Raw genomic sequence first — 57,113 nt, 5'->3', positions numbered from 1 at the left:
GAGGGCCGAGAAGGGCTCGTCCAGCAGCAGCAGCGGCCTGCCCCGCACCAGGGCGCGGGCCAGCCCCACCCGCTGCTGCTGGCCGCCGGAGAGCTGCTCCGGCAGGCGCGTCAGCATCTCCCCCAGGCCCACCTTGTCAGCGGCCTCCTGCACCTGCCTTTTCTGGGCCGGATTCAAGCGCAGGCCGGGATGCAGGCCGATGGCGATGTTGTCGAACACCGACAGGTGCAGGAAGAGGTTGTGATCCTGGAACAGGGTGGTGACCGGGCGCTCGGCGGGGCCCAGTGACAGCAGATCCTGGCCGTCGAAGGTGAGGGTGCCCGACTCCACCGGCACGAAGCCCGCGATCATGCCGAGCAGGGTGGACTTGCCGGCGCCGCTCGGACCGATGAGGGCGGTGATCTCCCCCTTGGGCAAGGTCGCACTGAAGGTCACCTGCCAGTCGGGATAACTGGTGACCAGTTCCTCAATTACCAGCATGTTTGGCTCCTGAATGTCGTTTTATAGAACAACAAGTAAGAAAAATTGATGAAAGATAGCGTGAGTGACTGCTCCAAGGGACACCCCAGGGGCATGCCTGGACGGATCCGGGGGCAGGGAGGCGGCAATGCCGCCGGGGATCAGTGATCCACATGCCTGCCTCCCAGTCCCCGCTCCACCAGCCAGAACAGGGAGAAGCAGAGGGTGAGCAGCAGCAGGGCGGTGGCGGCCGCCTCGGTCAGCCGGTAGCTGCCGAGCTGTTGATAGAGCAGCCAGGGCAGGGTAGTGAGGGTCTGGCTGCCGAACATGGCGATGGCCCCGAGATCCCCGAGGGACAATATCATCGAGAGAGCCATGGCCAGGGCCAGCGGACGGCGTAGCAGGGGCCACTCCACCAGGCGCAGGCGATGCAGGCCGCGCACCCCCAGGCTGTCCGCCAGCCGATCGTACTGGCGCACCACCAGTTGCATGGGGGCCGAGAGGGTGCGCAGCACATAGGGCAGCGCCATCAGGGCGTTGACCAGCACCACCAGCCAGGGGCCCAGGGCAAAGACGTCGGTGAAGGGCATGAACAGGATGAAGAGGCCGGTGGAGAGCACCACCGCCGGGATCATCAGGATCATGGAACCGCTGGCCTCCCACAGGGCGGCGGCCCGCCGTTTGCGATCCCGCACCCTCAGATGCCGGCTGGTGAGCAGCAGCCCGGCGCCGAGCAAAGTGGCCAGGGAGCCCGCCGCCAGGGCTATGCCCAGGGACTGTCCCCCTGCCTGCCACAGCCGGGGTGAGCCGAGCGCCGCCAGCAGACCGGGGTTGAACCCGGCGACCACGATGGCCAGCAGGGGCGGCAGGAAGATGGCGAGCCCCATGGTCAGGACCAGGCCATCCACCAGAGCGCTGCCCTTCTGGTGTCTGTCGGGACGCAGGCAGGGGCGACGGCTGGTGAGGCGACTGGCCGGGGTGGTCTGCAGCTTGTGTTGCAGCAGGAGCAGGGCCAGGGTCAGCAGTAGTTGCACCAGGGCGAGCCCGCCAGCGGTGGCGAGATCGAAGTCAAAGCGCAGCGCCTGGTAGACAGCCACCTCCAGTGTGGTGGACTTGGGGCCGCCCCCGAGCGCCAGCACTGTGGTGAAGCTGGTGAAGCAGAGCATGAAGATGAGGCTGGCGAGCCCCGGCAAGATGCTGCGGATGAGCGGCCACTCCAGCAGCCGGAAGATGTGGGAGGAGCGCATGCCGAGCTGGCTGGCGAGGCGCCAGGAGGACTCGGGGATGCTCTCTATGCTCTGCAGAATGAGGCGGGCGGCCAGCGGCATGTTGAAGAAGACATGGGCCAGCAGGATGCCGAACAGGCCATAGAGGTAGTTGCCGGGGTCCAGGCCCAGGCCGTGCAGCAGTTGCGGCAGCCAGCCCTGGCGACCGTGCACCGCCACCATGCCGAAGATGGCGATGATGACCGGCAGTACCAGGGAGAGGCCGAACAGCTTGAGCAGCAGGCGGCGTCCGGTGAAACGGCGTCGCGCCAGGGCCCTGGCCACCGGGATGGCAAGCCCCAGGCTCAGCAGGGTGGAGAGCAGTGCCTGCCAGAGGCTGAAACCCAGCACGTGGCGCAGGTAGGGATCGCCTAGCAGGGCGCGGGGGGAGAGGGCCCCCGCCTGCCACAACAGGGCGACCAGCGGCCCAATGGAGAGCAGCAGGATGACCAGGGTGGCTGCACTGCCGGGCAGCCACCAGAGGGTGCGACGACCTGAACTCACTGGGTAACAGCTTGCAGCCATTCGCGGATCCACCCCTTGCGGTTGGCGGCCACCTCGTCAGAGCTGAAGGTGAGCGGCTTAGCTACGGTGATCATCTGTTCGAACCCCTTGGGCAGCACCACGTCTGTCACCGGATACATCCAGTTGCCGCCGGGGATCTCGTTCTGGAAGGCGGGGCTCACCATGAATTGCAGGAATTGGTCAGCCAGTTTGCCCTGTGTGGCGCCCTTGAGCTTGGCCGCCACTTCCACCTGGCGGTAGTGACCCTCCTCGAACGCGGCCGCCCGGTACTGGGGTTTGCTCTCGGTGATCAGGTGATAGGCGGGGGAGGTGGTGTAGGAGAGCACCATGTCCGCCTCGCCGTCGAGGAACATGCCGTAGGCCTCTGACCACCCCTTGGTGACGGTGACCGTCTTTTTGGCCAGTTGCGCCCAGGCGGTCGGTGCCTCATCCCCGTAGACCGACTTCATCCAGAGCATCAGCCCCTGACCAGGGGTGGAGGTGCGGGGATCCTGATAGATCACCTTGATATCGGGACGTGCCACCAGCTCCTTCAGGCTCTTGGGGGGCTGCTTGAGCTTGTTGCTGTCATAGACGAAGGCGAAGTAGCCGTAGTCATAGGGGACAAAGGTGTCGTCTTGCCAGCCACCCGGTACCTTGAGACCATCGAGCCTGGTGGAATGGGGGGCGAACAGGCCGCTCTGCTTGGCCTCGCTGATGAGGGCATCGTCCAGCCCCAGCACCATGTCGGCCTTGCTGTGCTGGCCTTCCAGCCGCAGCCGGTTGAGGATGGCGACGCCATCCTCGAGGGGCACCAGATTGAGGGTGCAGCCGCACTCCTTCTCGAAGGCCTGCTTGATTTTGGGGCCCGGCCCCCATTCGGCGGCGAAGGAGCCGTAGGTGTAGACGGTGAGGGTGTCGGCGGCAAACGCCTGGGCAGAGAGCAGGCTGGTGGCGATCAGCAGCAGGGTCTTCATCAATGGCACTCCTGTGGATGTCGGGGTGCTCATCAATGGCACCTCGCGTGTGGTGAGCGCCGGCGGATGAGGGCACAAAAAACGCGCGCCATGCCTCAAATTCCTCCGCCAGCATTATCTGGATCAGGTTCACGGGTATAATCTCAGCGGTAAACCGCACCCCGTTTGAGCAACGCATCGCATTGTATTGGCGTTCCTGGGGGGAGGCCAGCACTATGTTTCACGGGCCGCATCGTGCGAGCCACCACCAAGGAGGAAGTCCCCAGTGATCACCAGCACCAAGGAAAGACGTGCCTTCCAGCGCATGGTCATCAATGCCCCCGTCACCCTGTTCCAGCATCAGCAGGTGCTGGAGGGGGTCTGCCGGGATCTCAGCGCCAACGGCATGGGCGTCGAGGTGAACAAGCACGCGTTCGATCTGGCCCAGCCCATCCGGGTGAGCCTGGCGACCAGCAGCAATCTTCTGCCTCCCTTCGAGGCCCAGGCTCGCATCGTGCGGGTGCTGGAGGAAGAAGACGGTCTCCTGCTGGCGCTGGAGTTTCTCTCCCTCACCTGAGACCCGGGCGCCCGTCCTCCTCGAGACAGGCCAGCCATGGGCTGGCCTGTCTCATTTCCCCTCATCCTGCACCGGCTGCACGCTCAACTGGCCGCTGTCGACCAGCGTCTTGCTGGTGGGCGCGAGCTGGCCCATGGGCAGCTGGGCCGGGCCGGTCGGCTCCATCAGGAGGTAGGTCTCCCCCGCCCGGCTCAAGGTGGCTTCCCCCGGTTTGGCTGGCAGGGCCACCCCCAGCAGGGCATGTCCCGGCACGAACACCATGGCCTGCTTGAGATCGGGATACCCCTGGGCCAGCAGGGCGGCCATCAGGGTCACCTTGCTGTCGCAATCCCCCCGGTTCTGCTCCAGCACCTGGCGCGGGCTCAGAAACCCCTTGCCAGAGCGGCCCGACTGGCTGTCGAGCAGTTGATAGGGGATGGCCTGGATGAAGTCGAGCATGTGGGCCACCGTCTTTTGGCGCGCCTCGGTCTCGGTGGCCCCTTCCTGCTTGAGCTGCTCCATCAACGGGGCCAGTTCGTCCCGGCTCTCCAGGGCGATGCGCACATGATCCTGCTTGATGGCGGGAGCGCCGTCGGGGGCAGTGAAGGGCTGGAAGTAGTGCTGCGTGAGCCAGGCGGCCTCCAGTTTGGCCTGCTCGGGCTTGACCCATTGGGAGGCTTCCCGCGCCTTGTCGGCGTTGCGGCTCTTGATGCTGAGGCTCATGGCGGGGCGAACGAGGGAGAACTGCACCTCGGGGAACGCCAGGGGGGCCTGTTGCAGCAGGCTTTGCAGTACGTCTTCCTGCATCCTGGCCGGACGGTAAGCGATGAGAGGGGGCAGCTTGCCCGCCTCCAGCCGGTAGCTGAGCTGCTGCGCCTTGCCCTCCTTGTCCTGCCAGCCAACGTTGAGCTGGCCGCCACTGTTGGTGAAAGAGGTCTGCCCGCCCAGGGCCGGGAGGCTGAGCAGCAGGCAGAGCAATGAAAGGGCGCCCCTTGCGGACATAGGTGTCTCCTGTCGGACATGCAGAGGTGGCGGGCTTTGTACAGCGACCCGACAATAAAACAGGGAGCCTCGGCTCCCTGTTGATTCTACTCGCTTTCTTGTCGCAGGCTCGTCAAATCCAGCTTGGCTGCTTCGCCTCGAAGGCGCTGATGGCGGCCTCGTGCTGCAGGGTCAGACCGATGGCATCCAGCCCGTTGAGCAGACAGTAGCGACGGAACTCGTCGATTTCGAAGCGGAACGTGAGGCTGCCTGCACGCACCTGGTTGGCCTCCAGATCCACTTCGATCTCGATACCCGGCTGGGCGGCGACCAGCTGGAACAGGGCGTCGACCTCCTCCTCTTTCAGACGAACCGGCACCATGCCGTTGTTGATGGCGTTGCCGTAGAAGATGTCGGCAAAGCTCGGGGCGATCATGGTCTTGAAGCCGTAGTCCGCCAGCGCCCAGGGGGCGTGCTCACGACTCGAGCCGCAGCCGAAGTTCTCGCGGGCCAGCAGGATGCTGGCACCAGCGAATTGCGGTTTGTTCAGTACGAACTCCGGGTTGGGCTGTTCCCCTGCATCGTCCAGGAAGCGCCAGTCGTGGAACAGGTGCTTGCCAAAGCCGATGCGGTTCACCTTCTGCAGGAACTGCTTGGGAATGATGGCGTCGGTGTCGACGTTGGCGCTGTCGAGGGGAACGACGATCCCTTTATGCTGTTTGAAACCTGTCATGTACGTTCCCTCTTACAGTGCACGAATGTCGGCGAAGCGGCCGGTGACGGCGGCGGCGGCGGCCATGGCCGGGCTCACCAGGTGGGTGCGACCGGCACGACCCTGACGCCCCTCGAAGTTGCGGTTGCTGGTGGAGGCGCAGCGCTCCCCCGGTTGCAGCCGGTCGTTGTTCATGGCCAGACACATGGAGCAGCCGGGCAAACGCCACTCAAAGCCTGCCTCGATGAAGATCTTGTCCAGCCCCTCGGCCTCGGCCTGGGCCTTCACCTGCTCGGAGCCCGGCACCACCAGGGCCTGTACCCCGGCGGCGACCTTGCGGCCACGGGCGATGGCGGCGGCAGCGCGCAGATCCTCGATGCGGCTGTTGGTGCACGAACCGATGAACACCTTGTCGATGGCCACGTCGGAGAGCTTCTGGCCCGGTTGCAGGTCCATGTAGGCGAGGGCCTTGCGGGCGGACTGCTGCTCCACCGGATCGGCGAAGGATTCCGGGGCAGGGATGGGCTCATTGACGGCAATCACCTGGCCCGGGTTGGTGCCCCAGGTCACTTGCGGGGCGATGTCGGCGGCGTCGAGCACCACTTCGGCATCGAAGTGGGCACCCTCGTCGCTCTTGAGGGTCAGCCAGTAGGCGATGGCCTGCTCCAGCGCCTCCCCCTTGGGAGCGAACTCCTTGCCACGGATGTAGTCGATGGTGGTCTGGTCGGGGGCAATCATGCCCGCTTTGGCGCCGAGCTCGATGGCCATGTTGCACACCGTCATGCGCCCTTCCATGGTGAGCCCCTCGATGGCTTCACCGGCGAACTCCACCACGTAGCCGGTCCCGCCTGCGTGACCCACCTTGCCGATGATGGCGAGCACCACGTCTTTGGCGCTGATGCCTGCGGCCAGCTTGCCGTTGACAGAGATACGCATGGTCCTGGCGCGGCCCTGTTTCAGGGTCTGGGTGGCCATTACGTGTTCCACTTCGGAGGTGCCGATACCGAATGCGAGCGACCCGAAGGCGCCGTGGGTGGCGGTGTGGGAGTCACCGCAGACGATGGTGGTGCCGGGCAATGTGATGCCGAGCTCGGGGCCCATCACGTGGACGATGCCCTGGTATTTGTGGTTCAAGTCATAGAGACGAACCCCGAACGCCTTGCAGTTGGCGGCGAGTGTCTCCATCTGGATGCGGGCCATCTCGCCGGAGGCGGCGATGTCCTTGGTGGTGGTGGAGACGTTGTGATCCATGGTGGCCCAGGTCAGATCCGGGCGACGCAGCTGGCGGTTCATGGCGCGCAGGCCGTCGAATGCCTGGGGGCTGGTCACTTCATGCACCAGATGACGGTCGATGTAGATGAGAGGGGTTTCCCCTTCCACTTCCCGCACCACGTGGGCGTCGAACACTTTCTGATAGAGGGTCTTGGACATTGCTCGGTTTCCTTGTTATCGATGCCGTGGGATCAGATGCGCGCGGCGATCTGGCTGCCCATGTCGGCCGTGCTCTGCACCGGGTGCGTGGCGCTGGCCTGATGCAGGTCGGCGGTGAAATAGCCTTCTGCCAGGGTCTGGGCCACGGCTTGCTCGATGGCCTGGGCGGCGGCTTCCTGGCCGAGACTGTAGCGCAGCATCAGGGCGGCGGAGAGGATCTGGGCGATGGGATTCGCAATCCCCTTGCCGGCGATATCCGGGGCCGAGCCACCGGCCGGCTCGAACAGGCCGAAGCCGGATTCGTTAAGGCTGGCGGAGGGGAGCAGGCCCATGGAGCCAGTGATCATGGCGCACTCGTCGGAGAGGATGTCACCGAACAGGTTGGAGCAGAGCAGCACGTCGAACTGGGACGGATCCTTGATGAGCTGCATGGTGGCGTTGTCGATGTACATGTGGTTCAGGGCCACGTCCGGGTAGGACTTGGCGACCTCGGTCACCACCTCGCGCCACAGGATGGAGGAGGCGAGCACGTTGGCCTTGTCGATGGAGGTGACCCTGGACTTGCGCACCCGGGCCGACTCAAACGCTATCTTGGCGATGCGCTCGATCTCGAAGCGGTGGTACACCTCGGTGTCGAAGGCCTTCTCGGTGGCGCCTTCCCCTTCACGCCCCTTGGGCTGGCCGAAATAGATGCCGCCGGTCAGCTCGCGCACGCAGGCGATGTCGAAGCCGCGATCGGAGATGTCGGCACGCAGCGGGGAGAACTGCTCCAGACCGGTGTAGATGCGGGCCGGGCGCAGGTTGCAGAACAGTTTGAAGTGGGCACGCAGGGGCAGCAGGGCACCGCGCTCCGGCTGATCGTTGGGCGGCAGGTGCTCCCACTTGGGGCCACCCACCGATCCGAACAGCACCGCATCGGCCGCTTCGCAGCCTTTGATCGTGCTCTGGGGCAGCGGTGTGCCGTGGTTGTCGATGGCGATGCCGCCGACGTCGTGACGGTCATAGTCGAGGGAGAAGCCGAATTTGGTCTGCACCTTTTCCAGTACCTTGATGGCCTCAGCCATCACTTCCGGGCCAATGCCGTCACCCGGCAATACTGCGATCCGATAACTGCTCATACTCTCTCCGTCTTGATAGTGTGATTCCGTTTCATCCGGGAGGCCGGTCCGGGCCACTGCCCTGGCCCCGGTCCTCCCCATGTCATGCTGTCATCTTGTCCGGCGGCGGGCTCAGACGGTTTCCGATTTGATGGTGTGGTTGCGCTCCATCTGCTCGGCGACCTGGTCCGCGCGCCAGATGCTGTTGATCACGTGGACCAGGGCCTGGGCCGAGGATTCGATGATGTCGGTGGCCAGCCCCATGCCGTGGAACTTGCGCCCCTTGTACTCGGCGACGATGTCCACCTGGCCGAGGGCGTTCTTGCCCTCGCCCTTGCCTTTGAGTTCGTATTTATCGATGCGGATCTCGTAGCCGGTGATGCGGTTGATGCACTGGTAGACCGCATCCACCGGGCCGTTGCCGGTGGCGGCCTCGCACACCAGATCCTGGCCTACCTTGAGCTTGACCGAGGCGGTGGCGAGCACCGAGCTGCCGCTCTGCACGCCGAGGTACTCCAGCTTGAAGTGCTCGGGCTCCTCGTGGATCTGGCTGAAGAAGGCGAGGGCCTCCAGGTCGTAGTCGAACACCTGGCCCTTCTTGTCGGCCAGGGTGAGGAACTTGGCGTAGAGATCGTCGAGGTCGTAGCTGCTCTCGGCGTAGCCCATGGACTCCATCCGGTGCTTGATGACGTGGCGGCCGGAGCGGGAGGTCATGTTGAGGTTGTTCTGGGTGAGACCGATGCTCTCGGGGGTGATGATTTCATAGGTGTTCTTCGCCTTGAGCACGCCATCCTGATGGATGCCTGAGCTGTGGGAGAAGGCGTTGGCGCCGACGATGGCCTTGTTGGGCTGCACCGGCATGTTGCAGATTTGACTGACGAGGGTACTGGTGCGGTGGATCTCGCTGTGGCGAATGTTGGTGTGTACCCCGAGCAGGTCGGCACGGGTCTTCAGGATCATCGCGACCTCTTCCAGAGAGCAGTTGCCAGCACGCTCGCCGATGCCGTTGATGGTGCACTCGATCTGGCGGGCCCCCATCTGCACGGCACTGATGGAGTTGGCCACCGAGAGGCCCAGATCGTCGTGGCAGTGCACCGAGATGATGGCCTTGTCGATGTTGGGTACCCGGTTGAACAGGGTGTGGATGATGCCGGAGAATTCGGTCGGCACCGTGTAGCCCACGGTGTCAGGAATGTTGATGGTGCGGGCGCCGGCCTTGATGGCGGCTTCCACCATGCGGCACAGGTTGTCTATCGGGGTGCGGCCCGCATCCTCGCAGGAGAACTCCACGTCATCGGTGTAGCGCAAGGCGTGCTTGATGGCGCCGACCCCCATCTCCAGCACGTCTTCGAAGCTCTTTTTCAGCTTGCTCTCCACGTGGATGGAGGAGGTGGAGATGAAGGTGTGGATGCGAAACGCCTCTGCCACTTTCAAGGCTTCGCCGGCGGCATCGATGTCTTTTTGCAGGGCGCGAGCCAGTGCGCAGACCCGGCTGTTCTTGATGTGGCGGGCGATGGTCTGAACCGATTGAAAATCGCCGGGGGAGGAGACGGGGAAACCCACTTCCATGATATCGACACCGAGCCGCTCCAGCGCCTGGGCGATCTGCAGCTTCTCCTTGACCGTCAAGCTGGCCGACAGCGCCTGCTCACCATCACGCAAGGTGGTGTCGAATATGATGACCCGATCTGACATGTGACTTCCCTCTTCCTAAGTTCGCTGCGTGCATCCTGCATGGCATAAAAAAACCCGTGCGGGGTGCACGGGTTTCTGTAAATTCCGGCTATGCCTTAGCCCGGCTACAAGGATCCCGCGCGAGGAGTCGCGATTAGGGAGAGCAGTAGTAGCGGAGCGGCAATACGCATGATGTCTCAATCCTTCCAGTCGATAACGCTACTACCAATAACGAGATTTTTATGCTGTGTCAACCGGAATGGACAGGTTCAATCCACTGGTTTATTTAATCGGATTGTAAAGGAGTGCAAATTCTCTTGTCCCATATTCGGTTCATGCCTGATTATCTGGTCATTCCTGCTGTACTCGATCACCCGCACAATCAGATCGACTTATCAGCCCTTGCTGAATTATCTGAGGTATTCCATGGAAAAACGCAGACCTGGCCGTCCAGTCGGACGTTCCGACATTCGTGACAAGCTGCTTGCCGCCGCACGCGAACGTTTTCTCAACACCCCCTACAGCAAGGTGACGACCCGCGAGATTGCCGAGCTGGCAGGCTCCAATCTGGCGATGATCCACTACTACTTCGGCAGCAAGGAAGGCCTCTACAAGGCGGTGCTGGGGGATGTGGCCGAGCCCCTCGAGCAAGCCTGGCACGACGAGAGCAGCAACCGCAGCCTGACCGATCTGCTCAACACCTACTATCAGGTGATGGCGCCCAACAGCGAGCTGACCTCCGCCATCTCCAGCGCATTGTCCACTGAAAAGAGCCCGGGGCGTGATTTTGTGCTGAGCCGCCTGCTGGATCGCCAACTTCCCCAGTTCGATGCCCTGCTCGAGTCCATGCGCTCCAACGGCCAGCTGGCGGACAACCTGGACCCCGAGATGCTGAAGATCTCCTTCCTCAGCATGATGTGGCAGCCTTTCGTGATGAAGGATCTCTACGAACAGGTGTTTGGTCTGACGGTGGACGAGCACTTCATGAGCCGCCTCGCGGCCCACAACTGCCGCCTGATGGAAAACGGCCTGCGCGGTGCCCTGAACTGACTTTTTCGGGATGACGGATGAAAAAGGGCCCCTGGGCCCTTTTTTTCATCAATCTGTTATCTGGGCGTCAACGAAGTGTCATGCCGCCCTCCTAGTCTGCACTCAGGATGCAAGGGAGGGCCGTGATGAACAAGATCCAGCAATGGGACCTGCGGGTGTGCCGTGTCTGCCTGCTCCACCCCTACAATCAGCCGCAGGCCAGGATAAGCCGGCTTGTCTCCCGTACCGGTGACGGCCCCCTCTATGCCGTGGCGGCCTGCCTGCTCTGGTGGCAGGGGATCGCCGGGCAGGAGGCGGTCAGGGTGGCGCTCTGGGCGTTTGCCCTCGAGTTGCCGCTCTACCTGCTGCTCAAGAATGCCCTCAAACGCCAGCGCCCGGCAGGGCTACCTGTCTTCATCACCCCGTCGGATCGTTACAGCCTGCCCTCGGGTCACACCGCGGCCGCCTTTCTGATGGCGACCGTACTGGCCGCCAGTTTCCCGCTCTGGGCACCGCTGCTGTTTGTCTGGGCCGCGCTGGTGGGGGCGTCCCGCCTGCTGCTCGGGGTGCATTATCTGAGTGATCTGGTGGCCGGGGCGCTGCTTGGCGGTGGTTGCGCCCTCTGGGCGCTGGGTTGGAGCCAGGGATGAGGATACTGTTCGGCGTTCAGGGGACCGGCAACGGTCATATCAGTCGTAGCCGGACCCTGGCGCGCGCATTGAAGAGCAGGGGCGTGGCGGTGGACTATCTGTTCAGCGGGCGCGCCGCTGACGGCTACTTCGAGATGGGGGAGTTCGGGGATTATCGCACCTTCCCCGGTATCACTTTCGCCAGCCATCAGGGGCGCATCTCGGGCTGGCGCACCCTCAAGGGACTCTCTCCCCTGCGTTTCTGGCAAGATCTGCGTGCCCTCGATTGTCGCGAGTACGATCTGGTCATCAGCGACTTCGAGCCGCTCACTGCCCATGCTGCTCGCCGCTGGGGCAAACCCAGCCTCACCATCAGCCATCAGGCGAGCTTCGACTGGCCGATCCCGCGCTGGGGAGAGAGCGGCTTCAACCGCCAGCTGATGCGCCATTTTGCGCCGGTACGCCAGTCCCTGGGGCTGCACTGGTTCCATTTCGGCCAGCCCCTGCTGCCTCCCATCGTCGATCCCCTCGAGCCGGTGCCGGACAACCAGCAGATCCTGGTTTATCTGCCATTCGAGCAGACAGAGACGATCGCGGCCCTGTTGTCGCGTTTCAGCCCGCAGTCGTTCATCTGCTTCCATCCCGAGGTGCGCAAGCGCAGCGAGTGGCGCAACATCCGCTTTGAACCTCAGGCCAGAGAGGGGTTCAAGCTGGCGCTGGCCGGTTGTCGCGGGGTCATCAGCAATGCGGGATTTGAGCTTGCCTCCGAGGCGCTCTCCCTTGGCAAGAAGCTGCTGGTCAAACCTCTGGGTGGCCAGTTTGAGCAGTTGACCAACGGCAGGACCCTGGAGCTGATGGGGCTGGCCCAGTTGATGGACAGCCTGGATGCCAATGCGGTGCGAAGCTGGCTGGAGGCCCCTTCTCCTGGCAGGGTACGCTATCCCGATGTGGCAGGAGAGCTGGCCGACTGGTTGCTGGCCGGGGCCGGGGAGGAGGTGGGGGCGCTCTCCCGCCGCCTCTGGGGCAGGACCCTCTTTCCGGAGGAGGTGTGTGACAGCCTGGGGGAGCTTGCCAGCCGTACCGGCCAGGAGCGTCCCTGGTTATCCCAACTCAGCGCCTTTGACTAAACTGAGTCGATCCCACCACGGAGAGGACGGACACCATGCGCTTTACCAATGAAAACGGCGACACCATGACTCTGGCAGACAATCTCACCCTGCATGAGCTGCTCGACATGGGTGTCAGCATTTCGGTCTGCGAAGAGACGGATCCGGATCAGCAGATCTGGCTGGCAGAGCCCGAAGACGAGCAGTGAAACCAGCCTGTTTTTGACGGCCCACCCCCTCGGGGTGGGCCGTTTATTTTGTTCCTGACCGACGCGGGCAGCATGATCCGCTGGTTGTTCCCCCCAGGGCCCCTCTTTGTTGCCCGTCTGGTGGCCAAGTCACTGAATGTTAATAGCTGTTTGAAATTTATGACTGTTATGGCCAGACAAAGCCGTGGACAAGCGTTCACGGGCGGGTTAAGTTGGTTTTTCACCCGCTTTTCGGGTGAATGATGGAAAACCCCTATTTTTCTACTATCGACGGCTCCGAACTCGCCTGATCTGCCTGCAGACAACAACAAGACTCGGATCGGCGCTGCCGGGAAGCAGCGGACTGTCGATAGCTTTCGCTTAACGGAGCAAAGCCTGGAGGGCTTTATCATGGAGATGTTATCAGGCGCCCAGATGGTGGTTAGAGCGCTGGAAGATCAGGGAGTGGAACACGTTTTCGGCTACCCTGGTGGCTCAGTGCTCGACATCTATGACGCTCTCTTCGAAAACGGCAAGATGGAGCATGTCCTCGTGCGGCACGAGCAGGCCGCAGTGCACATGGCGGACGGTTACGCCCGCTCCACCGGCAAGGTGGGCACTGTGCTGGTGACCTCGGGTCCCGGCGCCACCAACTGCATCACGGGGATCGCCACCGCCTACATGGATTCCATTCCCCTGGTGATCCTGTCCGGCCAGGTGCCGACCAGCATGATCGGGGAGGATGCGTTCCAGGAGACCGACATGATCGGCATCTCCCGCCCGGTGGTGAAGCACAGCTTCCTGTGCAAGAAAGCCAGCGACATTCCCGAGGCCATCAAGAAGGCCTATTACATTGCCGCCAGTGGCCGCCCGGGGCCCGTGGTGGTGGATCTGCCCAAAGACGTGCAGAATCCGAAAGAGAAGTTCCCCTATCAGTATCCCGAGTCCGTTTCCCTGCGCTCCTACAATCCGACCAAGGCGGGACACAAGGGCCAGATCAAGCGGGCTGCCAAGCTGCTGACCGAGGCGAGCCGCCCGGTCATGTACGTGGGTGGCGGCGCCATCAACGCCAATGCGGATCACCTGGTGACCAAGCTGGCGGAGCTGCTGAACCTGCCGGTGACCACCACGCTCATGGGGCTGGGCGCCTTCTCCGGCACCCATCCGCAGTTCATCGGCATGCTCGGCATGCACGGCACCTTCGAAGCGAACAAGAGCATGCACAACGCGGATCTCATCTTCGCCGTGGGTGCCCGCTTCGATGATCGCGTGACCAACAACGTCAGCAAGTTCTGCCCCAACGCCACCATAGTCCACATCGACATCGATCCCACCTCCATCTCCAAGACGGTGCAGGCTCATGTGCCCATCGTCGGCTCGGTGGAAACCGTGCTGGAGCAGATGCTGGAAGTGATCCGCGAGTGCGGCTTTGACAACGACAAGCAGGCGTTGGCGGACTGGTGGGAGCAGATCAACCAGTGGCGCTCCCGCAACTGCCTGGCCTACGAGACTCATCCCACCCTGATCAAGCCGCAGCAGGTCATCGAGACTCTCTACAAGGTGACCAAGGGGGAGGCCTTCGTCGCCTCCGACGTGGGCCAGCACCAGATGTTTGCCGCCCTCTACTACCCGTTTGCCAAACCGCGCCAGTGGATCAACTCAGGTGGTCTCGGCACCATGGGGTTCGGCATTCCGGCCGCCATGGGCGCCCAGTTTGCCAACCCGGAAGCCGTGGTCTGCTGCGTCACCGGCGACGGCTCGGTGCAGATGAACATCCAGGAGCTCTCCACCTGCATGCAGTACGGGGTGCCCATCAAGATCATCTCCATCAACAACCGTGCGCTGGGCATGGTCAAGCAGTGGCAGAAGATGTTCTACGGCGGCCGTCACAGCCACTCCTACATGGAATCCCTGCCTGACTTCGTCAAGCTGGCAGAAGCCTATGGCCACGTCGGCATTGCGGTGAGCGATCCGGCGGAGCTGGAGAGCGCCATGGAGAAGGCCTTTGCCATGAAGGACAGACTGGTGTTCATGGACATCTCGGTCGATCCGGACGAGCACGTCTATCCGATGCAGATCAAATTTGGCGCCATGGACGAGATGTGGCTGAGCAAGACGGAGAGAACCTGATGAGACATATAATTTCCGTTCTGCTGGAGAACGAATCCGGTGCCCTGAGCCGTGTGGTAGGTCTCTTCTCCCAGCGCGGCTACAACATCGAGACCCTGACGGTGGCCCCCACCGAGGATCCCACCCTGTCCCGCATGACCATCGTCACCATGGGGGATGAGCGGGTGCTGGAGCAGATCCAGAAGCAGCTGCACAAGCTGGTGGACGTGCTCAAGGTGTGTGACCTGAGCGAGGGTGAGCACATCGAGCGGGAGATCGCGCTGGTCAAGGCGCGCGCCGCCGGTGGTGCCCGTGACGAACTGAAGCGGCTGGCGGACATCTTCCGTGGCCAGATCGTCGACGTCACCCCCGAGCTCTACACGGTGCAGCTCGTCGGGACCAGCGAAAAGCTGGACGCCTTCATCAAGACGGCTGCCCAGACCAACGAGATCATCGAAGTGGTGCGCTCCGGTGTCTGTGGCATCTCCCGGGCGGACAAATCCCTGCGTCCCTGATGTGGCCGGATGTGAAAATAGCTGTTCAAGGGCTCTTCGGAGCCCTTTTTCGTGTCTGGCAGCGTTGCGGGCAAGTGGGGGCGCCGGTAGGGATGCTGGCCACAGCATCAGGAGGTTATCGAGGGGGTGAAAGAGAAGGGGGAAGGGAGGGGCTTCACCCGTCATTTTCTTTCAAATGATCGGTAAACTATCCACAAAAGCTGTGGAAAACTCTGTAGATTAGCGGTGTGTCAGGCGTTAGTCTCATGATCTTAAAGGAATATTTCAATTTGATCCTGGCTGGATCGCATTTGTGCAATCCCCTGGCGAGGGTGTGAGCGTTTGCTTATCCCTCGTGCCTTGCCAAGGGCGGAACGCGGATCTGTCCGTGGATCCGGGCGGGATCCCGATCTGATCTTGCGGATCAACATTTCTGGGCGCGAGCCATAAAAAAACCCGCCTCTCGGCGGGTTTTTCATTGCATCGGACTGCGGGTCGATTACTCGGCCTGGGCTGCCTGGATGCCGGTCAGGGCGATGGTGTAGACGATGTCGTCCACCAGGGCGCCACGGGAGAGGTCGTTGACCGGCTTGCGCATGCCTTGCAGCATGGGGCCGATGGAGACCAGCTCGGCGGAGCGCTGTACCGCCTTGTAGGTGGTGTTGCCGGTGTTGAGATCCGGGAAGACGAACACGGTGGCCTTGCCGGCAACCGGGGAGTTCGGTGCCTTGGACTTGGCGACGTTCTCCATGATGGCCGCATCGTACTGCAGCGGGCCGTCGATGATGAGGTCGGGACGCTTGGCCTTGGCCAGCTCGGTGGCTTCACGCACTTTCTCCACATCCGCGCCGGCGCCGGAGGTGCCGGTGGAGTAGGAGATCATGGCCACGCGCGGCTCGATGCCGAAGGCGGCAGCGGAGTCGGCGGACTGGATGGCGATCTCGGCCAGTTGCTCGGCGGTGGGATCCGGGTTGATGGCGCAGTCACCGTAGACCAGCACCTGATCCGGCAGCAGCATGAAGAAGATGGAGGAGATCAGGGAAGAGCCCGGGGCGGTCTTGATGATCTGCATCGGCGGACGGATGGTGTTGGCAGTGGTGTGCACGGCGCCGGATACCAGACCGTCGACCTCGTTGCGCTCCAGCATCATGGTACCCAGTACCACGTTGTCTTCCAGCTGCTCGCGGGCAACCACTTCGGTCATGCCCTTGTTCTTGCGCAGCTCGACCAGACGGGCCACGTAACGCTCGCGTACGGCAACGGGATCGATGATCTCGACGCGGTCGGTCAGTACTACGCCCTGCTGTTCGGCAACACGACGGATCTCTTCCGGGTTGCCCAGCAGCACCGGACGGGCGATGCCACGCTCGGCACAGATAGCGGCCGCCTTGATGGTCCGCGGCTCTTCCCCTTCCGGCAGCACGACGCGCTTGTTGGCCTGACGGGCCAGCTCGGTCAGCTGATAGCGGAAGGCCGGCGGGCTCAGGCGACGGGAGCGGGTGGACTTGGCGGAGAGAGACTCGATCCAGTGCTTGTCGATGTGACCAGCAACGTAGTCCTGCACCAGCTCGATACGCTCGCGGTCATCTTCCGGAATGTCGACGTTGAAGTTCTGCAGGCTGACGGCGGTCTGCCAGGTGTTGGTGCCGGTGATCATGATCGGCAGACCGGTGGCCATGGCCTGTTGGCACAGGGCCATCACCTGGGGTTCCGGGTGGTAGTTGCCGGTCAGCAGCAAGGCACCCAGCTTGACGCCGTTCATGGCGGACAGGCAGGCGGAGACGATGACGTCGGAGCGGTCGCCGGAGGTCACCAGCAGGCTGCCCGGACGGAAGTGCTCGATCATGTTGTGGATTGAGCGGGCGCAGAAGGTCACGGTCTGCAGGCGGCGGCTTTCCAGCTCACCCTTGTTGATGATCTTGGCGGCCAGGTGCTTGGCGAGATCCTTGGCGCGCGGGGCGATCAGCTGGGTGTTCCAGGGGATGCAGCCGAGGATGCGCAGCGGACTCTTGCCGAAGACCTGCAGTACTTCCAGGTTGTGGCCGGTGTCGGCGCCGTGGTGGTGCGCTTCGAACATCTCGGTCAGGTCGGGACGGGTCACGCCGTGCTCGTCAACCGGGGCACCTACCTTGTTGATGACGCAGCCCACGATGCGCGGGTTGTTGACGCCACCGAAGTTGGAGCAGGCCAGCTCGATGCGCTCTTTGAGCTTCTGGCTGGAGTCGTTGCCCGGATGGGTCACGAACACCATGTCGGCGTCCAGCGCCTTGGCGACGTCGTAGTTCAGCTTGTTGGCAAAGGGTTGCTTGTCGGTCGGAACCAGGCCCTCGATCACCACCACTTCGGCACCGCTGGTCTTCACGTGCTCTTCGAAGCGGGCCACGATCTCTTCCAGCAGGATGTCGGTGTTGCTGGAGGTGATCATGTTCTCGGCGTAGGAGAGGGCGAACGGCTCGGGCGGGTTGATGTTGGCAGCGGCGCGGATCACGGCGGTGGAGCGCTCGGTACCGGTTTCACCCGGACGCGGCTGGGCGACCGGTTTGAAGAAGCTGACATTGACACCGTGACGTTCCATGGCGCGAACGACGCCAAGACTCACGGAGGTTACGCCGACACCAGTGCCGACCGGGATGAGCATAATAGTGCGTGCCACTTATTACCCCTTGTTCATTTTTTGGGATCAGGAAAAGGCCGCCCTGGGGCGGCCTTGCTCTACAGCTAATTTATGCGCCGACCAGTTCCAGCGCGTCGTGGGCGATGACCCACTCTTCGTTGGTCGGGATAACCAGGGCCTTGGTGGAACCAGCCTTGGTGATCTCGCCGCCCTTGCCGAAGCGAGCCTTCAGGTTGGCGTCGTGGTCGACGTCAAAGCCCAGCAGGCCCAGCTTGTTCAGGGTGATCTCACGGATCGGGGCGGAGTTCTCGCCGATGCCGCCGGTGAAGACCACGGCATCCAGACGACCGTCCATGGCGGCGGCGTAGGCACCGATGTACTTGGCCAGACGGTAGCAGTACACGTCCATGGCGCGCTTGGCTTCTTCCTTGCTGTCGTAGTTGTCTTCAACGAAACGGCAGTCGGAGGTGACTTCGGTCAGACCCTGCAGGCCGGATTCCTTGGTCAGCATGGTGTTGATCTCGGCAACGCTCATGCCCAGCTTGTCGTGCAGGAAGAAGATGATGGCCGGATCGATGTCACCGGAACGGGTACCCATCACCAGGCCTTCCAGCGGGGTCAGGCCCATGGAGGTGTCGACGGACTGGCCGTTCTTGATGGCGCAGACGGAGCCGCCGTTGCCCAGGTGGCAGTTGATGATGTTGAGCTCTTCCACCGGCTTGTTCAGCTGCTTGGCCGCTTCCAGGCTGATGTAGTAGTGGCTGGTGCCGTGGGCGCCGTAGCGACGGATGCCGTTCTCTTTGTAGAGCTTGTACGGCAGGGCGTACAGGAAGGCTTCTTCCGGCATGGTCTGGTGGAAGGCGGTGTCGAACACGGCGACGTTCTTCTCGGCCAGTTCCGGGAAGACCTTCAGGGCGGCACGGATACCGATCAGGTGAGCCGGGTTGTGCAGCGGTGCGTAAGGAATGGCGGCTTCGATGCCGGCAATGACGTCATCACAGATGCGAACGGAGGAGGTGAAACGCTCGCCGCCGTGTACCACGCGGTGGCCGATGGCGATCAGGTTCTTGGACAGTTCCGGGTTGAGCGGCAGGATCTTGTGAACGATGAAGTCCAGCGCTTCCTGGTGAGCGGCACCGGCACCCAGATCAGCGTTGCCTTTCTCGCCGTTCAGCTTCCACTTGATGCGGGCGTCGTCGAGGTTGAAGCATTCGGCCAGGCCGGACAGCAGGTCATCACCGGTGGTTGCGTCAATGACAGCAAACTTCAGGGACGAGCTGCCACAGTTAAGAACAAGAACCAGCTTACTCATGAATAAATCCTATCGCAGATTGGGTTGGGTTGGAGGATGCGCCGGACGCGGTGCGTCCAAAAACTATCAACTTATCCTTATGAGGGTTGGCAATCTGTTGCTTGCCCCTTGTATAGTGATACAAGACCCGAAATTCAGACGTCCCTGACAGGTCAGTGGCCGTGCCCCAGCGTAAAAATGGGCGTACAAAGGATAACCTGATTGTTGAAAAATAACAAAGTCATCCTCAACCTTTGTTATTGCCTCTCAAATATTGTCGAGGTTTTGCCGTTAATGCGTTCGAAAAGAGCTCGGAGGTAGCATGAGCATGAACATTTTTGGAACTAAATTACAGCAAGGCCGTCATTATATGACTCTTTGGCCGCGCCGTCCCGAGCTTAATTCCATGTTCCCGGAGAATCGGGTGATCAAGGCCACCGAATTCGCCCTCAAGGTGATCCCGGCACTGGCGGTGCTCAGCGTCATGGTGCAGTTCCAGTTTGGCGAGCTTCATTACTGGCCCTCCGTGATGGCGTCCGTGCTCTTCCTGCTCAGCCTGCCGCTGCAAGGGTACTACTGGCTCGGCCAGCGCGCCGATACCCGGCTGCCCCCCTCCCTCGCCACCTGGTATCGGGAGATAAACGGCAAGATGAACGAGCAAGGGGGCCAGCGTCAGCTGGTGGCCCGTCCCCGCTACGAAGAGCTGGCCGATACCCTCAACGCCGCCTTCAAGCAGCTGGACAAATCCTTCCTCTACGAATGACTTTCCTGAGTCAGACTGACGACAAAGGCGCCCTCAGGCGCCTTTTTCACATTCAGGCGGCCAGCACCTTGCTGATCTCCTGGATGGAGAGCTTGTACTGACGGGGGCACTGACGCCAGACCGCCAGCATGCGCTGGTACTTGTCCCGCATGGCGATGTCGCTGGAGAGCTCATCGCAGGGGCAGGGCAGTTCGGGGAAGCGCTTGTCCACTTCCAGCAGGAAGCAGACGTAATCCGCCAGTTCCCGCTCCTGGCTGCGGCTGTAGCCGTTGAAGGCAAGGCGGCTCTCGTTGACATCGGCCCGGGCGCTGGCATCCAGGTTGCCCCAGGAGATGGCCAGTGCATGGTGCAGCTCCAGAGTGTCCAGCACCTCCTGGCAGGTGGCGAGATCCAGATGGCCGAAGCTCTTCTCCAGCTCGAGGATCTGCAGGCAGTAGCCGCGCTCGACGATGGTGCTGGCACGCTGGTAAAACGCCGCCTTTTCCGGATTGAGTTTGGCCAGGATCTCGTACTGGTTGCTCAGGATCAGGCGTTCGGTGTGGCTCATGTTCATGGGCTGTCTCGCTGGAAAATGAATCTGGGGTCACGTTAACCCATATCCAGGATGAATTTTTTGATCTGAGAGGGGAGGTTGGCGAGAAAAGGCGGGAGGAGGCGCCCTGGTGAGCCGCCAGAGAGTGGGGGCTGATGCCGTGGTGAAACGAGCAGGGCCCGCCATGGCGAGCCCTGCAACAATGCCGCTGGTGGCTTACCCCTTGACGAGGTCGAGCACCACCTGATGATGATCGCTGGTCTTGAACTTGTCGAAGCGATGGGCAACCTTGCCCTCTTCATCGATGAGGAAACTCAGGCGATGGATGCCGTCATACTCCTTGCCCATGAACTTCTTCGGGCCCCAGACGCCAAAGGCATCGGCCACCGCGTGATCCTCATCGGCCAGCAGGCGGAAGTTGAGGTTGTCGCGCTCCTCGAACTTTTTCAGGCGCTTGGCGCTGTCCGGGCTGATGCCGAGCACCACCACATTGAGGGCAGCCAGCTCGCTATTGACGTCGCGCAGACCGCAGGCCTGGGTGGTGCAACCCGGGGTCATCGCCTTGGGGTAGAAATAGATCAGCACCTTCTTGCCGCGCAGGTCGGCGAGGCGAACCTGATTGCCGTCCTGATCGGAGAGGGAGAAATCGGGGGCCTGGGTACCAGCTTCTAGTGGTGACATGGGGTCTCCTCGGATAAACGCCGTCAGGCGTACTTGTGATTGACGATGAATTCGAACGACTCGGCGCCCAGTCCACGACAGAAATCGGCGAAGGCTGTCTTCGAGCCAGGCTCTTCTCCCTGCTTGGAGAGATTCAACTGAAAGTTCGCCTTGAGCAGGTTGAAGGGCTGCTGTTCCAGGGTGATGGTCTGCATGGCCTGGATGTCCCAGCCGTGATCGCTGAAGAACTGGGTGCACTGACTTACGATGCCCGGCTGATCCCGGATCAGCACCTCTGCGCTGGCGCTGATGTCATATTGCAGGGAGTGGTGGCGCTCGGTGCGTTTCATCATGGTGATGAGATCCCACTCCTGGCTGCGCAGTGGGAGGCTGATTTCCAGTTGCATCAGGCTGTTCCAGTCACCGGACAGGAGCATGATGAAGGTGAATTCGTTGCCGAAGATGCCAAGACGGCTGTCGACAATGTTGCAACCGCAGCCACTGACGTGACGGGTCACCTCATTGACGATGCCAGGCCTGTCCGTGCCGATGGCCGTTACGACCAGGTAGTGAGTCATAAATCGTCTCTCGTCCATTATTGAGAATGCGTTGACCGCGGGTGCCGGCACCCTGCCGTGAGGCCTCTTGTGCGCGCGTGCATTCATACGTTTTGTGCCGGATGGTAACACGGCTTGTCCCGTGCCTCCCTTGTTTTTCAAAAGGGGCAGCTTTACCATTACGCCCCTGAAAATCGGGAGAATTATCCATGTTACGCGGTAGTATTGTTGCGCTCGTTACCCCCATGCTGCCTTCGGGCGACATCGATTGGGTCAGTCTGGCAGCGCTGGTGGAATATCATGTGGATGCCGGGACCAGCGCTATTGTCGCCGTGGGAACCACGGGAGAGTCGGTCACCCTGAGCGAGCAGGAACATATCGCCGTGGTTGAGAAGACGGTGGAATACGCCGCCGGACGCATTCCCGTCATCGCGGGCTGCGGCTCCAACAATACTGCTCATGCCATCGCCCTCTCCCGGCGTTTCGCCACCATGGGCGTGGTGGCGGGTCTCTCGGTTACCCCCTATTACAACAAACCCACCCAGGAAGGTCTCTATCGTCACTATTGTGCGATCGCCGAGGCTAGTGGTCTGCCTCAAATTCTCTATAATGTGCCCGGTCGCACCTGCTGTGACCTCAAACCCGAGACGGTGGCCCGTCTGGCCAAGGTGCCCGGCATCATAGGTTTGAAAGAAGCGACTGGCGATCTTGGCCGTACCCCGCTGCTGCGCGAACTGTGCGGGCCGGATTTTGCGCTTTATAGTGGCGATGACGCCAGTGGATGTGATTTTATGCTGCAAGGGGGAGATGGTGTCATTTCGGTCACCACCAATATTGCGGCGCCCCAGATGGCCGACATGTGTCGTGCTGCCCTGGCCGGTGATGCCGGGCAGGCTCATGACATCAACAATCGATTGATGCCGTTGCATCAGACTCTGTTCTGTGAACCGAGTCCCATCCCGGTGAAATGGGCCTGTGCCCGGCTGGGATTGATGGCGACGGCGACCTTGCGTCTGCCCCTGACCGATCTCACCCCCGAGGGGGAAGCGGCGATGGCGCGAGCACTGACGACTGCGGAGTTGATGGCGAGTGTTTAAAGCAAATGGAAAGGGAAATGCAGTGCGCCTGGTACTGAGTGTCGCGACGGTGGCCGTGCTGGCTGCCTGCAGCTCACCCCAGGAACGCAAAATGGCCAACCGTGGCTTCGAGTATGAAGAGAGCCGCCTTGAAGGCCGCGCCTTCCTTGTGCCCGCCGGGTTGAGTACCCCCGCCTTTAACAGCAATTTCGACATTCCGGCCCTGCCCGAGAGCAGCCGTGAGGGCGCCCTCGGGGCCAAGGTGGACGTGCGTCCGCCCGCCCAGTTGCTCACCGTGGTGCCCGGCAGCCAGGTGGTGGCCAATGCCAGCGAGCCGACCGTCGCCTTCTATGCCCTCAGCACCTCCCAGAGCGTGGAGCGCGATACCTGGGCCTTCCTGATGAACTTCTTGGCCGAACACAAGGTCACCACCGAGAAGCTGGACCAGCAGGACGGCGTCTTGCAGACCGGCTGGTTTGACAACTCAGCGGTGCTCGATGGCTGGGCGGAAGATGACGATGACTTCAAGATCCGTCAGCGTTACCAGTTCACCCTGCGCAACGATGTGCAGCGTCACGCCATCAAGATGTCGGTACGGGTGCTGGATCACGAAGAGACCATCGACGGCGAGACCAGCACTGTGCTGACGCCGGCGGACGCCCAGCGTTATGCTACCCGCGCCCTGAACCAGTTCTCCCTCTATTACGACAAGCAGCTCAAGGCCCGTGAACAGCACAAGTCCAGCGATGGCATGGGGCTGGAGCTGGGTCTGGACAACAACGAGCTGAGCGCCTGGATTGCCGAAGGGTCGTTTGACCAGGTGTGGCGCCGCCTCAATCAGGTGCTGCCTGCCTATGGTTTCACCATCAAGGATACCCAGCAGTCCCTGGGCTGGATCGACGTGGAGTACGATGAGCCGGACAGCGAGTTCTGGAAGGCCAAGGGAGCGGAACCCTTCAAGCTCGAGGAAGACAAGTATCGCTTCCAGCTCGGCGAGATGACGGGCGGCAAGACCTCCATCACCCTGTTCGACAAGGACAAGAAGCCTGTCGCATCCGGTGTCATCTCCCAGATGTACATCAGCCTGTCCGAGGCCTTTGCCAAGGGCTTGGCCGATCAGGGGGCGAAGTAAGCATGGAAACAGGGGCCTCGCGCCCCTGTTTTGTTATGTCCGGGTTGCCGCAGGGCCCGCGTGCCGAGCCGGTTGCCCCGGGCCTGAGTACCTGATGATGTGAATCCCCCACAGACAGGGGTCTGGTGCCCCTGCCTAACTAGTCCCACAACAGGAAGTGTTATTAGCCATGAGTCTTGCAGATCAAGTATTGGCGGTGAACGACGATTTGCCGATCCGTACCGATAAACCTGTCCATTCCGGCAAAGTGCGCAGCGTCTACTGGTTGACCCCGGCAGACAGTGCCCGGCTCATTCGGGAGAAAGGCTATGATGTGCCGGCCGATACGCCCCTGGCCCTCATGGTGATCAGTGATCGCATCTCGGCTTTCGACTGCATCTGGCAAGGGGTGGACGGTCTGAACGGCGTGCCGGGCAAGGGCGCGGCGCTCAATGCCATCTCCAGCCACTGGTTCAAGCTGTTCAAGGAGCAGGGGCTGGCGGACAGCCACATCCTGGACATCCCGCACCCCTTCGTCTGGATCGTGCAAAAAGCCCGTCCCGTGATGATCGAGGCCATTGCCCGCCAGTACATCACCGGCTCCATGTGGCGTGCCTACAAGGATGGTGAGCGGGAATTCTGCGGCATCACCCTGCCGGAAGGGCTCAAGAAGGATCAGAAGCTGCCCGAGATCCTCATCACCCCGTCCACCAAGGGGATCCTCAAGGGGCTGGATGGCGTGCCGGAAGCGGACGACGTCAACGTCTCCCGCGGCGACATCGAGCGCCACCATCAGGCCTTCGGCTTCCGCTCCCCGGCGGACATCGACCGCTACGAGGCGCTGCTCAAAGAGGGCTTCAACGTCATCAGCGAGGCGCTGGCAGCCCTGGATCAGGTCTTCGTCGACACCAAGTTCGAGTTCGGTTACGTGACCGATGCCGCCGGTCGCGAGAAGCTCATCTACATGGATGAAGTGGGCACCCCCGACAGCTCACGCATCTGGGACGGCGCAGCCCTTCGCGGCGGCGAGATCATCGAGAAGTCCAAAGAGGGCTTCCGCCAGTGGCTGCTGAACCACTTCCCGGATCCGGACATCCTGCTCAACAAGAACCGCATGCCCGAGCGCTTCGCCCTGGCCCGTGACAACAAGCTGCCCACCGAGGTGATGATGGATATCTCCCGCACCTATGTGGGGATCGCCGAGAAGATCATCGGTCAGCCGCTGGTACGCAGTGCCAATCCGAAGCAGGAGATCATCGAGGTACTGCGGGAGCAGTACGGCCTGATCGACTGAGGCCGACCGCTTTTTTTGCCGCAGGCGCACAAACGTTTGCCGGTGGCAGGGGAGGCGTTTGCAACGCAGATGACAAAACGGGCCCCATGACGGGGCCCGTTTTCATTGGGTTGTCCGGAGCGCTCAGCCATTGACCCGGAAGATCTGACCGGTCTGTACCCCCAGTACCGATTTCTTGTAGGCCTGGGCCACCCGGGCGGCGGGTACCGGCACGAAGCCCGGGAAGAAGTCGGCATACTTGCCCATGGACTCTTCCAGCACGGTGGGGCTGACCACGTTGATGCGAATGCCCCTTGGCAGCTCGCAGGCTGCCCCTTTCACGAAGTGCTCGATGGCACCGTTGATGGTGGTGGCGCTCACCCCCCAGTGGATGGGCTCCTCGCTCAGAATGCCGCTGATGAGGGTGATGGAGCCACGGTCGCTCAGGTGGGCAATGGCGGCCCGGGTCAGGTTGATCTGGCCCATCAGCTTGCTCTGAAGCCCCACCTGCCACTGCTCGTCCGTCATCTCGGTCAGGGCATTGAAGGCGACGCTGCCGCTGGCGACCACCAGGGCATCGAAGGATCCGATCTGCTCGAAGAGCGCCCGGATGGAGGCGGGGTCGCGCATGTCCACTCTGGCATCCCCCTGGCTGTGACTGACCCGGATCACCTGGTGATCCTGGGCAAGCAGTTCGCTGACGGCGGCGCCAATGGTGCCGGAGGCACCCACAATCACAATCTTCATATCTATCGCTCCTGGTTGAGATGAGTTGATGATAGCGGGATAAAAAGGGAGAAAAAGCGCTTATGATGAACCCATTGTTTCCATATTGGTGCTAATGATGGATATCTCTCACCTGGCCAGTTTCTATGAAGTGGTGCAGCGGGGCAGTTTCTCCGCCGCTGCCGATGCCCTGGGGGTGAGCAAGGGGATGCTGAGTCGCCATGTCAGCGCCCTGGAGTCCGCCCTCAATGCCCAGCTGCTCCAGCGCACGACCCGCAGACTCAGCCTGACCGAGGCGGGGAGGGTGCTTCACCAGCAGGCCGGCGAGATCTTCGCCCTGGCCCGGGAGGCGGAGGAGGGGATCCGCGCCCTGACCGAGGAGGACAGCGGCCGCCTGCGCTTCACCTGCCCGGTCAGCACGGGGGACCGCATGGTGAGCGATCTGCTCGCCCGTTTTGCCGAGCTGTGCCCCGGCGTCCAGGTCGAGCTCAACTTCACCAATGCCATGATCGACATGAGCCAGGGGGAGAATGACATCGCCCTGCGGGCCATGGAGCTGATCCCCGACAACCTGGTGGCCCTGCCGCTCGGCAGGCTCAAGGATGTGGTGGTGGCAAGCCCCGCCCTGCTGGCGCGGGAGGGGATCCCCGCCACTCCCTATGAGCTGGGGGGGCGCTCCTGCCTGCTGCAGGGCCACAACCCGGACTGGGAGCAGTGGCACTTTCGCCAGGGGGAGGAGGAGGCGCACATCCTGGTGCAGGGGCGAGTGCGGGCCAACCACTACAGCACCCTGCTGCAACTGGCCCGGGCGGGCATGGGCTTTGCCAAGTGTCCACTGATGCTGGTGGAGACGAGTCTGGCCAGGGGCGAGCTGGTGGCGGTGCTGACGGAGTGGCAGACCGGCCTGCACCCGATCCATGTGCTGCACGCCCAGCAGCGCCGGGTGCCGCGCAAGATCCGGCTGTTCAAGCAGGTGCTGGCCCAGTGGTTTGCCGAGCGGCCCCATTATCTGCTGGGGTGAGCCTGCATTCCGTTATTTTTCTGTCATCTGGGGCTGCTACCCTGCGCCCTTCATCGCGAAAGGAGAGTCAGGGAATGAAGCGTCATCAGGGTTGGGCAGGGGTTGCGCTGCTGTGCTGCGGCGGTGTGCAGGCCGAGGTCAGGGTCGAGGTGCCCCGGGATTTCCAGATCCTGGCGGTGAGCGCCGGCAAGGTGCAGGACGAGCAGCATGCCGTGCTGGCCGACGGGGAGCAGCAACTGCTGGTGCGCTACGAGGGGGTGATCCCGAGTCGCAACAGCAGCGACAACGATCGCCAGGTTCGCTCCGAGCCCCAGGTGCTTCGCTATGAGGCCCGCGGGCAGTCGGTGCGCCTGCAGGCTCCCGTGCCTGCGGACGAGCCCGGGATGGAACGCTACGCCAGGGCCCCTGTCCTGGGCCTGGTGGCGGGGGGGCAGCCCCTCGAGGTGCGTCAGGATACGCTGGTGGTGCAGGGGATGCAGATCGGCATGGACTGGCATGCCAGGCTGATGGAGTACAACCGTGGCGAGGGGCCTGCCGTGCTCGCCGGTGCGGCGGATGTGACTGCGGCCGCCGTGGCGACGCCCCGGGCCTCCTCCGTGCCGGCCAGCGCCCTGGAAGGGCAGTTGCAACAGCTTTTCCTGCAGGCGGACCCCGCGCTTCGCAAGCGCTTCATCGGTTGGGCCGTGCCGCGCCTTTAAGTTTGCTCCCCGTTGCAGTAACGTGGGCACATCTTTGATTCCCGATGTGCCCATGTTGATCAGCGAGGCCCCCATGTTTGAATTGCACCCCCGCCTTCAGGCGGATACCCGGATACTCGGGGATCTGCCCCTGTGCCGCGTCCTGCTGGCCAAAGACAGCCAGTATCCCTGGCTGATTCTGGTGCCCCGGGTCGCCAACCTGCGGGAGATCCATCATCTGGCCCCCGAGCAGCAACAGCAGTTGATGCAGGAGTCCTGCGCCGTCGCCACCCTGATGGAGCGGGCACTCGGCCCGGACAAGATCAACGTGGCGGCCCTCGGCAATCTGGTGCCTCAGCTGCACCTGCACCACGTGGCCCGCTTCAGCTCGGATGCGGCCTGGCCCGGTCCCATCTGGGGTGCCTGTCCCGCCATTCCCTATGAGGAGCAGGCCTTGCAAGGGGCGGCTGCCAGTTGGCAAACCCGTCTGGCTACCCTGGATGGATTTCAGCCATTTCTGGCTGATAATCCAGTCAAGTGAGAGGTGGCTCGCGCTTTGGGCACCGGGATCACGCAATCTGTTAGCGTATCGCGCCGGTGCATGGTGACATGGGCGACACGAGTGACAGCTCCATTATTTCGATCAGCAGGAAGGTTCCATGATAGTGACAAGATCCGAGGATGATGCCGTATTGACCACAGAGGACGTACTGCTGAGCCTGTGCAATTCGGTGACGAGCGTATTGAGTGCGGCGACCCAGACCCAGGTGCGCTTCTCCGGCATGGTGCAGCGGATCAGCAAGACCTGCCTCAAGCCTGACATCGGCTGTTTCGTGCTGTTTGACGGCGGCTTCTCCGGGCTGGTGGTGATCAACTTCTCCGCCGCTGCGGCCATGGAGCTCTACCAGAGCTACATGCTGAGCATGGGGCTCTCCAAGGAGGATCTTGCCATCTCCCACACCTCGGACGAGGTGAGCAACGTCATGGGCGAGCTGATGAACCAGATCGTCGGCAGCTTCACCACCAAGGTGGGGCGCGAGCTGCAGACCCACATTACCCAGAACCAGCCCAAGATGCTGGCGCTCAACAAGCAGGTGATGCTGAGCGTCGACACCAACCTCGACAATCCAGAGACCCGCCGGGTGACCTTCTTCACCGCCAGCAACAACATCTTCTATCTGGAGCTGGCCATGGACAAGACGGAGTTTATCCGGATCCATGATGGCGGCGTGCAGGAGGAGGTGGATCCCGACGAGCTGATCGCCCAGGCCAAGCAGTCAGCCAAACCGGCACCGGCGGCCGCGCCGGCGAGCAACGAGCACGACGATCTGCTGGATTCCCTCGGCATCTGATGGTCGAGGGTTGTGCAAATGAAGAGGCCACCCCGGGGGTGGCCTCCTTGCTTGGTACGGGTCAGAAGTTGTAAAGCAGCCCGGTACTGAAGCGAAGCGCCTCGGCATCGTAGAAGTCGATGTCGGAGTCGGCGCTGGAGTAGGCAGCGGTGAAGGTGGCGGCAAGGGGTTTGATGCCGAACAGGTTGTGCCAGAAGAAGGTGCCATTGAGGGCGAACTCGCTGGCATCGGCGCGCTGGCCGAACAGGGGATTCGCCTCGTCGTACTTGCGCTTGCCGGCGTAGAGGCTGCTCACGATGGACCACTGGGAGGCGCGCTTGGCATAGGTCAGCTGCAGACCGGTGTTCTTGAAGCTCTCCGCACTCCCGTCCAGGCGGGCCTCCTTGTAGAGGAAGGCGGGCTCCAGCAGCTGGTTGCCGCCGAAGTGGTACTGGTAGGAGACAGCCAGGTCGTGGACCTTGCCGTTGCGGCTCAGCATGGAGGCGTAGTGGGTGCCGTGGGTCAGGTCATATTGCTGGCCACTGCGCTCCTCGTCGAGCTCCACTTCCCGGCTGGTCAGGGTGGCGTAGACGTTGCTGCCCCAGATCCTGTCCCAGGCAAAGCGCACCCCTTTCGAGGTGAGATCGGTGGCGCTGCGATCCACGCCGGTGGCGAAGGGATCGCTCCACACTTCCACCGGCATGAGGTTGAACACCAGGGAGGTGGCGACGATACCCTTGTCACCCATCTCCTGGCGCAGACCGAGTTGCTGGGTAAAGTCGAAGCGCACCGCGTCCTGGATGAGGTTGCCGAGGAAGACCTGGGTGCGGGTATCGGCGAAGGTGTAGCGGATATCGGCATTGAGCAGCGGGCTCAGACCGCTTTCGCGGCCGGGGGAGCCCAGATCATCGATACGGCTGTTGCTGTCGTCACCGGCATAGAAGTTGGACTTGTGGCTGCCGGCATTGACCCCGCCCAGCAGAAAACCGGACCAGCCGGTCTGGCGGGGGATCTCCCCCAGATCGGCGTGGGCGGTGGTGGCGACCAGCAGGCCAAGGCTCAACAGAACATGATTTCGCATCGGGTATGCTCCTGACATAACGAATGAGAAGGGTGACAGTGTGCCCCGGTATTCCGGTGGAACCGGTGCTGACTGAGGCATGGCAGGCATGCTACCCCAGCCGGAGTGTGACGTTAATCAATAATTGAATACGCGACGGACAAGAGTTCATGGCGCCGTACTGGTATCCTGTTTGCGCAAGAAAAGGGGAGAAAACAACGAGATGAAGCAGATCAAATCCTGGGCGCAATATTACGTCGACCTGATGACCAAGCTGGGACTGGTGCGCTTCAGCATGTTCCTGGCCACCGCCATCATAGTGCTGGCCGTTTCGATCCAGATGGGGGTGACCCTGTTTTTGCGCGGCACCGTGGACATCGTCGACCTGGTGCGCTCTGTCTTCTTCGGCCTGCTGGTGACCCCCTGGGCCGTCTATTTTCTCTCCATCGTGGTGGATCAGCTGGAGGACTCCCGCCAGCGGCTGACCCGCATGGTGCGCAAGTTGCAAGACATGCGCGAGCGGGATCTCGAGCTCAACAGCCAGTTGCAGGAGAACATCAGCCGGCTCAATGCCCAGATCGCCGAGACCAACCGGGCCGAGACCCTGCGCCAGCAAGCCATCGAGGATCTCGAAAACGAAGTGTTCCAGCGGGAGAAGGCCCAGTTGCATCTGGGGGAGCGTACCGCCCTCTTGCGCTCTTTCATCGACTGTTCCCCCGATCTGGTCTATTACCGCAACGAGGACGAGCAGTTTTCCGGTTGCAACCGCGCCATGGAGGAGCTCACCGGCAAGGTGGAAGCGGAACTCATCGGCCTGACCCCGTTCGATGTCTACAAGCACGACATCGCCAGCAAGGTGGTGGAGACCGACAAGCAGGTCTTCGCCCAGAACGAGCCGCTCACCTATGAGCAGTGGCTGGAGTATCCCGATGGCCGCAAGGCCTACTTCGAGCTGCGCAAGGTGCCCTTCTTCGACCGCTTCGGCAAGCGGCTCGGCCTGCTCGGCTTTGGTCGCGACATCACCGAGCGCAAGCAGTACCAGGACAAGCTGGAGAAGGCGAGTCGGGACAAGACCACCTTCATCTCCACCATCAGCCACGAGCTGCGCACCCCGCTCAATGGCATCGTCGGCCTGAGCCGGATGCTGATGGATACGCCCCTCGATGCCAGACAGCAGCAGCAGCTCAAGACCATCCACCTGAGCGCGGTGACGCTCGGCAACATCTTCAACGACATCATCGATCTGGACAAGCTCGACCGTCGCCGGCTGGAGATTGCGCCGGCTCCGCTGGATTTGCCCGCCTTCCTCGACGAGCTGGAGACGCTGTCGCGCATCCAGGCGGAGCAGAAGGGGCTCTACCTGCACTTCGACCGGGACGGCGACATGCCCCAGTTCGTGATGGCGGACGGCACCCGGCTGCGCCAGGTGCTGTGGAACCTGGTGGGCAATGCGGTCAAGTTCACCGATGAAGGAGGCGTCACCATACGCTGTCTCGCCCACGCCGCTGATGAACCGGGCAAGCTGGCGCTGCACTTCGAGGTGGAAGACACCGGGGTGGGCATTCCCCGCGCCCAGCAGGAGAAGATCTTCGCCATGTACTATCAGGTGCAGGGCAAGAAGCACGCCACCGGCACCGGCATCGGTCTTGCGGTCTCCCGCCAGCTGGTGCAGGCCATGGGCGGTCAACTCTATGTGGACAGCGACCCGGGCGAAGGCGCCTGCTTCACCGCCGAGCTGGAGGTGGACTGCGTCGAGCCCAGGGCCGCGGCCCCGGAGCCCGAGATGCCCTCCCTCGACATCCTGCTGGTGGAGGATGTGGAGCTCAACGTGACCGTGGCCTGCGCCCTGCTGAACAAGCTCGGCCATCAGGTCAAGGTGGCGCGGGATGGTGCAGAGGCGCTGGCCATGGCCAACCCGGATGATTTCGACTTGATCCTGCTCGACATCCAGCTGCCGGACATGACGGGGTTCGATGTGGCGGAGCAGCTGCTCGCGCGCTACGGCGACAGCTTGCCCCCCATGGTGGCGCTCACCGCCAATGCCACCGGCGATCGCCAGTACTACCGGGATCACGGCATGCAGGATGTGATCAACAAGCCGCTGGGCTCCAAGGCGGTGCGGGAGGTGATAGGCCACCTGTTTGCGGATCTTGCCGGGGACGAGGCGGACGAGCAGGACGATGTCCACCATCAGGATGCCCTGCTGGATCTGCCCTTCCTCACCGATTACGCCAGCACGGTCGGCAAGCCGGTGCTGCTCTCCAGCGTCGAGCTGTTCGAGAAGATGATGCCGGATTACATGGCGGTGCTCGACTCCAACATGATTGCCAGGGATCAGGCCGGTGTGGTGGAGGAGGCCCACAAGATCAAGGGGGCGGCGGGCTCCATCGGCCTGCGCCGGTTGCAGCAGACGGCCCAGCTCATCCAGAGCCCGGAACACCCCGCCTGGTGGGAGAACGTGGAGGACTGGATTGAAACCCTACGCCGGGAATACCCGGGTGACATCGCCCGCCTGCGGCGCTGGCTGCTCTCGTAGACACGACGCCTCAGGCAAGGAGCCACGACATGTATGACCGTTTGATCCCCCCGAGCGCATTCACCCCTGGGGAGACGAAGACCTGCTGGAGGCGACGGAGCAGGACCGCACCCGCATCGTGCAGGCGGCGCCGGTGCGTCGGTTGCAGCAGAAGACCCAGGTCTTCCCGCTCGATGTGAAAGCCTCGGTGCGCAGCCGTCTCACCCATTCGTTGGAGGTGCAGGAGACCGGTCGCCAGATCAGTCGCCGCATCCTGGCGGCGCTGCCAGCCGGAGTGGTGTGCGAGGGGGCCTTCATCAATCTGGTGGAGATGTCCTGCCTGTTGCACGATGTCGGCAACCCGCCGTTTGGCCATTTCGGCGAGCAGGTGATGAGTCAGTGGCTTGCCCAGGAGCTGGACGGCCTCTTCGCCCGTGCCCACGACCAGTTGCCGAGCCCCCAGTGGGCAACCCTTCGCCAGGATCTGCTGGTGTTTGACGGCAATGCCCAGAGCCTGCGACTGGTGCACAGCCTCCATGAGCTGAACCTCACCCTGGGGCAGCTGGCGGCGCTGTGCAAATACCCGCAGCAGCCCCTGCCGGGCCTGCACCATCCCCAGGGCTATGGTCAGCACCACGGCTGGACCAGCAAGCGCGGCATCTTCTTCAGCGAACAACCCCTCTATCGTGCCCTCGGCCAGAGCCTGGGGCTGGCCGAGGGGTGCCGTCATCCGCTGGTCTACATCATGGAGGCGGCGGACGACATCTCTTACTGCATCGCCGATCTCGAGGATGCGGTGGACAGGCGCATCCTCACCCAGAGCGAGCTGCTGGCAGCCCTGCGCGAGGCGGACGAGGGCGGTTACATGGCCGATCTGCTCGATGAGGCGCTTGCCTCCGGTCGGGGGTTCTTCCCCCATTTTCGCCAGCATCTGACCCGGGATCTGGTGGCGCTGGCCGCCCATACCTATGTGGCCGAGCACGATCAGATCCTGAGCGGGGCCTATCCCCAGGCGCTGCTGCACGGTCAGGCTCCGGCAGCCCGGGTACTCGATACCCTCAAACGGGTGGCTCGCGAGCTGGTGTTCATGCGCCCGGAGGTGGAGGCGCTGGAGCTGGAAGGCTATGCCGCCCTGCGCGGGGTGCTCTCCACCTACGCCTGCCTGCTGGCCCTGCCTGCCAGCCAGTTCGAGCGGCTGCTCGCAGGCAACGGCGGGAGCGAGCTCTTCTTTGCTCGGCGGCTGTTCCACCGCCTCTCTGCCCGCCACCTCAAGGCGTACCGACTGGCGGTGGCGAGCCGGGATCCCCGTTTCGAAAAGGAGAGCGAGCAGGAGTGGTACTACCGGGTGCGGCTGCTGCTCGATTATGTGAGCGGCATGACGGATACCTATGCGCTGGAGGAGTTCCGGCTGTTGTCAGGGATTTGACTGAACCTCTTTTTGGCCGCATTCCACCCATATGGGTGGGAGAGATATTGCGTAAAATTCGGTGTTTTTTTACACTGCGGCAACTTGTTCAACTTTCACACGGTAAGGAGACGACCATGCAACATTCCATGTTCAACGTTGCGTTCGATCGCTGCTCTGGCAGCGCGAAGACTCGTGCTCTTTATTTGCCGCGTGGAGGGGACAGGTAACACCTGCTTTTTTCATCACCCGCGGTTGTCCCGCAGGGTGATCACCTCTCTCCGGGGGAACCGCACGTTCAACTGGAGAATATTATGTCTATCGAACTCGCCCTGCTGCGCCACGTAGAGACCCTGGTTCAAAAAAGGATCACCCGGCTGGAGCGTCGCGTCAGCTACCTGCACCTTTCGCCTGCCCTGCTCAAAGACATCGGGCTGGAAGGGCAAAATGTGCAGATCGCCCACATCCGTGAGCGGGAGTTTCAAACCGGTTTCCGGCTCGGGAACCGAATAACCTGATGGGAGGGGGCATGGCCCCCGACCTGGTGGATGGCAGGCCTGGGCCTGCCATTTTTCTTTCCTGATGAGCATTGTCTCAATTTAGTTGTCGCACATTGCGCCAAACACTCTATGATCCCCCTCCGTTTCGTATGGGAGTTGATAATGTTCCGCCGCTGCTGTCGTCTCATCCTGCTATGTGGTCTGGCTTTCTGGAGCCTGATGGTTGCGGCTGCGCCGGCGCAACTGGACCAGAGCAACTTCACCCTGGACGAACTGCACTGGCTTGCCACCCATGATGAACTGGTCGTCGGCATGCCTTCGGCGGCCTGGCCACCCTATGTCTATACCGATGGGCGCGGCAACTTCACCGGCCCCCTCGATGAGTTCGCCTCCCAGATTGCAGCCAGGCTGGGGGTGAGCCTTCGCTACCGTGCCTATGCCAACAATGCGGCGGTCCAGCAGGCCTTGCTGGATGGCAAGGTCGACATGTTGATCGGGGTGGCACCGAGCCCGACCCGCACCCTGCAGATGCAATTTACCTCCGAGCTGATGGCACTGCCCCGGGCCGTGCTGTTGACGGGGGGGCGGGAGAGCCTCTCTCTGGAAGAGGCCTATGGGGTGCGCTGGGTCTGCGTCTTCGGTGTCAGCGCCTGCGATGAGCTGCTGCGCCTGGGGATCTCGAACCTAATCACGGCCGACAGCCGGGACGAGGCGATCTTCATGCTCAAGGAGGGCAAGGCGGATGCCTATCTGGCCGAGCTGCCCATGCTGAACAGGCTGCAAGCCATGGCGGGCATGGCGCTGGCCAGGATCGACTGGATGAGGGATACCTCCCTCGCCATGGCCGTGGCACCCAGGAATGATGTCTTGCAGGGATTGCTGGAGCGGGCCCTCGAGGACATCTCTCCCCTCGAGCGTCGCGCCATTCTGGAGGCGGGGGACATCCTCGACTATGCCCTGGTGAAAAGGAGCAGGGAGATCGTCTTCAATCCGCAGGAGCAGGCGTGGTTGCAAGCACATCCGGTCATCCGCTACGGGGTTGCCCCGGATTGGCCCGGGATGAGCGAGGTGGACGACAGGGGGCGGCTCAAGGGGCTCATTGCCGATCTGCTGACACTGATGAGCCAGCGTGCCGGGCTTCAGTTCACCCTGGTGCCGACCCGGAGCTGGGCCCAGAGCATGGCGCTCTTCCAGGATCGCAAGCTGGATCTCATCCCGGCCATGACTCCCACCGCGGAGCGTCAGCAGTTTGCCCGGTTTACCCCCAACTACGCGTCGATCAACCGGGTGGTCGTGGCGAGGCAGGGGATGGCCGAGCTCACCGCCGCCAGGGCACTGAAAGGGCACAGGGTGGGCATGGTAGGGGGCTCGGTGGAGCAGGTCTTGCTGAACGAGGTGGGGGCCATCGCCGTGCCGGTGGCCAGCGATGCCGAATTGCTGCCCCTGCTGGACCAGCAGAAGGTCGACTATGTGCTGATGAGCACCACCACCCTGGAGCAGTCGCTGCAAAAGGGATTCAGCGACCGCTACCAGGTGGTCTTCTCCGGCAGCGACCTGCGGGTACCCATCGCCATGGCGACCCAGTTGCAGGATCCCATGCTGCAGCAGATCCTCACCAAGGTGCTGATCGCCATTCCCCCCGACGAGCTCTCCGCCCTGGAGAAAAAGTGGCTCTCCCTGACCATACAGACGGGACTGGATCCGAAGACGGTGCTGCTCTGGTCCTCCCTCGGCGGCGGCATTTTCCTGCTCTGCCTCTTGCTGTTCATGGGCTGGAACCGGACGTTGCGCCGCCAGATCAGCCAGCGGCGGGAGGCCGAGCGGCGGCTCGAGGAGCAGCTGGTGTTTGTCCAGATGATGCTGGATGCCCTGCCCAACCAGGTGGTGCTGACCAACGAGCGCTATGAAGTGGCAATGACGAACCGGGCGTATCGGCAGATGTTCCTCGGCGGGGAGAACCTGACGGGCTCCTATGAGCGTTTGCTCCAGGATCGATTGCCTGAGTCGATCCGCGCCAGGGTGATGGAGGAGGATGCCAGCGTCTGGGAGAGCGGAGAGGAGCTTCATGGACGGGGCGAGATCCGGTTTGATGACGATCGCCTGCACCAGATGATCTACACCAAGCGGCTCTTTGCGGGGCCCGATGACAAGCGGCTCGGGATCTTGACCGTGCTGACCGACGTGACCGAGCTGGAGCAGGCGCGGTTTGCGGCCCAGGAGGCGCAGACCCGGCTGACCCAGATCACCGACAGCATGCCGGGTCTGGTCTATCAGTATCACTGGCTTGGGCCGGGCAAGGGGCACTTCCTCTACACCTCGCAAGGGGTCAGGGAGATGGTGGGGGTCGAAGAGGAGCATGCCGGCATGGCGGTCACCGGTGCCTCCATCCTGGGGCTGACAGGCAAGGCGCACCAGGACTTCGTGGCCACGGTGGATCGTCATGCCCTGAGCATGCAGCCGCTTGATCTCGAGGTGGAGATCCGGCGCCAGGGGGAGGCGGGCTATTTGCAGATCCGTGGTCACTTCGTTCACCAGGAGGGGCTTGAAGGGGTCATATTGAACGGCGTGGTGCAGGACATCACCAAGCTCAAGCGCCAGGAGCTGGAGCTGCGCCAGGCCAGGCGGGTGGCGGAGGAGGCGACCCAGGCGCGCAGCCGCTTCCTCGCCACCATGAGTCATGAACTTCGCACTCCCATCTCCGGCATGCACGGCATGCTGGAGCTGCTGCAAATGAGTGCGCTGGACGACGATCAGCGCTACATGTTGCGCAATATCTCGACCTCCACCAACCATCTGCTCTATCTGGTGAACGACATCCTGGACTTCTCCAAGATGGAAGCCGGGCAGTTGCAACTGCACCCCCATCACTGCCGCCTGACCTCGGTGATTTGCGATGTCATCCGGGGACATGCGGCCCTGGCCTATGGCAAGGGGCTCAACGTGACGCTGCGGTGGGGGAAGACTGTGCCGGATCTGGCCTGCATCGACGGGATCAGGGTGGGGCAGGTGATCTCCAATCTGTTGAACAACGCGGTGAAGTTCACCGAGGCGGGGGCGATCGCCATCCAGGTGGATTATGAAGACGACCGGCTGGCCTTCCGGATCCGGGATACCGGGATAGGCATCGCCCTGGAGCAGCAGCGCACCCTCTTCATCCCGTTCAAGCAGGTGGAGTCCGACACCAATCGCCGGTTTGGCGGCACCGGGCTCGGGCTTGCCATCTGTCATCAACTCACCCAGAAAATGGGGGGTAGCCTGACCCTGGAGAGTACCCCCGGAATGGGCACCTGCGTGACCTTCACGCTGCCCCTGGCCGAGTGCCAGTGGGAAGCGCCGCCCCTGACCGGTCAGGTATGGTGGTGGTTTGGGGAGGATGAGGGGCTGGAATCAGTGATGGTCAGGCTGGGTGCCAGACTGGTTCGCATGGAGGCACACCATTGGCAGCAGCCCCTCGAGGGGCATCTGCTGGCGCAGGAGAATCACCTGGAACAGGCCCTTGGCAGTGACTGGCTGGCCTGTTTGCAGCGTTCGAACCTCAAGGGCATAGTACTCTCTCCCCATGAGGCCCTGCGGGGGCGAATGGGGGGCGACGCCTGGTGGCGACTGGGACAATCGCCTCTCTACCCCGATCTGTTGCTGGAAACCTGCCAGTCACTGTTCAACCAGCAGGCGAGCCAGTCGAAGGGGATGGAGGGGGAGAAGCTCAGGGGACGGGTGCTGGTGGCGGATGATCACCCCGTCAACCGGGCATTGCTGACGAGGCAGCTCGCTATCCTGGGGCTCGAATCCGAGGTGGTGGAAGATGGCGAGGAAGCGCTGCGCGCCTGGCAGGGGCAGGACTTCGCCCTGCTGCTGACCGACTGCCACATGCCGGTGATGGATGGCTATGCCCTCACGCGAGCCTTGCGGGATGCCGGGAACAGTGCTCCCATTATCGGGGTGACGGCCGATACCTCTGAGGAGGCGAGCCAGCAGATGCGTGATGCCGGCATGAACGACATGCTGTTCAAGCCCTACAGCCTGGATGCCCTGAGCCAGACCCTGGGACGCTGGTTGCCGACTCAGGAAGAACAGCTCGCCTCGGAGGCGCCCCGGCAAGCCAGGGTTCAGCTGCCAGGCATAAGCTGGTTGACCCTGTTCGGGGATGAAGCGGTGGCACGCAGCATGGCCAGCGAATACCTGGAAGCCAACGAGCAGGATGGCGAGGACATGAGGCTGGCGCTGGCCAGCCAGGATACCCAGGCGCTGGTGGAGACGGCACATCGCATCAAGGGGGCCGCGCGCATGGTAGGACAGCAGGCATTGGCAGAGGAGGCGGCCCGGCTGGAGGCGGCGGCCAGATTGAAACAACTGGACAAGCTCGATGACCTGGCCAGGGCGGTACAGGCATTGATGGACTCTATCAGAGGTGAAACGGGGTTATGGCTCGATGAATAGCGCACGGCATGAGTTGGCGATCATGGTGGTGGAGGATCACAACTTCCAGCGCAAGGCCCTGATGCACCAGATCCGCGGACTGGGCTACGGCAACCTGCTGGAGGCGCAGGACGGGGAGGAGGCGCTGGCACAGTGCCAGCACCACAGGGTCGACATCCTGTTCTGCGATCTGCGCATGCCGGGCATGGATGGCATGGCGCTGCTGCGCCGCCTCTCCCTTGGCGGGTTCCGCGGCGGCATTGTGCTGTGCAGCGCCCTGGAGGATGACGTGGTCGATGCCGTGCTGCGCATGAGCCGGGCCTATGGCCTGCAGGTGCTGGGGCGCATCGAGAAACCCGCGTCTCCCCAGCAGATCGCGCAGCTCATCGGTGCCTGGCGGCCCCAGCAGGTGCGCAGCCAGGAAGAGGATGGTTATCACCTGACCCTGGATGAGCTGCGCCGGGCGCTGGATCAGGACCAGTTGCTGCCCTGGTATCAACCCAAGGTGGGTTTTCACAACGGGGAGTGGCTCGGCATGGAGGCGCTTGCCCGCTGGCAGCACCCCGAATATGGCCTTATCTCGCCGGCCCGTTTCATCCCGCTGGCGGAGCACAACGGGCTCATCGACCCGCTCACCGAGGTGATCATCGGCAAGGCGCTGCGGGACGGCCACTTGTGGGAGAAGACCGGGCTCTCCCTGAACCTGTCGATGAACCTCTCCACCACCTCCCTCATCGAGGGGGATCTGTGCAACACCCTGCTCAGCCACTGCCAGCGCTGGAGCATCAACCCCGAGCTCATCACCCTCGAAGTGACCGAGAGCGCCTTCGTCAAGGATCTCGGCAAATCGCTGGAGGTGCTGACCCGCTTGCGGATGCACGGTTTTGGTCTCTCCATCGATGATTTCGGGACCGGCTACTCCTCCATGCAGCAGCTCGCCCTGCTCCCCTTTACCGAGTTGAAACTGGACAGATCCTTCGTGGATCGCTGCTATGAAGATCCCTCTCGCCTAGCCATCATCGAGTCCAGCATCGAGCTGGCTCGCAAGTTGGGCTTGAAATCGGTGGCCGAGGGGGTCGAAGATGAGGCGACCTGGCAATTGCTGGCGAAGCTGGGGTGCGATCAATGCCAGGGCTTCTTCTCCGCCCGCCCCATGCCCCGCGAGGAGCTGATGGGGTGGCATCAGGGTTGGCAGGCTCGTTTGCCCGCGCTCATCAGACGCTAATCCCGGGCAGGATGCCCGACGAATTCCAAGGATGGCCATGAAAATATCAAGCAAGTTGTTGTTGAGCTTCTGTTTTATCAACCTGCTCATCATTCTCTCCTCCGCCCTTGTCTATCATCAGCTCGGCCGGATCGAAGGCTCGCAAGATGCCTTGCTGGCCCAGGCCCTGCCCGCCCTGCAGCGGGACGAGGCGAGCCAGAAAGCCCTGATTGCCACCGTTTCATCCCTGCGGGCCTATCTCATCCTCGGCAAGGATCCGGCACAGGGTGATCGCATCAAACAGGAGTGGGAAGAAGCCTGGTACGCCATCGAGCGCCAGCGTTTCACCCCCGACCTGACCCGGGCACTCAAGGGTTTCAAGGGGGCACAGTCACAGGTGTGGGCCCTGGCTCACACCGAAGAGAACCTGCCCGCCCACACCCTGATGCTGCTCGAGGCCGGCCCCCTGGCGGAATCGGCCCTCGATCAGTTGCAGTCTTTTGCCAATGAAGAGGTGGCGACGCCCCAGGCGACGTTGCCCGGTGACAGGCGCCTGCTGCTCAAGCAGGTGGGGGATGCCTACAACAGCCTGGGCAATGCGCTCTCCGCCCTGCGGGATTTCCTCATCTCGGGGGAGAAGGAGTACCTGGACAAGTACCGGGACTACTACCAGTTTCACCAGCAGCGGGTGGCCGAGCTGAAACAGCAAGAGGCCAACTTCACCGAGGCACAAAAGGGGCTCTGGACGCTCTTTGAAGAGATGTCAGCCCCCTTTGCAGAGCTGGTCGGTCAGGTGATCGAGAAGCGCCAGGCCCCGGACTGGGACAGGGCCAACCACCTGATGGCCACCGAGATAGAGCCCGCCCTGACCCGGCTGGCGGATCAGCTGGCGACCCAGGTGACCCATACCCGTGCCGAGGTGGACAAGATGGCGGGGGAGATGGCGGCCGCCAGTCAGACCATTCATCGCACCCTGCTGCTGGCCACCACCAGCGTCATCCTGCTGGGTACCCTGGTGGCCCTGCTGTTCAGCCGGCGCCTGACCCGGGACATCGCCAGCCTGGTGAAACGGGCGGGCCTGGTGGCCGATGGCCGCCTCCCCGTCACCCCCTTGCCCGTGCTTCGTCAGGATGAGCTGGGAGGGCTCACGGGCTCCATCAACCGAATGTCGGCACAGCTGCGCGAGCTGGTGGGGGAGATCCAGGGGGCGGTCGGTCAGGTGGAAGGGGCTGGCCGCGAGGTGGGCCAGACCACCAATGCCATCGTGGATGATCTGGCGAGCCAGAACCAGCGGCTCGATGCGGTGGCAGCCGCCATCGAGCAGATGTCGGTCAGTACCCGGGATGTGGCGGGCAACATTGCGGACGCGGCGGGAGCGGCTCGCCAGACCGAGCAACAGGCAAGGGAGGGAGAGCAGGCCCTCGCCCGCATGGGGACCACCATGGCGCAGATTGGTGCCATGATTGCCCAGGCAAACCAGGCGATGACGCAGCTCAGCAGCCAGAGCGAGCAGGTGGGGAGGGTCACCGAAGTGATCGCCACTATCGCCGAGCAGACCAATCTGCTGGCACTCAATGCGGCCATCGAGGCGGCGCGGGCCGGTGAGCAGGGACGGGGATTTGCCGTGGTGGCCGATGAAGTGAGGCAGTTGGCCAGCCGCACCAGCGCATCGACCATGGAGATCAACCAGACCATTGCCAGCATCCAGCAGCAGACCCGGGAGACCGCGGATACCGTGGGCAGCGGCACCCTGCTGGTGGAGCAGGGGCGCGGCGCCGTGGCCTCGGTGACCGAGACTCTGGAGTCGATGGCGACGCTGGTGCAGGATCTCAGCGGCCAGCTTGCCGCCATCGCCACCGCCACCGAGCAGCAGTCAAGGGCGGCGCAGGAGGTGGCGGGCACGGTGGAGGAGATTGCCGGGCTCAGCCATCAGTCCAGCGAGCATGGCCAGCAGGGGGAGCAGATCGCCGCCCGCCTGACCCGGGAGACCGGGAGACTGACATCGGCCATCAGCCGCTTCGAACTGGATGCCTGACGCAAGTGAGAGAAAAACGGGGCAGACCTCTGGGTCTGCCCCGTTTTTTTCGGCCCGAAAACCTGGTGGTGGAAGGATGCACGCCGCAGGTGCGGTCCTGACCGTTCGGAAGCTGGGGGATGGTGTCTTGTGTACTGCCCTGTGGCTCTTTCTGCCGGCAGGACGGGTCACTCCAGGCGGCGGAAGGCCTGGTTTTCGAAGCTGCTGCAGGTCTCCTGGTTGAGCAGGTTGACCAGCAGGATGGCCCGCTTTTCGCCATCCGGTTCCAGATAGATGGCTTCAAACCCGGCGAGGGGGCCGGATTCGATAAGTACCTTGTCTCCCTGGGTCGGCAGGCGGGCATAGCTGGCGCGCGCCTCGTCGCTGTCGTCCCGGCTCATGAGCCGGTAGATCAGCTGGCTGCTGACTGGGGTCCACTCCTTGCCGAAGTGGATGATGCGACTGATGCCCCGGGTCGATTTCAGGGTGACCGGGGTGACCTCTTCCAGATCCACGTAGATGAAGAGGTAGTTGGGGAACATGGGCTCGCGCTGGGGCACGCGCTTGCCTCGCCGCAGTTTTTCAATCTCGACCATGGGGTAATAGGATTCAACGCCCTGGGCTGCCAGATGGGCGCGGGCGCGGGCCTCTTCCTTGGGTTTGCAGTAGGCCAGATACCATTTTTTCATTGTTGTTCTGTTTTTCGTGTTGCCGTGCTTGTGGCTATGATAACGGGGGTAAAAAAAAAGGCCACGCTTGACGTCAATGCTGTTCAGATAAGCACTTTTTTGACTGATTATTCATAAATTGGATTTGAGTTGAGGGGGCAAGGCTGTGTCCAGTCGATCTTCCTCCAGCCTTTATCCAGCGGGGCTTGCAATAGAAAGAGGGAGGCATCATGCCTCCCTCGATTTTTTGTCCTGATACTACGTGGACTGGAACTCAAATTCTCTTAAGTGAACAGCATTGCACGCTTGACGTGGCCTTTTTTCCAGAGTGAGTGATTACCAACCTTTCACCAGACCGCCCTTGAACAGCTCGGTCCCCTTCTTGAAGACCTCGTCGGTCTGGAAGGACTGGACGAACTCCTTGACCTTCTCGTCGTCCTTGTTGTTCTCGCGAGCAACGATCAGGTTGACGTAGGGGGACTCCTTGTCTTCGACAAACAGGCCGTTCTCGGTCGGGGTCAGACCAATCTGACCGGCGAAGGTGTTGTTGATGATGGCCAGATCCACGTCTTCCAGGGAGCGCGGCAGTTGTGCGGCTTCCAGCTCGACGATCTTGAAGTTGCGCGGGTTGCTGGCGATGTCCAGTACGGTCGCTTCCAGACCGGCACCCTCTTTAAGCGTCAGCAGGCCCTGCTTCTCCAGCAGGATCAGGGAACGACCCAGGTTGGTCGGATCGTTCGGCACCGCGATCTGGGCACCGTCTTTCAGCTCGGACAGGGCCTTGACCTTCTTGGAGTAACCGGCGATCGGGTAGACGAAGGTGTTGCCGACCGGCACCAGCTTGAAGCCGCGATCACGGATCTGGGCATCCAGGTAGGGCTTGTGCTGGAAGGCGTTGACGTCGACGCTGCCGTCGTTCAGGGCCACGTTCGGGGTGACGTAGTCGGAGAAGGTGACCACTTCGACGGTCAGGCCGTATTTTTCCTTGGCCACCTTGGCCGCGGTCTCAACCAGCTCGGTCTCGGGACCGGCGATGGCGCCCACCTTCAGGGTCTTGTTCTCTTCCTTCTGGCCGCAACCGACCAGTACCAGGGTTGCCAGCAGCGCAGCTGCTGCGGATTTGATGCCCAATTTCATAAAAAAACCTCCTGTCAGAAATCGACGATTAACGATGATCACATTGTTTGACCAGGCGCTCACCCGCGCTCTGGATGAGTTGAACCAGCACCACCAGAATGACCACGGTGACCAGCATGACGGTGGGATCGAAACGCTGGTAGCCGTAGCGAATACCCACATCACCGAGACCACCGCCTCCGATGGCACCTGCCATGGCGGAGTAGTTCACCAGGGTGACGAGGGTGATGATGACACTGTTGAGGATCCCCGGCAGGGCCTCGGGCAGCAGCACCTTGGCGATGATTTGCAGGGGTTTGGCCCCCATGGCCTTGGCCGCTTCCAGCAGGCCGTCAGGCACCTCCATCAGGGCCCCTTCCACCAGGCGGGCGATGAAGGGAATACAGCCCACGGTCAGCGGCACGATGGCGGCGATGGTGCCGATGCTGGTGCCGACGATGAAGCGGGTCAACGGAATGATGGCGACCAGCAGAATGATGAAGGGCACCGAGCGACCGACGTTGACGATGACGCCCAGGACCTTGTTGAGCAGCGGATTGGCCAGGATCTGGCCCGCCTTGGTCACGTGCAGCGCCACGCCGAGCGGCAGGCCGAGCAGGCAGCCGAACAGGGCGGAGGCAAACACCATGATGAGGGTGTCGCCCAGAGCCGAAATCAGCAGATTAATCATTGCTTCGGACATAACCCATTACCTCCAGCTGAATGTGGTTGTCGATGAGGAACTGCTGGGTGGCCTCGCACTGGGCCTCGTCCCCGAACAGTTCCGCCAGCAGGAAGCCGAACTTGACGCCACCGGCGTATTCGATGTCTGCGCTCAGGATGCTGATGTCGATGTTGAAACGGCGGCTCGCCTCGGAAATCAGCGGCGAATCCACCGTGGTCCCGGTAAAGCCGAGCTTCACCAGGGGATAGCTGCCGGGCACCCGCTCGGCACTCATCCGATCCTGATACTCCTGGGGCACTTCCAGGTGGATGGTGGAGTGGATGAAATCCCGGGCCAGCTGGGTCTTTGCATTGCTGAAGAACCAGGCCACTTCCCCCTGCTCGATGAGATGGCCGTCGCTGATGATGGCCACTTCGTCGCAGATCCCCTTCACCACGTCCATTTCGTGGGTGATGAGCAGTATGGTGAGCCCCAGCTTGACGTTGATCTCCTTGAGCAGGGTCAGGATCGAGCGGGTGGTCTGCGGGTCGAGGGCCGAGGTGGCCTCGTCACACAGCAGGACCTTGGGAGCCGGTGCCAGGGCACGGGCGATGGCGACGCGCTGCTTCTGCCCGCCGGAGAGCTCGGACGGATAGGCGTGGGCACGGGCTTCCAGCCCGACCAGGGCCAGCAGTTCGCTGACCCGGCTCTGGATCTTGTCCTTGCTCCAGCCCGCCAGCTCCAGCGGGAAGGCGATGTTGGCGGAGACGGTGCGAGAGGCCAGCAGGTTGAAGTGCTGGAAGATCATGCCGATCTGGCGGCGAGCCTGAGTCAGATCCCGCTCGCTGAGGGCGACCAGGTCCTGGCCATCGACGATGACCTGCCCCTCGGTGGGGCGCTCCAGCAGGTTGACGCAGCGGATGAGGGTACTCTTGCCGGCACCGGAGGCACCGATCACCCCGAAGATCTTGCCTTGGGGCACATGCAGGCTCACGTCACGCAGGGCGTGCACGGCATCACTGCCTTTACCGTAGACTTTGTTGAGACCGATCAACTTAATCATGGATTCTTCCGTGCTAACAGCCTTAAAGCACAGGGCGCTACAGGCGGGTAAATTGGGCAGAGGTTTCACTGGGTAGCTCTGTCATCATGGAGGATGATGCTAAGATGTCCGGATGGCTGTGTCAACGCATGTTTTTACGTCTAGACGTCTAAAAAATGGATAAGGATTCCCGCCATTTGACTATGGTGTGGAGGTATAACCACCAGTATCAATATAAGATTCCGATTTGATGACATTGGTCCGAATATAAGCTGGTAAATATCTTTTATGTCGTCGATTTGATGTCTCCCCTTCGGACAAGGTGCCCGGTCGTCCGGGCAGCATCGCTGCCGGCTTCCCCTTCCTCCTGCCGTCTCTTTTCCTGCTTTCTTTTCCATCTCCTTGATGCAGAACAATAAATGACCAGTTTGTGGCCGTGTCGACATGCCAGCTCCCTATACTGGCTGCAGGTGGATGCCAGGAGGGGGGCGAGATGCGATTCCAACAGATCAAGGACCTGATGCTCTATCTCGAGGAGCTTCATCATCGGCAAGGGCACATTTACGGGCGCCAGATCCCCCGGGTGGATGCTGAGCGCAGCAGAATGTTGCTGGCCTATCTGCAAGGGCGGGAGGATGCCGCGGCGGCTCATCTGCACGATTATCGCGAGCAGATGGGAAGCGCGGTGAAGGAGACCTGGCTGGATCAGGGGTTTGGCGAGGATCTGCTGGCCGAGGGGGATCGTCTGGCGCTGCCCGCCACAACCCAGCCCGCGGAGATAGTGGCCCTGGTGTCACGCCAGGAGGAGAGGCTCATCGGCGAGCTGGAACGTCTGGCCCGGGAGTGCCCCACGCCCGACACGGCGGCGCTGCTGAAAGCCCTGGCCTCCATGGCCCAATCCCGCCTGACCCGTCTGGTACACGGTGCTCATCGCCTCGACGATCTCTGAGCCCGGATGAGAGAGACCCGGCACGGGCCGGGTCTTCTGATGTTGCTGGCGGTCAGCCCCCTTGCCGGGCCGCGCCATAGAGGGCGGCGCCTATGATGCCGGCCTGGTTGAGGTTCGCGGCCGCCACCAGGGGAGCCCGGGTCTCAATCTTGTCGATGAACTTGTCGAGCTTGGCGGCGCTGCCGCCCCCCAGGATGAAGAGGTCGGGGGAGAACAGAAACTCCAGGCGAGCCAGGTATTTGTTGAAACGTTTGCCCCAGCGGCCCCAGGAAAGATCCTCGCGCTTGCGCACCGCATCGGAGCAATAGTGTTCGGCCACCATGCCTTCCAGCATCAGGTGACCCAGTTCGGTATTGGGCAGCAACTGGCCATTGACGAAGACGGCGGTACCGATGCCGGTGCCGACGGTGATGAGAATGATGACCCCCTGGCGATCCTGCCCGGTGCCAAAGCGCATCTCCGCCAGACCGGCCGCATCGGCGTCGTTCAGGACATGGCAGGGCAGGCCGGTCACATCGGCAAACAGGTGGGCGGCATCGGTCTCAATCCAGCTCTTGTCGATGTTGGAGGCATTCTTGGCGATGCCGTTGTGGATGGTGGCGGGAAAACCGCACCCCACGGGACCCTTCCATTGGAAGTGCTCGACCAGCGCCTTGAGGGTGTGTGCCACGGCGGCCGGGGTTGCCGGTTGCGGTGTGGCGATGCGGTGGCGTTCGCCAATCAGCTCCCCGGTTTCGGTGTCGACCAGGCAGCCCTTGATCCCGGACCCCCCAATATCTACTCCCAGCATCTGCATCAGAATCTTCCTTTTATTGTGCCGATGTTCAATGGTCGGCAGAGCATGAAAAAATGGCTGCGATCCGGCAAGTGCCAGATCACTTATGCGTGATCCGGCAGACCTTTTTCGATGCAGCGGATCAGCAATCGCGTCTTTTTATTCTCTTCCTGCTGACGCCTGGCCAGGGTCGCCAGCGCCCACTCGATATGCTCGGCCACCATGGGCGCCGCCTCAGGCAGCGCCTGTTGCAGGGCGGCCAGGACCTCGCTGCTGGCCGGTCCGTTGCCAAGGGCCACCGCCAGGTTGCGGCGCCAGCGCTGATAGCCGATGCGGCGGATGGGGCTGCCTTCCGTGTGTTTGAGAAATTCGGCCTCGCTCCAGCCCCACAAGGTCAAGAGGGGCGGGCGGTGCAGATTGGGGCGCGGGCTGAAGTCGGGCTCCGGGCTGGCATTGGCATAGCGGTTCCAGGGGCAGATGAGCTGGCAGTCGTCACAGCCATAGATGCGATTGCCCATGAGCGGCCTGAATTCCTCGGGAATGGGGCCGTCATTCTCGATGGTGAGATAAGAGATGCAGCGCCGTCCGTCTACCACATAGGGGGCGATGATGGCACCGGTGGGGCAGATATTGATGCAGGCCACGCACTTGCCACACAGCTCCTTCTCCACCGGGGCATCCACGGGCAGCGGCAGGGCGATGAGCAATTCTCCCAGAAAGAAGAAGGAGCCGGCGGACTCGTTGATCAGCAGCGAGTGCTTGCCCACCCAGCCAAGGCCCGCCTTGGCCGCCAGCGGCCTTTCCAGAATAGGGGCCGAGTCGACGAAGGGGCGCCACTCGCCCAGGGTTTGTCCCGCCGCCTGCAACAGGGTTTCGCACCGCAGCTCGATGCGCTCCCCCAACTGTTTGAGCCGGTTGCGCAGCACCTTGTGGTAGTCGCGGCCGAGGGCATAGCGGCTGATGTAGCCGAGGGTGGGATCGCGCAGGGTGGCGGCAAAGCCCGCCTCGAACGGCAGATAGTTCATCCGCACCGAGATGACCCGCAAGGTGCCCGGCAACAGCTCGTGGGGGCGGGCCCTCATCATGCCGTGGCGCGCCATGTAGTCCATGGTGCCGTGATAACCGGCATCCAGCCAGGCCTGCAACCTTGGCTCTTCCAGGGTGAGGTCGGTGTCGGCGATGCCGACCTGGTCAAATCCTAGCTCCCTTGCCCAGAGCTTGATATCGTGGGCCAGTTGCGCAAGTTCGGCAGCCGTCATGCAGCATCCCCCCTCTGCCTGCAGGAGTGTGGCAGGCGCAGGGCGGCAATATGGCGTGCCAGTTGCCGGGTCATGGGATGATGAAACGTGGGGGCCGTCATGGTAGAGGTGTTCGGGGACGCTATCCGCAAAAATGAGTGGGAGAGTCTAGCACAACCCCTGTGGCGGGCCGAGCAGATCCGCAGCATGGAACGGCGCTGGGCCGAGCAGGAGGGGTTGCCCCTCTATGTGCTGATGGAGCGGGCCGGGAGTGCGCTGTGCAACTATGCCTGTCACCACTGGCCCGACAGCCGTCAGTGGTGGATCTTCGTCGGCCCTGGCAACAACGGTGGGGATGGCTACGTGCTGGCCCGCCTTGCCCGGCGCATCGGCCTCGAGCCTCTGGTGATTGCTGCCCGGGCTCCCGGCCTGCTGAGGGGAGATGCCAGGCGGGCTGCCGAAGAGTGGCTCGCATCGGGGGGGAGCGTGACCATGGCCGAGGATCTGCTGCCCGCCACGCTGCCGCCGCCGGATCTGGTCATAGACGCACTGCTCGGTACCGGTGTCCAGCTTCCCCTCTCCTCGTCAATGACAAAGATCGTCGCAACAATCAATGGCTTGAACGCGCCCGTGCTGGCGGTGGATCTCCCCTCCGGTCTCAATGCCGACACCGGCCGCGCCATGGGCGCACTGGTGCGCGCCACCCGCACCCTCACTTTCATCGGCATCAAGCAGGGCATGCACACCGCCGACGGGGTAGACGGAGTCGGCCACCTCGACCGGGATCCCCTGGGAGTGACGCCGGGGGAGGAACGGGTTCCCGCTGCCGAGCGGATCGATTATCCCAGCCTCAAGGGGTTGCTGACCCCGCGCAGGCGCTCGGCTCACAAGGGACACAGCGGCAAGGTACTGCTGACGGGGGGGAACCTCGGGATGCAGGGGGCCATCCTGCTGGCGGGTCAGGCCTGTCTGCGGGCGGGGGCGGGATTGGTACGCCTGCGCCAGCACCCGGATTGCCCTGCGGCCAGCCTGGTTCAACCCGAGCTGATGGGATGCCCGGCGGACATGGATGAAGGGTGGGCATCGGTGCAGGTACTGGGCCCCGGGCTCGGTCAGGATGAGTGGGGCCGGGACCGGTTCGAACAGGGCATCGGAGCCGCCGTGCCACTGGTATTGGACGCCGATGGATTGAATTGGCTGGCGCAGGCCCCCCGTCATCAGGATAATTGGGTGCTCACACCCCACCCCGGGGAGGCGGCTCGCCTGCTGGGCTGCACCATCGCCGAGGTCGAGGGGGACAGGTTTGCGGCCGTCTCGCGGCTGCAACAGCGCTACGGTGGCGTGGTGCTGCTCAAGGGGGCGGGGTCGCTCATCTGCGACGGCAGGCGTATTTCCCTGTGCGACGAGGGCAACCCCGGCATGGCCAGTGGCGGCATGGGTGACCTCTTGTCTGGTATAATCGCCGCCCTCCTGGCTCAGGGCTGGTCCGCGGGCATGGCCACCCGACTCGGGGCCGTGATCCACGCAGAGGCCGCCGATCTGGCCGCCGCCGAGGGTGAGAGGGGCATGCTGGCATCGGATCTGCTGCCCTGGATCCGTCGTCTGGTCAATCCGACACAGTAACAAGTAACAAGAAGAACATGGCAAAAACCTTGATGATGACACTGCCGGACGAGGCAGCAACAGTGGCGCTGGGTGGCCGTCTGGCAAAGGCGTGCCAGCAGGCCACCACGGTATTTCTGCACGGTGCCCTCGGGGCCGGCAAAACCACCCTGACTCGAGGCTGGGTACAGGGACTGGGTCATGAGGGCAAGGTCAAGAGTCCGACCTATACCCTGGTGGAGCCCTATGAGCTTGCCCAGTGGCAGGTCTATCACTTCGATCTCTATCGACTGGCCGACCCGGAAGAGCTGGAGTTCATGGGCATTCGCGACTATTTCGCCGCCGATACCCTTTGCCTGGTGGAGTGGCCAGAGAAGGGCGAGGGCTGGCTGCCAGCCCCGGATCTCGAGATCACCCTGAGTTATGCAAACGAGCAGCGCGAGGTGCAGATTGATGCCCGCACTGCTATCGGCGAAGCCATTCTGGAACGGTTGTCATCTCAGTGCGCGTGATCCTTGTCTTTGTTCTCTCCCTGATGGCATTGCCCACCTGGGCCAATCAGCTCAAGAGTGTGCGGGTGTGGCCATCACCGGACAACACCCGGGTGGTGCTCGACATGAGCAGCGCCCCCAATTTCAACTACTTCACCCTGACCGGTCCGAACCGTCTGGTCATCGACCTGAAAGGGGCGAGCAACGCCACCAACCTGGCCCGCATCGAGAACAAGAGCGAGCTGGTGCGCAAGATCCGCGAGAGCACGCCCCTTGAACAAGGCAGCCTGCGCCTGGTGCTGGATCTCGGCTCTGCCATCAAGCCAGTGGTCTTCCCGCTGGCGCCGGCCGGTCCCTATGGCCACCGGCTGGTGATCGATCTGCCCTACGAAGAGAAGGGCAGCGCGGCGGCACAACCCGCGCCCGTCGGGGGACAGGGCAAGGCCATCGTCATCGCCATCGATCCTGGTCACGGCGGGGAAGACCCGGGCTCCATCGGCCCGCGCCGCACCTACGAGAAGCGGGTGACCCTGTCGGTGTCGCAGAAGCTGGCGGCCCTCATCGATCGCGAGCCCGGCATGCGTGCCGTGCTGACCCGGCGCGGCGACTACTTCGTCGACCTGAACAAGCGCTCCGAGATCGCCCGCAAGGCCAAGGCGGATCTGCTGGTGTCGGTGCACGCCGACAGCTTCCACAACTCGACCCCGCGCGGCGCGTCCGTCTGGGTGCTGTCGACCAACCGTGCCAACCGCGAGATGGGCAGCTGGCTCGAGAAGCAGGAGAAGCAGGGTGAGCTGCTCGGCGGCGTCGGCAAGGTATTGGCCGAATCCGATCCCAACCCCTATCTGGCACAGACCTTCCTGGATCTCTCCATGGACAAGTCCAGGGCCGAAGGTTATGAGGTGAGCCGCCAGATCCTGCGCTCCATGGGCAGGGTGGCCCGGTTGCACAAGAAGGCGCCGGAACATGCGAGTCTGGCGGTGCTGAAGGCGCCGGACATCCCCTCTGTACTGGTGGAGACGGGCTTTATCTCGAACCACGCCGAGGAGAAGCTGCTGGCCACCGCCAGCTATCAGGATCAGTTGGCCCGGGCCATCTTCGAGGGGATCCGCAACTATTACCGCAGCCACCCGACCAAGGGGCCCATGCTCACCGGCAAGGGGCAGGTTGCCGCCCCACCGCGTCAGGCGCCTGCCAGCAAGCCGGTCGCTGTCAGCAAGCCGGCTGCCCAGCCAACGCAGCAGGTCGTGACCAACCGGATGCCGGCGAGCGAGCCCTATCGCGTCGGTGAGGGCGGCGCCCCGGTCAGCAGTGTCGGCAGCGCCTCCGGTGCCGGCGTGATCAAACCTTACAAGGTCGCAGCCCAGGAGCCGAGTGCGCCGGTAGCCAGCGTGCAGAGCAACGACAAGTCCAACATGATCCGCCACGTGGTCACCCGTGGCCAGAGTCTCTCCCGGCTCGCCGAAAAACATGGGGTGAGTCAGGCGCGACTGGTGGAGATCAACAAGCTCAAGTCACGGGACATCCAGATAGGGCAGGTGCTCTATATTCCGCGAAAATAGCGCGGGCTGAAGAACGCAGCCCTTCTCTGCCGATGGCAGGGAGGGGCGGTGAGCGTTGATGGCGCCAGGTCCACCTCTTCCCCTTTTTCATCTGCAGGAGCAAGCGATGCCAATCCGTATATTGCCGCCGATTCTGGCCAACCAGATTGCTGCTGGTGAGGTCGTGGAGCGGCCCTCCTCCGTGGTGAAGGAACTGGTGGAAAACAGCCTGGATGCGGGGGCTGACCGGGTCGAGATCGACATCGACAAGGGAGGCGCCAAGCTTATCCGCATTCGTGACAACGGCTGCGGTGTCGCCAGGGATGAGCTGGTGCTGGCGCTGTCGCGCCACGCCACCTCCAAGGTGGCGACCCTGGACGATCTGGAAGGGATCAACAGCCTGGGCTTTCGCGGGGAGGCGCTTGCCTCCATCAGCTCCGTCTCCCGCCTCACCTTCACCTCCCGCACGGCAGAGCAGAGCGAGGCCTGGCAGGCCCAGGCGGAAGGGCGTGAGATGAGCGTCACCGTCAAGCCGGCAGCCCACCCGGTGGGCACCACGGTGGAGGTGGTGGATCTCTTCTTCAACACCCCGGCGCGGCGCAAGTTCATGCGCAGCGAAAAGACCGAATTTGCCCACATCGACGAACTGGTGCGCCGCATCGCGCTCTCCCGCTTCGACGCTACCCTGATCCTGCGCCACAACGGCAAGGTGGTGCGCCAGTACAAGGCGGCCAACACGGTGGCGGAGCAGGAGCGCCGCCTCGCCGCCGTCTGCGGTTCCCCCTTCATGCACCATGCCCTGGCGGTATCGAGCGAACACAGCGACGTGCGGTTGTGGGGCTGGCTGGCCACCCCGGCAGGAGCCAGGCCGCAGAACGACCTGCAATACACCTATGTCAATGGCCGCATGATGCGGGACAAGCTCATCAATCACGCCATTCGCCAGGCCTATGACGAGCTGCTGCCCGCCGATCGCTTCGCGGCCTATGTGCTCTATATCGAGCTGGATCCCCGCCAGGTGGATGTCAACGTCCATCCGGCCAAGCACGAAGTGCGTTTCCATCAGGCGCGTCTCATCCACGATTTCATCTTCCAGGCGCTGTTTACCGCACTGCGCCAGGACGGGGCAGGGAGCGCCACCGATGCCCCCCTGGCCGAGACCCAGGTCGAGCTGCCGGGCAGCCCGGAGATCACCTATCCGGGTCAGGCGCCGCGCACCGAGTGGTACGGTGCCGAACACGGCTATCGGGCTCCTGCCCCTGCGCGAGATGGCGACGGCGTGCGGGAAGGCGGTGGTGGCAGGGGAGGACACTACCAGCCTCCCGAACCCCCGAGCCGGGCCGCGATGCGAGGCATGGGCGCCTTGCTTACCACCCTGCCCGAGGTGGCGACGCCGGCATCCCGGCCCGGAGCCGAGAGCGGTGCCGTCGAGACGCCAGCCCGAACGGGGGAGTGGCGCGCCCTGAGCCTGGTCGAGCAGGCCTATCTGCTGATGGAGCGTCAGGGGCAACTGGCGCTGCTCTCCCTGGTGCGCGCCGAGCGTCTGTTGTTGCGCCACTGGCTGCTGGATGCCTGGGGCCAGGGGCTGGCGGCCCAGCCTCTGTTGCTGCCGGTCTCCTTCAAGCTGCCGAAAAACCTGGTCGCCCTGGTGGAGGAGCGGGAACGTCTGCTCAAACGCATGGGGCTGGAGTTGAAAAGCGGGGGACGCGACACCATGATCCTGACTCGGGTGCCCGCCCTGCTGCGCCAGACCGATCTGGCCCGCCTCTTACCCGAATTGTTGCAATTGGTCGAGAGCGGATCTGACAGTGATGCCGACGCGCAGGCTGGAGTACTATGCCAGTGGTTGGTGGAACAAGGCATAAGTGCTGAAAAAATATACGATTTTGCCACTGCCACCCGGTTGTTGACGGAACTTGTTGCCGATTTCAGTGACCAACTGGCAGACGTTCGCATGGTGCGCCCGTTGTCGCTGGCGAACGTGCTGGCCGAGTTTGCCGATGGCAACTGACGGCGTCTCGTCGTCTGTTGCATCCATATGACCAGTTTTATGCCGGCTCGCCCGTGAAGGGGCGGCCGAAGGGAGTGTTTAACGTGGCTGACTTGCCGACTGCAATTTTTCTGATGGGGCCGACGGCCTCCGGCAAGACGGATCTCGCCATTGAACTGTGCCAGGCCCTGCCCTGCGACATCATCAGCGTGGACTCCGCGCTCATCTATCGTGGCATGGACATAGGCACCGCCAAGCCGACGCCAGCCGAGCTGGCGCAGGCCCCGCACCGGCTCATCGACATCCTGGATCCCGCCATGAGCTATTCGGCGGCGGATTTTTGCAAGGATGCCCTGCGGGAGATGAAAGAGATCGCCGACCGTGGCCGCATTCCGCTGCTGGTGGGCGGCACCATGCTCTATTTCAAGGCGCTGCTGGAGGGGCTTTCTCCACTGCCTTCCGCCGATCCTGCCGTGCGGGCCGGCATCGAGGAAGAGGCTGCCCGCCTCGGCTGGCAGGCGCTGCACGACGAACTGGTGCGCATCGACCCGGTGGCCGGTGCCCGCATCCACCCCAACGATCCCCAGCGCCTGTGCCGGGCGCTCGAGGTTTACCGCATCAGCGGCAAGACCCTCACCGAGCTGACCCAGGTACAGGGAGAGGGGCTGCCCTACCGGGCGCTGCAGTTTGCCATCGCGCCGAGGGATCGGGCCGTGCTGCACCAGCGCATCGAACAGCGGTTTGACAAGATGCTGGGCAGCGGCTTCGAGCAGGAGGTCAGGGTGCTTTACGAGCGGGGGGATCTCACCCCGGATCTTCCCTCCATTCGCTGCGTGGGATACCGCCAAATGTGGGACTACCTGGCGGGGGAAGTGGAGTATGATGAGATGCGTTATCGCGGCATTGTTGCCACCCGCCAGTTGGCCAAGCGTCAGATGACCTGGTTGCGCGGTTGGCCTGATGTGACCTGGTTGGAATCTGGTGAGTCTGGCAATCTGGCCAGGGTCGTCGCCCAAGCTGGTCCGGCTTGACACTCCTGTATAATCAGGTTGTTATATTGAATATCCGGTGTTTAAAAACAACAAACTATAAGGAAAAGAAAGATGGCTAAGGGGCAATCTCTCCAAGACCCGTTTTTGAATGCGCTGCGCCGTGAGCGTATTCCTGTTTCTATCTATTTGGTGAACGGCATCAAACTGCAGGGTCAGATCGAATCGTTTGACCAGTTTGTCATTCTGCTGAAGAACACCGTGAGCCAGATGGTCTACAAGCACGCCATTTCCACCGTGGTGCCGGCCCGTGCCGTCAACCATCACCAGCACGCCCCGGGCGCCGCCGGTGAAGAGCAGGGTGAAGCCGAGGCGTGATATCCTGCGGCGAGTTCACTCGCCAACTCAGATCCATCATGATACCTGTCAAGGAGCAAGCGCTTGTTTGACCGTTACGAAGCTGGTGAACAGGCCGTTCTGGTACATGTCAACTTCAGCGATGAGGGCGAGCGGGAGGATCTGGACGAGCTCAAGATGCTGGTGAGCTCGGCCGGGGTCAATGCACTGGGGGTGATCACCACCAGTCGCAGCGCACCCAGCGCCAAATTTTTTGTCGGCAGCGGCAAGGCGGAAGAGATCGCGTCCCAGGTCCAGATGCTGGACGCCGACGTGGTCATCTTCAACCATGCTCTGACCCCTGCCCAGGAGCGCAACCTGGAGCGTCTGTTCCAGTGCCGGGTCGTGGACAGGACTGGTCTTATCCTCGATATCTTCGCCCAGCGCGCCCGCACTCACGAAGGCAAGTTGCAGGTCGAACTGGCCCAGTTGCGCCATCTTTCCACTCGTCTGGTGCGAGGCTGGACCCACCTTGAGCGACAAAAGGGGGGGATCGGTCTGCGCGGCCCGGGTGAAACCCAGCTTGAAACCGACCGACGCCTGCTGCGTGAGCGCATCAAGGCCATTTTGCGCCGCCTCGACAAGGTGGCCAAGCAGCGGGAGCAGGGGCGCCGTGCCCGCAACCGCAACGAAGTGCCGACCGTTTCTCTGGTGGGGTATACCAACGCCGGAAAATCCACTTTGTTCAACCAACTTACAGATGCCAGCGTGTATGCTGCCGACCAATTGTTCGCAACCCTGGACCCCACCCTGCGCAAATTGGTGATCCAGGATGTGGGTGATGTGATCCTGGCGGATACAGTTGGATTTATTCGGCACTTGCCCCATGATCTGGTCGCGGCCTTCAAGGCGACCCTGCAGGAGACTCGCGAAGCGGACCTGCTGCTGCATGTGGTGGACTGCGCCGATGAACAGATGCAGGAGAATATCGAGTCGGTCCAGCGTGTGCTGGCCGAGATCGAGGCGGATGACCGTCCCCAACTGATGATCTGCAACAAGATCGACAAGCTGGGGGATCGTCCGGCTGGTCTTGAACGGGATGAGGCTGGGCGACCGGTGCGAGTCTGGTTGTCGGCCCAGACTGGCGAGGGCAGTGAATACCTGTTCCAGGCACTGACTGAACTGCTGGCCGGCTCCATGGTGCATCACACCCTGCAACTGCCCCCTTCCGCCGCCAGACTGCGCAGTGCGCTCTATCGGCTGAAAGGTATCGAGCAGGAAGGTTTCAGCGAGGAGGGGGACTTTGTGCTGGAAGTTCGCCTGCAACTGGCTGACTGGAACCGCCTCATGAAACAAGAAGGTGAGAGTTTACAACGCTTTATCAGGCATTGATGGGTCGATGAACATAAATGGTTTGCTGATTTCATCGCTCCTCTGTGGCCCGATAGAGATGATATCCATCCGCATGTATTAATGGAGACGCTGATGGCTTGGAATGAGCCTGGTAACAATGGCAAAGACCGTGACCCCTGGGGGAACAACGGCAAGAATCAGGGCCCCCCTGATCTGGACGAGATGCTTCGCAAGGTGAGCCGTCGTTTTGGCGGTCTGCTCGGTGGTGGCAAATCCGGTGGTGGTGACGTCGGCAAGTTCGGCCTCTCCATCGCCTTGGTGGTGGCCGTGGTGGTGTGGGTCGTCAGCGGCTTCTACACCATTCGCGAAGCCGAGCGGGGCGTGGTGCTGCGCTTTGGCGAATACTCCCACAACGTGGATCCC

The 57,113-nt window shown here is 62.6% G+C and carries 50 protein-coding genes, 1 pseudogene and 1 riboswitch (2 of these 52 only partly in view); of the genes and pseudogenes, 30 read left to right on the top strand and 21 right to left on the bottom strand.

Annotation, left to right across the window (positions count from 1 at the left end; genetic code table 11):
• From thiQ to thiB, 3 genes are all read right to left on the bottom strand, one after another.
• A protein-coding gene (thiQ, locus tag C2U47_RS05425) for a thiamine ABC transporter ATP-binding protein (protein WP_052816553.1) crosses the window boundary here: on the bottom strand, positions 1-480 show its 5' portion. Its footprint begins 228 nt before the window's first position; only the first 480 of its 708 coding nucleotides appear in the window; the start codon lies at positions 478-480; its stop codon lies beyond the left edge, outside the window.
• A gap of 140 nt (positions 481-620) precedes the next feature.
• A complete protein-coding gene (gene thiP / locus C2U47_RS05420) occupies positions 621-2,249 on the bottom strand; it encodes a thiamine/thiamine pyrophosphate ABC transporter permease (RefSeq protein ID WP_103261506.1) in 1,629 nt (542 codons plus the stop codon).
• A complete protein-coding gene (thiB, locus tag C2U47_RS05415; RefSeq protein ID WP_103261505.1) occupies positions 2,225-3,205 on the bottom strand; it encodes a thiamine ABC transporter substrate binding subunit in 981 nt (326 codons plus the stop codon). Before thiB ends, thiP begins: the two co-directional genes overlap by 25 nt.
• Positions 3,206-3,288: 83 nt before the next feature.
• A riboswitch (TPP riboswitch) is annotated at positions 3,289-3,379 on the bottom strand.
• Between the two features lie 91 nt (positions 3,380-3,470).
• On the opposite strand from thiB, the gene C2U47_RS05410 reads away from it, so the two are divergent.
• Positions 3,471-3,761 carry a PilZ domain-containing protein gene (locus C2U47_RS05410; RefSeq protein WP_039041182.1) on the top strand — a complete coding sequence of 97 codons (291 nt, stop codon included), beginning with the start codon at positions 3,471-3,473 and terminating at the stop codon, positions 3,759-3,761.
• 51 nt (positions 3,762-3,812) lie between these two features.
• Here the strand turns inward: C2U47_RS05410 and C2U47_RS05405 are convergent, their stop codons facing one another.
• From C2U47_RS05405 to leuA, 5 genes are all read right to left on the bottom strand, one after another.
• Positions 3,813-4,742, bottom strand: coding sequence for a hypothetical protein (locus tag C2U47_RS05405; protein ID WP_103261504.1), 930 nt, complete (start codon positions 4,740-4,742; stop codon positions 3,813-3,815).
• A gap of 112 nt (positions 4,743-4,854) precedes the next feature.
• Entirely contained in the window at positions 4,855-5,454 is a 600-nt protein-coding gene (gene leuD, locus C2U47_RS05400) for a 3-isopropylmalate dehydratase small subunit (RefSeq protein ID WP_103261503.1), read from the bottom strand.
• Between the two features lie 12 nt (positions 5,455-5,466).
• Positions 5,467-6,864, bottom strand: coding sequence for a 3-isopropylmalate dehydratase large subunit (gene leuC, locus C2U47_RS05395; protein WP_041211113.1), 1,398 nt, complete (start codon positions 6,862-6,864; stop codon positions 5,467-5,469).
• Between the two features lie 32 nt (positions 6,865-6,896).
• The gene (gene leuB / locus C2U47_RS05390) at positions 6,897-7,982 is read right to left on the bottom strand and encodes a 3-isopropylmalate dehydrogenase (protein WP_039041178.1); all 1,086 of its coding nucleotides are present in this window, start codon (positions 7,980-7,982) and stop codon (positions 6,897-6,899) included.
• Positions 7,983-8,093: 111 nt separating this feature from the next.
• Positions 8,094-9,656 (bottom strand): 2-isopropylmalate synthase, encoded by a 1,563-nt coding sequence (gene leuA / locus C2U47_RS05385; protein ID WP_010673154.1) that lies wholly within the window; start codon positions 9,654-9,656, stop codon positions 8,094-8,096.
• A gap of 405 nt (positions 9,657-10,061) precedes the next feature.
• Here leuA and C2U47_RS05380 point away from each other — a divergent pair, with 405 nt between their 5' ends.
• From C2U47_RS05380 to ilvN, 6 genes are all read left to right on the top strand, one after another.
• Positions 10,062-10,685 carry a TetR/AcrR family transcriptional regulator gene (locus C2U47_RS05380; protein WP_010673155.1) on the top strand — a complete coding sequence of 208 codons (624 nt, stop codon included), beginning with the start codon at positions 10,062-10,064 and terminating at the stop codon, positions 10,683-10,685.
• Positions 10,686-10,810: 125 nt separating this feature from the next.
• Positions 10,811-11,314, top strand: coding sequence for a phosphatase PAP2 family protein (locus C2U47_RS05375; protein ID WP_103261502.1), 504 nt, complete (start codon positions 10,811-10,813; stop codon positions 11,312-11,314).
• Positions 11,311-12,420 (top strand): MJ1255/VC2487 family glycosyltransferase, encoded by a 1,110-nt coding sequence (locus tag C2U47_RS05370; RefSeq protein ID WP_103261501.1) that lies wholly within the window; start codon positions 11,311-11,313, stop codon positions 12,418-12,420. Before C2U47_RS05375 ends, C2U47_RS05370 begins: the two co-directional genes overlap by 4 nt.
• A gap of 35 nt (positions 12,421-12,455) precedes the next feature.
• Positions 12,456-12,608 (top strand): hypothetical protein, encoded by a 153-nt coding sequence (locus C2U47_RS05365; protein ID WP_010673158.1) that lies wholly within the window; start codon positions 12,456-12,458, stop codon positions 12,606-12,608.
• A 390-nt stretch (positions 12,609-12,998) separates the two neighbouring features.
• Positions 12,999-14,717 carry an acetolactate synthase 3 large subunit gene (locus tag C2U47_RS05360; protein ID WP_039041176.1) on the top strand — a complete coding sequence of 573 codons (1,719 nt, stop codon included), beginning with the start codon at positions 12,999-13,001 and terminating at the stop codon, positions 14,715-14,717.
• Positions 14,717-15,211: an acetolactate synthase small subunit gene (ilvN, locus tag C2U47_RS05355; protein WP_010673160.1), complete on the top strand. Its 495-nt coding sequence runs from the start codon at positions 14,717-14,719 to the stop codon at positions 15,209-15,211. The genes C2U47_RS05360 and ilvN overlap by 1 nt, the downstream gene beginning before the upstream one ends.
• A 478-nt stretch (positions 15,212-15,689) precedes the next feature.
• On the opposite strand, the gene pta is transcribed toward ilvN, so the two are convergent.
• Positions 15,690-17,843, bottom strand: a complete 2,154-nt coding sequence (gene pta, locus C2U47_RS05350; RefSeq protein ID WP_010673161.1) for a phosphate acetyltransferase — start codon at positions 17,841-17,843, stop codon at positions 15,690-15,692.
• 70 nt (positions 17,844-17,913) lie between these two features.
• Entirely contained in the window at positions 17,914-19,116 is a 1,203-nt protein-coding gene (locus tag C2U47_RS05345) for an acetate kinase (protein ID WP_010673162.1), read from the bottom strand.
• A gap of 301 nt (positions 19,117-19,417) precedes the next feature.
• Here C2U47_RS05345 and yfbV point away from each other — a divergent pair, with 301 nt between their 5' ends.
• Positions 19,418-19,858, top strand: a complete 441-nt coding sequence (yfbV, locus tag C2U47_RS05340) for a terminus macrodomain insulation protein YfbV (RefSeq protein ID WP_029313829.1) — start codon at positions 19,418-19,420, stop codon at positions 19,856-19,858.
• 52 nt (positions 19,859-19,910) lie between these two features.
• On the opposite strand, the gene C2U47_RS05335 is transcribed toward yfbV, so the two are convergent.
• From C2U47_RS05335 to C2U47_RS05325, 3 genes are all read right to left on the bottom strand, one after another.
• Positions 19,911-20,411, bottom strand: a complete 501-nt coding sequence (locus C2U47_RS05335) for a YfbU family protein (RefSeq protein ID WP_039040945.1) — start codon at positions 20,409-20,411, stop codon at positions 19,911-19,913.
• A gap of 195 nt (positions 20,412-20,606) precedes the next feature.
• Positions 20,607-21,071 carry a thioredoxin-dependent thiol peroxidase gene (bcp, locus tag C2U47_RS05330; protein WP_010673165.1) on the bottom strand — a complete coding sequence of 155 codons (465 nt, stop codon included), beginning with the start codon at positions 21,069-21,071 and terminating at the stop codon, positions 20,607-20,609.
• A 23-nt stretch (positions 21,072-21,094) separates the two neighbouring features.
• Positions 21,095-21,628, bottom strand: a complete 534-nt coding sequence (locus C2U47_RS05325) for a glycine cleavage system protein R (RefSeq protein WP_010673166.1) — start codon at positions 21,626-21,628, stop codon at positions 21,095-21,097.
• 188 nt (positions 21,629-21,816) lie between these two features.
• On the opposite strand from C2U47_RS05325, the gene dapA reads away from it, so the two are divergent.
• From dapA to C2U47_RS05310, 3 genes are all read left to right on the top strand, one after another.
• Positions 21,817-22,704: a 4-hydroxy-tetrahydrodipicolinate synthase gene (dapA, locus tag C2U47_RS05320; protein WP_029313831.1), complete on the top strand. Its 888-nt coding sequence runs from the start codon at positions 21,817-21,819 to the stop codon at positions 22,702-22,704.
• Positions 22,697-23,815: an outer membrane protein assembly factor BamC gene (bamC, locus tag C2U47_RS05315; protein ID WP_029313833.1), complete on the top strand. Its 1,119-nt coding sequence runs from the start codon at positions 22,697-22,699 to the stop codon at positions 23,813-23,815. The genes dapA and bamC overlap by 8 nt, the downstream gene beginning before the upstream one ends.
• Before the next feature lie 169 nt (positions 23,816-23,984).
• Positions 23,985-25,088 carry a phosphoribosylaminoimidazolesuccinocarboxamide synthase gene (locus C2U47_RS05310; protein ID WP_039040947.1) on the top strand — a complete coding sequence of 368 codons (1,104 nt, stop codon included), beginning with the start codon at positions 23,985-23,987 and terminating at the stop codon, positions 25,086-25,088.
• 123 nt (positions 25,089-25,211) lie between these two features.
• Here C2U47_RS05310 and C2U47_RS05305 read toward each other — a convergent pair whose 3' ends face one another.
• Positions 25,212-25,814 (bottom strand): short chain dehydrogenase, encoded by a 603-nt coding sequence (locus C2U47_RS05305; protein ID WP_103261500.1) that lies wholly within the window; start codon positions 25,812-25,814, stop codon positions 25,212-25,214.
• Between the two features lie 97 nt (positions 25,815-25,911).
• Between C2U47_RS05305 and C2U47_RS05300 the strand changes: the two genes are divergently transcribed.
• The 4 genes from C2U47_RS05300 (at position 25,912) to C2U47_RS05285 (ending at position 28,843) form a co-directional block, all read left to right on the top strand.
• The gene (locus C2U47_RS05300) at positions 25,912-26,814 is read left to right on the top strand and encodes a LysR family transcriptional regulator (protein WP_103261944.1); all 903 of its coding nucleotides are present in this window, start codon (positions 25,912-25,914) and stop codon (positions 26,812-26,814) included.
• A gap of 74 nt (positions 26,815-26,888) precedes the next feature.
• A complete protein-coding gene (locus C2U47_RS05295) occupies positions 26,889-27,512 on the top strand; it encodes a DUF2057 domain-containing protein (RefSeq protein WP_103261499.1) in 624 nt (207 codons plus the stop codon).
• A 73-nt stretch (positions 27,513-27,585) separates the two neighbouring features.
• Positions 27,586-28,032: an HIT domain-containing protein gene (locus C2U47_RS05290; RefSeq protein WP_103261943.1), complete on the top strand. Its 447-nt coding sequence runs from the start codon at positions 27,586-27,588 to the stop codon at positions 28,030-28,032.
• Positions 28,033-28,150: 118 nt separating this feature from the next.
• A complete protein-coding gene (locus C2U47_RS05285; RefSeq protein WP_029313837.1) occupies positions 28,151-28,843 on the top strand; it encodes a DUF3334 family protein in 693 nt (230 codons plus the stop codon).
• Between the two features lie 61 nt (positions 28,844-28,904).
• On the opposite strand, the gene C2U47_RS05280 is transcribed toward C2U47_RS05285, so the two are convergent.
• Positions 28,905-29,903: a DUF2860 family protein gene (locus tag C2U47_RS05280; RefSeq protein WP_103261498.1), complete on the bottom strand. Its 999-nt coding sequence runs from the start codon at positions 29,901-29,903 to the stop codon at positions 28,905-28,907.
• A gap of 202 nt (positions 29,904-30,105) precedes the next feature.
• On the opposite strand from C2U47_RS05280, the gene arcB reads away from it, so the two are divergent.
• The 6 genes and pseudogenes from arcB (at position 30,106) to C2U47_RS05250 (ending at position 41,957) form a co-directional block, all read left to right on the top strand.
• Positions 30,106-32,418 (top strand): aerobic respiration two-component sensor histidine kinase ArcB, encoded by a 2,313-nt coding sequence (gene arcB / locus C2U47_RS05275; RefSeq protein WP_045523789.1) that lies wholly within the window; start codon positions 30,106-30,108, stop codon positions 32,416-32,418.
• 29 nt (positions 32,419-32,447) lie between these two features.
• A pseudogene (gene dgt / locus C2U47_RS05270) lies at positions 32,448-33,823 on the top strand (dGTPase).
• A 293-nt stretch (positions 33,824-34,116) separates the two neighbouring features.
• Positions 34,117-34,320, top strand: coding sequence for a hypothetical protein (locus C2U47_RS05265; RefSeq protein WP_080768051.1), 204 nt, complete (start codon positions 34,117-34,119; stop codon positions 34,318-34,320).
• 144 nt (positions 34,321-34,464) lie between these two features.
• Positions 34,465-38,739, top strand: a complete 4,275-nt coding sequence (locus tag C2U47_RS05260; RefSeq protein ID WP_043152545.1) for a transporter substrate-binding domain-containing protein — start codon at positions 34,465-34,467, stop codon at positions 38,737-38,739.
• The gene (locus C2U47_RS05255; RefSeq protein WP_041214588.1) at positions 38,732-39,943 is read left to right on the top strand and encodes an EAL domain-containing response regulator; all 1,212 of its coding nucleotides are present in this window, start codon (positions 38,732-38,734) and stop codon (positions 39,941-39,943) included. The genes C2U47_RS05260 and C2U47_RS05255 overlap by 8 nt, the downstream gene beginning before the upstream one ends.
• Positions 39,944-39,980: 37 nt before the next feature.
• Entirely contained in the window at positions 39,981-41,957 is a 1,977-nt protein-coding gene (locus C2U47_RS05250; RefSeq protein WP_103261497.1) for a methyl-accepting chemotaxis protein, read from the top strand.
• Between the two features lie 167 nt (positions 41,958-42,124).
• Here the strand turns inward: C2U47_RS05250 and rfaH are convergent, their stop codons facing one another.
• From rfaH to metN, 4 genes are all read right to left on the bottom strand, one after another.
• Positions 42,125-42,625, bottom strand: a complete 501-nt coding sequence (rfaH, locus tag C2U47_RS05245; protein WP_010673182.1) for a transcription/translation regulatory transformer protein RfaH — start codon at positions 42,623-42,625, stop codon at positions 42,125-42,127.
• 315 nt (positions 42,626-42,940) lie between these two features.
• Entirely contained in the window at positions 42,941-43,741 is an 801-nt protein-coding gene (gene metQ, locus C2U47_RS05240) for a methionine ABC transporter substrate-binding lipoprotein MetQ (RefSeq protein ID WP_041211129.1), read from the bottom strand.
• A 28-nt stretch (positions 43,742-43,769) separates the two neighbouring features.
• A complete protein-coding gene (locus tag C2U47_RS05235) occupies positions 43,770-44,423 on the bottom strand; it encodes a methionine ABC transporter permease (RefSeq protein ID WP_029313844.1) in 654 nt (217 codons plus the stop codon).
• Entirely contained in the window at positions 44,404-45,447 is a 1,044-nt protein-coding gene (gene metN / locus C2U47_RS05230) for a methionine ABC transporter ATP-binding protein MetN (RefSeq protein WP_103261496.1), read from the bottom strand. Before metN ends, C2U47_RS05235 begins: the two co-directional genes overlap by 20 nt.
• Before the next feature lie 472 nt (positions 45,448-45,919).
• On the opposite strand from metN, the gene C2U47_RS05225 reads away from it, so the two are divergent.
• Positions 45,920-46,375 carry a hypothetical protein gene (locus C2U47_RS05225; protein WP_010673186.1) on the top strand — a complete coding sequence of 152 codons (456 nt, stop codon included), beginning with the start codon at positions 45,920-45,922 and terminating at the stop codon, positions 46,373-46,375.
• 52 nt (positions 46,376-46,427) lie between these two features.
• Here C2U47_RS05225 and ppgK read toward each other — a convergent pair whose 3' ends face one another.
• Positions 46,428-47,171: a polyphosphate--glucose phosphotransferase gene (gene ppgK / locus C2U47_RS05220; protein ID WP_010673187.1), complete on the bottom strand. Its 744-nt coding sequence runs from the start codon at positions 47,169-47,171 to the stop codon at positions 46,428-46,430.
• Positions 47,172-47,254: 83 nt separating this feature from the next.
• Positions 47,255-48,409, bottom strand: a complete 1,155-nt coding sequence (gene queG, locus C2U47_RS05215) for a tRNA epoxyqueuosine(34) reductase QueG (protein ID WP_103261495.1) — start codon at positions 48,407-48,409, stop codon at positions 47,255-47,257.
• A 99-nt stretch (positions 48,410-48,508) separates the two neighbouring features.
• Between queG and C2U47_RS05210 the strand changes: the two genes are divergently transcribed.
• From C2U47_RS05210 to hflK, 8 genes are all read left to right on the top strand, one after another.
• On the top strand, positions 48,509-50,011 hold the full coding sequence (locus C2U47_RS05210; protein ID WP_103261942.1) for an NAD(P)H-hydrate dehydratase: 1,503 nt from the start codon (positions 48,509-48,511) through the stop codon (positions 50,009-50,011).
• A 17-nt stretch (positions 50,012-50,028) separates the two neighbouring features.
• A complete protein-coding gene (tsaE, locus tag C2U47_RS05205; RefSeq protein WP_045523780.1) occupies positions 50,029-50,502 on the top strand; it encodes a tRNA (adenosine(37)-N6)-threonylcarbamoyltransferase complex ATPase subunit type 1 TsaE in 474 nt (157 codons plus the stop codon).
• Entirely contained in the window at positions 50,493-52,043 is a 1,551-nt protein-coding gene (locus C2U47_RS05200; RefSeq protein ID WP_103261494.1) for an N-acetylmuramoyl-L-alanine amidase, read from the top strand. The genes tsaE and C2U47_RS05200 overlap by 10 nt, the downstream gene beginning before the upstream one ends.
• 106 nt (positions 52,044-52,149) lie before the next feature.
• A complete protein-coding gene (mutL, locus tag C2U47_RS05195) occupies positions 52,150-54,033 on the top strand; it encodes a DNA mismatch repair endonuclease MutL (protein ID WP_043152557.1) in 1,884 nt (627 codons plus the stop codon).
• A gap of 92 nt (positions 54,034-54,125) precedes the next feature.
• Positions 54,126-55,043: a tRNA (adenosine(37)-N6)-dimethylallyltransferase MiaA gene (gene miaA / locus C2U47_RS05190; RefSeq protein WP_103261941.1), complete on the top strand. Its 918-nt coding sequence runs from the start codon at positions 54,126-54,128 to the stop codon at positions 55,041-55,043.
• 72 nt (positions 55,044-55,115) lie between these two features.
• Positions 55,116-55,379 carry an RNA chaperone Hfq gene (gene hfq / locus C2U47_RS05185; protein WP_011704864.1) on the top strand — a complete coding sequence of 88 codons (264 nt, stop codon included), beginning with the start codon at positions 55,116-55,118 and terminating at the stop codon, positions 55,377-55,379.
• 63 nt (positions 55,380-55,442) lie between these two features.
• The gene (hflX, locus tag C2U47_RS05180) at positions 55,443-56,729 is read left to right on the top strand and encodes a ribosome rescue GTPase HflX (protein WP_010673194.1); all 1,287 of its coding nucleotides are present in this window, start codon (positions 55,443-55,445) and stop codon (positions 56,727-56,729) included.
• Positions 56,730-56,822: 93 nt separating this feature from the next.
• Positions 56,823-57,113: the 5' portion of an FtsH protease activity modulator HflK gene (gene hflK, locus C2U47_RS05175; protein WP_010673195.1), read on the top strand. The gene runs 861 nt beyond the window's last position; only the first 291 of its 1,152 coding nucleotides appear in the window; the start codon lies at positions 56,823-56,825; its stop codon lies beyond the right edge, outside the window.

It is taken from the genome of Aeromonas sp. ASNIH7 (assembly GCF_002903485.1).
Lineage (GTDB): Bacteria > Pseudomonadota > Gammaproteobacteria > Enterobacterales > Aeromonadaceae > Aeromonas > Aeromonas caviae.
Note: the sequence above shows the minus strand (reverse complement) of the source record. Positions and strands in the feature narration are given on the sequence as shown.

Coding starts and splice junctions, on each gene's coding strand:
- C2U47_RS05335 (WP_039040945.1), bottom strand. CDS start 20,411: ATGAACATGAGCCACACCGAACGCCTGATCCTGAGCAACCAGTACGAG.
- ppgK (WP_010673187.1), bottom strand. CDS start 47,171: ATGCAGATGCTGGGAGTAGATATTGGGGGGTCCGGGATCAAGGGCTGC.
- C2U47_RS05280 (WP_103261498.1), bottom strand. CDS start 29,903: ATGCGAAATCATGTTCTGTTGAGCCTTGGCCTGCTGGTCGCCACCACC.
- thiB (WP_103261505.1), bottom strand. CDS start 3,205: ATGAAGACCCTGCTGCTGATCGCCACCAGCCTGCTCTCTGCCCAGGCG.
- C2U47_RS05295 (WP_103261499.1), top strand. CDS start 26,889: ATGAAGCGTCATCAGGGTTGGGCAGGGGTTGCGCTGCTGTGCTGCGGC.
- C2U47_RS05365 (WP_010673158.1), top strand. CDS start 12,456: ATGCGCTTTACCAATGAAAACGGCGACACCATGACTCTGGCAGACAAT.
- C2U47_RS05305 (WP_103261500.1), bottom strand. CDS start 25,814: ATGAAGATTGTGATTGTGGGTGCCTCCGGCACCATTGGCGCCGCCGTC.
- C2U47_RS05310 (WP_039040947.1), top strand. CDS start 23,985: ATGAGTCTTGCAGATCAAGTATTGGCGGTGAACGACGATTTGCCGATC.
- C2U47_RS05210 (WP_103261942.1), top strand. CDS start 48,509: ATGGTAGAGGTGTTCGGGGACGCTATCCGCAAAAATGAGTGGGAGAGT.
- C2U47_RS05325 (WP_010673166.1), bottom strand. CDS start 21,628: ATGACTCACTACCTGGTCGTAACGGCCATCGGCACGGACAGGCCTGGC.
- C2U47_RS05345 (WP_010673162.1), bottom strand. CDS start 19,116: ATGAGTAAGCTGGTTCTTGTTCTTAACTGTGGCAGCTCGTCCCTGAAG.
- C2U47_RS05360 (WP_039041176.1), top strand. CDS start 12,999: ATGGAGATGTTATCAGGCGCCCAGATGGTGGTTAGAGCGCTGGAAGAT.
- leuD (WP_103261503.1), bottom strand. CDS start 5,454: ATGACAGGTTTCAAACAGCATAAAGGGATCGTCGTTCCCCTCGACAGC.
- dapA (WP_029313831.1), top strand. CDS start 21,817: ATGTTACGCGGTAGTATTGTTGCGCTCGTTACCCCCATGCTGCCTTCG.
- C2U47_RS05225 (WP_010673186.1), top strand. CDS start 45,920: ATGCGATTCCAACAGATCAAGGACCTGATGCTCTATCTCGAGGAGCTT.
- ilvN (WP_010673160.1), top strand. CDS start 14,717: ATGAGACATATAATTTCCGTTCTGCTGGAGAACGAATCCGGTGCCCTG.
- queG (WP_103261495.1), bottom strand. CDS start 48,409: ATGACGGCTGCCGAACTTGCGCAACTGGCCCACGATATCAAGCTCTGG.
- C2U47_RS05285 (WP_029313837.1), top strand. CDS start 28,151: ATGATAGTGACAAGATCCGAGGATGATGCCGTATTGACCACAGAGGAC.
- C2U47_RS05235 (WP_029313844.1), bottom strand. CDS start 44,423: ATGTCCGAAGCAATGATTAATCTGCTGATTTCGGCTCTGGGCGACACC.
- C2U47_RS05290 (WP_103261943.1), top strand. CDS start 27,586: ATGTTTGAATTGCACCCCCGCCTTCAGGCGGATACCCGGATACTCGGG.
- tsaE (WP_045523780.1), top strand. CDS start 50,029: ATGGCAAAAACCTTGATGATGACACTGCCGGACGAGGCAGCAACAGTG.
- C2U47_RS05260 (WP_043152545.1), top strand. CDS start 34,465: ATGTTCCGCCGCTGCTGTCGTCTCATCCTGCTATGTGGTCTGGCTTTC.
- metN (WP_103261496.1), bottom strand. CDS start 45,447: ATGATTAAGTTGATCGGTCTCAACAAAGTCTACGGTAAAGGCAGTGAT.
- mutL (WP_043152557.1), top strand. CDS start 52,150: ATGCCAATCCGTATATTGCCGCCGATTCTGGCCAACCAGATTGCTGCT.
- C2U47_RS05375 (WP_103261502.1), top strand. CDS start 10,811: ATGAACAAGATCCAGCAATGGGACCTGCGGGTGTGCCGTGTCTGCCTG.
- C2U47_RS05405 (WP_103261504.1), bottom strand. CDS start 4,742: ATGTCCGCAAGGGGCGCCCTTTCATTGCTCTGCCTGCTGCTCAGCCTC.
- bcp (WP_010673165.1), bottom strand. CDS start 21,071: ATGTCACCACTAGAAGCTGGTACCCAGGCCCCCGATTTCTCCCTCTCC.
- yfbV (WP_029313829.1), top strand. CDS start 19,418: ATGAGCATGAACATTTTTGGAACTAAATTACAGCAAGGCCGTCATTAT.
- metQ (WP_041211129.1), bottom strand. CDS start 43,741: ATGAAATTGGGCATCAAATCCGCAGCAGCTGCGCTGCTGGCAACCCTG.
- C2U47_RS05250 (WP_103261497.1), top strand. CDS start 39,981: ATGAAAATATCAAGCAAGTTGTTGTTGAGCTTCTGTTTTATCAACCTG.
- rfaH (WP_010673182.1), bottom strand. CDS start 42,625: ATGAAAAAATGGTATCTGGCCTACTGCAAACCCAAGGAAGAGGCCCGC.
- leuA (WP_010673154.1), bottom strand. CDS start 9,656: ATGTCAGATCGGGTCATCATATTCGACACCACCTTGCGTGATGGTGAG.
- hfq (WP_011704864.1), top strand. CDS start 55,116: ATGGCTAAGGGGCAATCTCTCCAAGACCCGTTTTTGAATGCGCTGCGC.
- C2U47_RS05370 (WP_103261501.1), top strand. CDS start 11,311: ATGAGGATACTGTTCGGCGTTCAGGGGACCGGCAACGGTCATATCAGT.
- leuB (WP_039041178.1), bottom strand. CDS start 7,982: ATGAGCAGTTATCGGATCGCAGTATTGCCGGGTGACGGCATTGGCCCG.
- thiP (WP_103261506.1), bottom strand. CDS start 2,249: ATGGCTGCAAGCTGTTACCCAGTGAGTTCAGGTCGTCGCACCCTCTGG.
- arcB (WP_045523789.1), top strand. CDS start 30,106: ATGAAGCAGATCAAATCCTGGGCGCAATATTACGTCGACCTGATGACC.
- C2U47_RS05300 (WP_103261944.1), top strand. CDS start 25,912: ATGGATATCTCTCACCTGGCCAGTTTCTATGAAGTGGTGCAGCGGGGC.
- C2U47_RS05265 (WP_080768051.1), top strand. CDS start 34,117: ATGTCTATCGAACTCGCCCTGCTGCGCCACGTAGAGACCCTGGTTCAA.
- C2U47_RS05255 (WP_041214588.1), top strand. CDS start 38,732: ATGAATAGCGCACGGCATGAGTTGGCGATCATGGTGGTGGAGGATCAC.
- C2U47_RS05380 (WP_010673155.1), top strand. CDS start 10,062: ATGGAAAAACGCAGACCTGGCCGTCCAGTCGGACGTTCCGACATTCGT.
- leuC (WP_041211113.1), bottom strand. CDS start 6,864: ATGTCCAAGACCCTCTATCAGAAAGTGTTCGACGCCCACGTGGTGCGG.